The 55,994-nt window shown below is 69.3% G+C and carries 56 protein-coding genes (2 of these 56 cut by a window edge); 30 read left to right on the plus strand and 26 right to left on the minus strand.

Translation table 11 applies throughout. The features are described 5' to 3' along the window. Both ED92_RS33335 and ED92_RS33340 read left to right on the plus strand, forming a co-directional pair. A protein-coding gene (locus tag ED92_RS33335) for a TetR/AcrR family transcriptional regulator (RefSeq protein ID WP_037345240.1) crosses the window boundary here: on the plus strand, positions 1-63 show its 3' portion. 573 nt of this gene lie to the left of the window's left edge; the window shows 63 of its 636 coding nt (coding positions 574-636); its start codon lies beyond the left edge, outside the window; it ends in the stop codon at positions 61-63. A 118-nt stretch (positions 64-181) separates the two neighbouring features. Next, the gene (locus ED92_RS33340) at positions 182-1,339 is read left to right on the plus strand and encodes a serine hydrolase (protein WP_235213425.1); all 1,158 of its coding nucleotides are present in this window, start codon (positions 182-184) and stop codon (positions 1,337-1,339) included. A 45-nt stretch (positions 1,340-1,384) separates the two neighbouring features. Here ED92_RS33340 and ED92_RS33345 read toward each other — a convergent pair whose 3' ends face one another. Continuing rightward, positions 1,385-2,299 (minus strand): LysR family transcriptional regulator, encoded by a 915-nt coding sequence (locus tag ED92_RS33345; RefSeq protein WP_037345244.1) that lies wholly within the window; start codon positions 2,297-2,299, stop codon positions 1,385-1,387. 72 nt (positions 2,300-2,371) lie between these two features. Here ED92_RS33345 and ED92_RS33350 point away from each other — a divergent pair, with 72 nt between their 5' ends. Beyond that, positions 2,372-3,340: a DMT family transporter gene (locus ED92_RS33350; protein WP_037345246.1), complete on the plus strand. Its 969-nt coding sequence runs from the start codon at positions 2,372-2,374 to the stop codon at positions 3,338-3,340. Here the strand turns inward: ED92_RS33350 and ED92_RS33355 are convergent. Beyond that, on the minus strand, positions 3,254-3,715 hold the full coding sequence (locus ED92_RS33355) for a universal stress protein (RefSeq protein WP_052121029.1): 462 nt from the start codon (positions 3,713-3,715) through the stop codon (positions 3,254-3,256). The two genes, ED92_RS33350 and ED92_RS33355, sit on opposite strands and share 87 nt — an antisense overlap. Further along, positions 3,712-5,262 carry an MDR family MFS transporter gene (locus ED92_RS33360; RefSeq protein ID WP_037345248.1) on the minus strand — a complete coding sequence of 517 codons (1,551 nt, stop codon included), beginning with the start codon at positions 5,260-5,262 and terminating at the stop codon, positions 3,712-3,714. Before ED92_RS33360 ends, ED92_RS33355 begins: the two co-directional genes overlap by 4 nt. Positions 5,263-5,343: 81 nt before the next feature. On the opposite strand from ED92_RS33360, the gene ED92_RS33365 reads away from it, so the two are divergent. Beyond that, entirely contained in the window at positions 5,344-5,925 is a 582-nt protein-coding gene (locus tag ED92_RS33365; protein ID WP_037345250.1) for a TetR/AcrR family transcriptional regulator, read from the plus strand. Here the strand turns inward: ED92_RS33365 and ED92_RS33370 are convergent. Next, positions 5,913-6,803 (minus strand): LysR family transcriptional regulator, encoded by an 891-nt coding sequence (locus tag ED92_RS33370; RefSeq protein ID WP_037345252.1) that lies wholly within the window; start codon positions 6,801-6,803, stop codon positions 5,913-5,915. The two genes, ED92_RS33365 and ED92_RS33370, sit on opposite strands and share 13 nt — an antisense overlap. Before the next feature lie 101 nt (positions 6,804-6,904). Between ED92_RS33370 and ED92_RS33375 the strand changes: the two genes are divergently transcribed. Beyond that, on the plus strand, positions 6,905-7,774 hold the full coding sequence (locus tag ED92_RS33375; RefSeq protein WP_037345253.1) for an NAD(P)H-binding protein: 870 nt from the start codon (positions 6,905-6,907) through the stop codon (positions 7,772-7,774). A gap of 15 nt (positions 7,775-7,789) precedes the next feature. Here the strand turns inward: ED92_RS33375 and ED92_RS33380 are convergent, their stop codons facing one another. The 4 genes from ED92_RS33380 to ED92_RS33395 form a co-directional block, all read right to left on the minus strand. Next, positions 7,790-9,007, minus strand: coding sequence for a glycosyltransferase (locus ED92_RS33380; protein ID WP_037345254.1), 1,218 nt, complete (start codon positions 9,005-9,007; stop codon positions 7,790-7,792). A 145-nt stretch (positions 9,008-9,152) separates the two neighbouring features. Further along, positions 9,153-9,818: a response regulator transcription factor gene (locus ED92_RS33385; RefSeq protein WP_037345255.1), complete on the minus strand. Its 666-nt coding sequence runs from the start codon at positions 9,816-9,818 to the stop codon at positions 9,153-9,155. Positions 9,819-9,974: 156 nt separating this feature from the next. Continuing rightward, entirely contained in the window at positions 9,975-10,622 is a 648-nt protein-coding gene (locus tag ED92_RS33390; protein WP_037345256.1) for a TetR/AcrR family transcriptional regulator, read from the minus strand. Next, positions 10,619-12,874, minus strand: a complete 2,256-nt coding sequence (locus ED92_RS33395) for an NB-ARC domain-containing protein (RefSeq protein WP_037345259.1) — start codon at positions 12,872-12,874, stop codon at positions 10,619-10,621. The genes ED92_RS33390 and ED92_RS33395 overlap by 4 nt, the downstream gene beginning before the upstream one ends. Positions 12,875-12,967: 93 nt before the next feature. On the opposite strand from ED92_RS33395, the gene ED92_RS33400 reads away from it, so the two are divergent. After that, positions 12,968-13,612 (plus strand): LuxR C-terminal-related transcriptional regulator, encoded by a 645-nt coding sequence (locus ED92_RS33400; protein ID WP_037345261.1) that lies wholly within the window; start codon positions 12,968-12,970, stop codon positions 13,610-13,612. Positions 13,613-13,618: 6 nt separating this feature from the next. Here ED92_RS33400 and ED92_RS33405 read toward each other — a convergent pair whose 3' ends face one another. After that, a complete protein-coding gene (locus tag ED92_RS33405; RefSeq protein ID WP_081975998.1) occupies positions 13,619-14,188 on the minus strand; it encodes a LuxR C-terminal-related transcriptional regulator in 570 nt (189 codons plus the stop codon). 402 nt (positions 14,189-14,590) lie between these two features. On the opposite strand from ED92_RS33405, the gene ED92_RS33410 reads away from it, so the two are divergent. From ED92_RS33410 to ED92_RS33430, 5 genes are all read left to right on the plus strand, one after another. After that, positions 14,591-15,109 carry a toxin-antitoxin system HicB family antitoxin gene (locus tag ED92_RS33410; RefSeq protein WP_037345264.1) on the plus strand — a complete coding sequence of 173 codons (519 nt, stop codon included), beginning with the start codon at positions 14,591-14,593 and terminating at the stop codon, positions 15,107-15,109. Between the two features lie 51 nt (positions 15,110-15,160). Continuing rightward, complete coding sequence (locus ED92_RS33415) at positions 15,161-16,006, plus strand: DUF4097 family beta strand repeat-containing protein (RefSeq protein ID WP_037345266.1); 846 nt, start codon at positions 15,161-15,163, stop codon at positions 16,004-16,006. Between the two features lie 11 nt (positions 16,007-16,017). Next, on the plus strand, positions 16,018-16,968 hold the full coding sequence (locus ED92_RS33420; RefSeq protein WP_037345268.1) for a daunorubicin resistance protein DrrA family ABC transporter ATP-binding protein: 951 nt from the start codon (positions 16,018-16,020) through the stop codon (positions 16,966-16,968). Next, positions 16,965-17,753 carry an ABC transporter permease gene (locus ED92_RS33425; protein ID WP_037345269.1) on the plus strand — a complete coding sequence of 263 codons (789 nt, stop codon included), beginning with the start codon at positions 16,965-16,967 and terminating at the stop codon, positions 17,751-17,753. Before ED92_RS33420 ends, ED92_RS33425 begins: the two co-directional genes overlap by 4 nt. A gap of 205 nt (positions 17,754-17,958) precedes the next feature. After that, the gene (locus tag ED92_RS33430; protein ID WP_037345806.1) at positions 17,959-19,212 is read left to right on the plus strand and encodes an HNH endonuclease signature motif containing protein; all 1,254 of its coding nucleotides are present in this window, start codon (positions 17,959-17,961) and stop codon (positions 19,210-19,212) included. Positions 19,213-19,382: 170 nt separating this feature from the next. On the opposite strand, the gene ED92_RS33435 is transcribed toward ED92_RS33430, so the two are convergent. The 3 genes from ED92_RS33435 to ED92_RS33445 all read right to left on the minus strand — a co-directional run bounded on the left by ED92_RS33435 (position 19,383) and on the right by ED92_RS33445 (position 21,752). Continuing rightward, a complete protein-coding gene (locus ED92_RS33435) occupies positions 19,383-19,925 on the minus strand; it encodes an alpha/beta hydrolase (RefSeq protein ID WP_235213426.1) in 543 nt (180 codons plus the stop codon). A 217-nt stretch (positions 19,926-20,142) separates the two neighbouring features. Continuing rightward, positions 20,143-20,862 carry an ABC transporter permease gene (locus tag ED92_RS33440; protein ID WP_037345271.1) on the minus strand — a complete coding sequence of 240 codons (720 nt, stop codon included), beginning with the start codon at positions 20,860-20,862 and terminating at the stop codon, positions 20,143-20,145. Positions 20,863-20,876: 14 nt separating this feature from the next. Next, positions 20,877-21,752, minus strand: a complete 876-nt coding sequence (locus ED92_RS33445) for an ABC transporter ATP-binding protein (RefSeq protein ID WP_037345273.1) — start codon at positions 21,750-21,752, stop codon at positions 20,877-20,879. 119 nt (positions 21,753-21,871) lie between these two features. On the opposite strand from ED92_RS33445, the gene ED92_RS33450 reads away from it, so the two are divergent. Beyond that, complete coding sequence (locus ED92_RS33450) at positions 21,872-22,975, plus strand: sensor histidine kinase (protein WP_081975983.1); 1,104 nt, start codon at positions 21,872-21,874, stop codon at positions 22,973-22,975. Next, complete coding sequence (locus tag ED92_RS33455) at positions 22,972-23,574, plus strand: response regulator transcription factor (RefSeq protein ID WP_037345277.1); 603 nt, start codon at positions 22,972-22,974, stop codon at positions 23,572-23,574. The genes ED92_RS33450 and ED92_RS33455 overlap by 4 nt, the downstream gene beginning before the upstream one ends. Here the strand turns inward: ED92_RS33455 and ED92_RS33460 are convergent. Beyond that, entirely contained in the window at positions 23,571-24,140 is a 570-nt protein-coding gene (locus tag ED92_RS33460; protein WP_037345812.1) for a helix-turn-helix domain-containing protein, read from the minus strand. The two genes, ED92_RS33455 and ED92_RS33460, sit on opposite strands and share 4 nt — an antisense overlap. 131 nt (positions 24,141-24,271) lie before the next feature. On the opposite strand from ED92_RS33460, the gene ED92_RS33465 reads away from it, so the two are divergent. Genes ED92_RS33465 through ED92_RS33475 form a run of 3 tightly spaced genes read left to right on the plus strand, consistent with a single transcriptional unit; the run spans position 24,272 to position 26,206 of the window. Then, positions 24,272-24,736, plus strand: a complete 465-nt coding sequence (locus ED92_RS33465) for a DinB family protein (protein ID WP_037345279.1) — start codon at positions 24,272-24,274, stop codon at positions 24,734-24,736. Between the two features lie 14 nt (positions 24,737-24,750). Next, a complete protein-coding gene (locus ED92_RS33470; RefSeq protein WP_037345281.1) occupies positions 24,751-25,689 on the plus strand; it encodes an alpha/beta fold hydrolase in 939 nt (312 codons plus the stop codon). 37 nt (positions 25,690-25,726) lie between these two features. Continuing rightward, positions 25,727-26,206, plus strand: a complete 480-nt coding sequence (locus ED92_RS33475; protein WP_037345282.1) for a DinB family protein — start codon at positions 25,727-25,729, stop codon at positions 26,204-26,206. A 51-nt stretch (positions 26,207-26,257) separates the two neighbouring features. Here the strand turns inward: ED92_RS33475 and ED92_RS33480 are convergent, their stop codons facing one another. The 3 genes from ED92_RS33480 to ED92_RS33490 all read right to left on the minus strand — a co-directional run bounded on the left by ED92_RS33480 (position 26,258) and on the right by ED92_RS33490 (position 28,807). Then, complete coding sequence (locus ED92_RS33480) at positions 26,258-27,415, minus strand: S1 family peptidase (protein ID WP_037345284.1); 1,158 nt, start codon at positions 27,413-27,415, stop codon at positions 26,258-26,260. Between the two features lie 188 nt (positions 27,416-27,603). After that, entirely contained in the window at positions 27,604-28,347 is a 744-nt protein-coding gene (locus ED92_RS33485; RefSeq protein WP_037345286.1) for a MerR family transcriptional regulator, read from the minus strand. A 10-nt stretch (positions 28,348-28,357) separates the two neighbouring features. Then, positions 28,358-28,807, minus strand: a complete 450-nt coding sequence (locus ED92_RS33490; protein ID WP_037345287.1) for a DUF6194 family protein — start codon at positions 28,805-28,807, stop codon at positions 28,358-28,360. 62 nt (positions 28,808-28,869) lie between these two features. Between ED92_RS33490 and ED92_RS33495 the strand changes: the two genes are divergently transcribed. After that, positions 28,870-29,613 (plus strand): MerR family transcriptional regulator, encoded by a 744-nt coding sequence (locus ED92_RS33495; RefSeq protein ID WP_235213427.1) that lies wholly within the window; start codon positions 28,870-28,872, stop codon positions 29,611-29,613. Here ED92_RS33495 and ED92_RS33500 read toward each other — a convergent pair. Then, the gene (locus ED92_RS33500; RefSeq protein ID WP_037345292.1) at positions 29,579-30,040 is read right to left on the minus strand and encodes a peroxiredoxin; all 462 of its coding nucleotides are present in this window, start codon (positions 30,038-30,040) and stop codon (positions 29,579-29,581) included. The genes ED92_RS33495 and ED92_RS33500 overlap by 35 nt on opposite strands. An 88-nt stretch (positions 30,041-30,128) precedes the next feature. Here ED92_RS33500 and ED92_RS33505 point away from each other — a divergent pair, with 88 nt between their 5' ends. The 4 genes from ED92_RS33505 (at position 30,129) to ED92_RS33520 (ending at position 34,174) form a co-directional block, all read left to right on the plus strand. After that, positions 30,129-30,932, plus strand: a complete 804-nt coding sequence (locus ED92_RS33505; RefSeq protein ID WP_037345294.1) for a class I SAM-dependent methyltransferase — start codon at positions 30,129-30,131, stop codon at positions 30,930-30,932. Between the two features lie 61 nt (positions 30,933-30,993). Further along, positions 30,994-32,571: an adenylate/guanylate cyclase domain-containing protein gene (locus ED92_RS33510; RefSeq protein ID WP_037345296.1), complete on the plus strand. Its 1,578-nt coding sequence runs from the start codon at positions 30,994-30,996 to the stop codon at positions 32,569-32,571. A 151-nt stretch (positions 32,572-32,722) separates the two neighbouring features. Continuing rightward, positions 32,723-33,391 carry a papain-like cysteine protease family protein gene (locus tag ED92_RS33515; protein ID WP_037345298.1) on the plus strand — a complete coding sequence of 223 codons (669 nt, stop codon included), beginning with the start codon at positions 32,723-32,725 and terminating at the stop codon, positions 33,389-33,391. Between the two features lie 9 nt (positions 33,392-33,400). Continuing rightward, positions 33,401-34,174: a hypothetical protein gene (locus ED92_RS33520; protein ID WP_037345299.1), complete on the plus strand. Its 774-nt coding sequence runs from the start codon at positions 33,401-33,403 to the stop codon at positions 34,172-34,174. Here ED92_RS33520 and ED92_RS33525 read toward each other — a convergent pair. From ED92_RS33525 to wecB, 4 genes are read right to left on the minus strand one after another with little or no spacing between them, the layout of a single operon-like run. Beyond that, positions 34,161-35,135, minus strand: coding sequence for a helix-turn-helix transcriptional regulator (locus ED92_RS33525; RefSeq protein WP_235213428.1), 975 nt, complete (start codon positions 35,133-35,135; stop codon positions 34,161-34,163). The genes ED92_RS33520 and ED92_RS33525 overlap by 14 nt on opposite strands. Positions 35,136-35,160: 25 nt before the next feature. Next, positions 35,161-36,348 carry a cytochrome P450 gene (locus ED92_RS33530; protein WP_037345302.1) on the minus strand — a complete coding sequence of 396 codons (1,188 nt, stop codon included), beginning with the start codon at positions 36,346-36,348 and terminating at the stop codon, positions 35,161-35,163. 15 nt (positions 36,349-36,363) lie between these two features. Beyond that, entirely contained in the window at positions 36,364-38,070 is a 1,707-nt protein-coding gene (locus ED92_RS33535) for a DUF2334 domain-containing protein (RefSeq protein ID WP_037345303.1), read from the minus strand. A gap of 4 nt (positions 38,071-38,074) precedes the next feature. Next, positions 38,075-39,289, minus strand: a complete 1,215-nt coding sequence (gene wecB / locus ED92_RS33540; RefSeq protein ID WP_152611079.1) for a non-hydrolyzing UDP-N-acetylglucosamine 2-epimerase — start codon at positions 39,287-39,289, stop codon at positions 38,075-38,077. A 252-nt stretch (positions 39,290-39,541) separates the two neighbouring features. Here wecB and ED92_RS43075 point away from each other — a divergent pair, with 252 nt between their 5' ends. From ED92_RS43075 to ED92_RS33580, 9 genes are all read left to right on the plus strand, one after another. Next, positions 39,542-39,697, plus strand: a complete 156-nt coding sequence (locus ED92_RS43075) for a hypothetical protein (RefSeq protein WP_162836908.1) — start codon at positions 39,542-39,544, stop codon at positions 39,695-39,697. Next, on the plus strand, positions 39,697-40,995 hold the full coding sequence (locus ED92_RS33545; RefSeq protein WP_037345305.1) for a glycosyltransferase family 2 protein: 1,299 nt from the start codon (positions 39,697-39,699) through the stop codon (positions 40,993-40,995). Before ED92_RS43075 ends, ED92_RS33545 begins: the two co-directional genes overlap by 1 nt. A 72-nt stretch (positions 40,996-41,067) precedes the next feature. Continuing rightward, the gene (locus tag ED92_RS33550) at positions 41,068-41,340 is read left to right on the plus strand and encodes a hypothetical protein (RefSeq protein WP_037345821.1); all 273 of its coding nucleotides are present in this window, start codon (positions 41,068-41,070) and stop codon (positions 41,338-41,340) included. A gap of 42 nt (positions 41,341-41,382) precedes the next feature. Then, a complete protein-coding gene (gene glmS, locus ED92_RS33555) occupies positions 41,383-43,203 on the plus strand; it encodes a glutamine--fructose-6-phosphate transaminase (isomerizing) (protein WP_037345307.1) in 1,821 nt (606 codons plus the stop codon). A gap of 31 nt (positions 43,204-43,234) precedes the next feature. Continuing rightward, entirely contained in the window at positions 43,235-43,594 is a 360-nt protein-coding gene (locus ED92_RS33560) for a YciI family protein (RefSeq protein ID WP_037345308.1), read from the plus strand. After that, positions 43,594-44,775: an RNA polymerase sigma factor gene (locus tag ED92_RS33565; protein ID WP_037345823.1), complete on the plus strand. Its 1,182-nt coding sequence runs from the start codon at positions 43,594-43,596 to the stop codon at positions 44,773-44,775. The genes ED92_RS33560 and ED92_RS33565 overlap by 1 nt, the downstream gene beginning before the upstream one ends. Before the next feature lie 110 nt (positions 44,776-44,885). Further along, entirely contained in the window at positions 44,886-45,647 is a 762-nt protein-coding gene (locus tag ED92_RS33570; protein ID WP_037345311.1) for a DeoR/GlpR family DNA-binding transcription regulator, read from the plus strand. Then, positions 45,644-46,537: a carbohydrate ABC transporter permease gene (locus tag ED92_RS33575; RefSeq protein WP_037345313.1), complete on the plus strand. Its 894-nt coding sequence runs from the start codon at positions 45,644-45,646 to the stop codon at positions 46,535-46,537. Before ED92_RS33570 ends, ED92_RS33575 begins: the two co-directional genes overlap by 4 nt. Continuing rightward, positions 46,534-47,367 carry a carbohydrate ABC transporter permease gene (locus ED92_RS33580; RefSeq protein ID WP_037345315.1) on the plus strand — a complete coding sequence of 278 codons (834 nt, stop codon included), beginning with the start codon at positions 46,534-46,536 and terminating at the stop codon, positions 47,365-47,367. The genes ED92_RS33575 and ED92_RS33580 overlap by 4 nt, the downstream gene beginning before the upstream one ends. Before the next feature lie 613 nt (positions 47,368-47,980). Here the strand turns inward: ED92_RS33580 and ED92_RS33585 are convergent. The 5 genes from ED92_RS33585 to ED92_RS33605 all read right to left on the minus strand — a co-directional run. After that, positions 47,981-49,216, minus strand: coding sequence for an HNH endonuclease signature motif containing protein (locus tag ED92_RS33585; RefSeq protein WP_235213429.1), 1,236 nt, complete (start codon positions 49,214-49,216; stop codon positions 47,981-47,983). A 54-nt stretch (positions 49,217-49,270) separates the two neighbouring features. Beyond that, positions 49,271-50,620, minus strand: a complete 1,350-nt coding sequence (locus tag ED92_RS33590; RefSeq protein ID WP_037345317.1) for a GH1 family beta-glucosidase — start codon at positions 50,618-50,620, stop codon at positions 49,271-49,273. 11 nt (positions 50,621-50,631) lie between these two features. Next, a complete protein-coding gene (locus ED92_RS33595; protein WP_037345318.1) occupies positions 50,632-51,891 on the minus strand; it encodes an ABC transporter substrate-binding protein in 1,260 nt (419 codons plus the stop codon). A gap of 20 nt (positions 51,892-51,911) precedes the next feature. Next, complete coding sequence (locus ED92_RS33600) at positions 51,912-55,559, minus strand: BTAD domain-containing putative transcriptional regulator (RefSeq protein WP_037345320.1); 3,648 nt, start codon at positions 55,557-55,559, stop codon at positions 51,912-51,914. A gap of 62 nt (positions 55,560-55,621) precedes the next feature. Next, positions 55,622-55,994, minus strand: the 3' portion of a protein-coding gene (locus ED92_RS33605) for a BTAD domain-containing putative transcriptional regulator (RefSeq protein WP_037345323.1). It continues 1,685 nt past the right edge of the window; only the last 373 of its 2,058 coding nucleotides appear in the window; its start codon lies off the right edge, out of view; its stop codon occupies positions 55,622-55,624.

The raw sequence follows: 55,994 nt of genomic DNA on the forward strand, positions 1-55,994 counted from the left end.
GAGCCGTCGCCGCTGCCACCGGTGGCGCGGCTCGCCCTCGTGTTGCCGGGCCTGACGCGCTGAATCATCTCCGGCGGGCGACCCTGAGAAGATCCCTGTGCTCCATTAGTACCAGGGAGGGAGGCGACATCGTCCTCCAAGCCGATGCCCGATATGCCCGCGGCTTCGTAGTTTTGCCGGTATGAAACGAACTTCAGTGGTCATCGCCGTACTCTGCGCGGCAACGCTCGTTTCCCCGGCCGTCGCGTCCGCGGCGCCATCCCTGCACCGGACACTGCAGCGCGACGCCGACACGCTCGTGGCGAACGGTTCACCCGGCGTGCTCATGGAGGTGAGCACGGACAAGGGAAGCGTCAAGGTGCGCAGCGGTCACGGCGATCTGCGGACCAGGACCCCGATGCCGTGGAACGGCCACTTCCGGATCGCCAGTTTCAGCAAGACCTTCCTGTCCGCGACGATGCTCCAGCTCGTCGGTGAGGGACGGCTTTCCCTGGAGGACACCGTGGACCGGTGGCTGCCGGGGGTGGTGAGCGGGAACGGCAACGACGGCAAGGCCATCACCATCCGGCAGTTGCTGCAGCACACCAGCGGCCTGCACGACTACATGGCGGAACTCGACCTCTTCACCGAGAAGGGCTTCCTGCGTCACCGGTTCGACGAGCTCAGCGCGACGGAGGCGGTGAAACTGGCGGTCGGCAAGCCGCCGGAGTTCGCGCCGGGGACGAGCTGGGGTTACTCCAACACCAACTACGTACTCGCCGGGCTCGTGACCGAGAAGGTGACCGGCCAGGACTGGCGGCGGGCGATCATCGACCGGATCGTCCGCCCGTTGGACCTGCGCGAGACCACCCTGCCCCATACGTCGCCGTTCATCCCCGCGCCGCACGCGCGCGGCTACGACCGGTTCGTCGTCGAGGGTTCGAACCCGCCGCTGCTCGGACGGCGGGTGGACGTGACGCTGATGAACCCGTCGATGGGCGGGGGAGCGGACGGCTCGATCAACAGCACCACCGAGGACGGCAACAAGTTCCTGCGGGCGCTGCTGGGCGGCAAGGTGCTCAAACCCGCGCAGCTGGCCGAAATGAAGAAGACCGTGCCCGCGCCGGGGCTCGGCGAGTACGGTCTCGGCCTCCAGAAGACGACCAGCTCCTGCGGCGCTTACTGGGGCCACGGCGGCGCGCTGCCCGGCTATCTGACGGGGAACGGCGTGACCGAGGACGGCAAGCGCAGCGTGATGGTCTCGCTGAACACCCTCACGCCGTACCTCCCCGGTGCGCCACTGCCGGAGGTGCATCCGATCGAGCCGGTGATCGACCACGCACTCTGCGGCCGCGCCTGATCCGCCTCGTGAGTGGCGAGGACGGTTCTAACCCGTCCTCACCACTCACGAGCCCCAAGACCTCGCGGCCTCCACCAGCGCCTCGACGCATTCCGCGACGGCGGGCCGCGTTTCCCCTAGCGGCTGCACGGCGTACAGCTGCCGGTGCAGGGCCGGTTCGAGCGGGGCGCACACCACGGTCGGCGGCGCGATCGTGGTGGCCATACCCGGCACCAGCGTGACCGCGCCCAGCCCGGCGACGACGGCGAACTGCGTGCCGAAACCGCTGACCGTATGCCGCACGATCGGCTCGATCCCGCGTTCGCGCAGGGTCTGGCGGATCCAGGCGTTCGCCAAGGTCGGGCGCGCCCACGCGACCCAGATCTCCTCCGCGAGCTCCTCGGCGCGCACCGAATCCGCCCCGGCCAGCGGATGTCCGGCCGGCAGCACGATCATCGCCGAGTCGTCGCGCAGTTCGGTCCAGCGAGTGGCGGGCGGCCGGGTGAGCGGCAGGTTCTCCCAGCTTTCGACGACCACGACGTCGAAGACGCCGTCGGCCAGCGCGGGAAGGGCCACTTCGGGTTCGACCTCGTGCAGCCGCGCCTCGATTCCGGGATGACGGACGGCGAGGCCGGTGAGCGCGGGCGTGATGAACGTGTGCACGCCCGAGGGAATCGCGCCGATCTCGACGACGCCGGTGGTCTCCCCGGTCAGGGAGTCCAGGTCGGCGCGGGCGGCGCGGAGTTCGGCGAGCACCCGGTCCGAGCGCTGCGCCAGCAGCAGCCCCGCCGGGGTGAGCCGCACGCCACGCCCGTGCCGTACGAGCAGCCCGGTGCCCGCCTCCCGTTCCAGTTTGGTCAGCTGCTGGGAGATCGCCGACGGCGTCACGTGCAGCAGCTCGGCCGCCGCGGCGAGCGATCCCCGCCGCCACACCGCGTGCAGCATCCGCAGCCGTTCCACATTGGACAGATCGCCACTCATTAGCCGAGCTTAACCCTCGGGGTAAGAGGATCTCGCTGGTCCTCGCGGTCGTCGTGCGATCGAATCGAAGACATGCGGCACAACCGAATCCTCATCGATCCACGGGTGCAAGGAGTGCTCGGAGCCCTCGCGATCGCCCTGTCCGCCCCGCTCGTCGCGCTGTCCGGTGTCAGCTCGACGACCGCGACGTTCTTCCGCTGCCTGTTCGCGTTGCCGATCCTGGTGATCCTGGCGCGCTCTCGTGAACGGGGAGAGCGACCGACTCCGGCCGCGCGACGCCGGCATGTGCTGGCCGGTGTCCTGCTCGGGATCGACATGGTGCTCTGGAGCGAGGCGATCCTCTCCGTCGGCGCGGGCGTCGCCACGGCGCTGGTGAACGTCCAGGTGGTCCTCGTCCCGCTGGCCGGGCTGCTGTGGTTCGGCGAACGACCGCCGCGGGCGTTCTGGTTGTCCATCCCGGTGATGCTGGCGGGGACGGCGCTGGCCGGGGGACTGGCGGACGGTGGTGCCGCGGGCAGCGACCCCTGGTACGGCACCGTCATGGCGGTGCTGGCGGGTGTGGCCTACGCCGGATACCTGATCCTGTTGCGGCGCGCCGGAACCGACGGCGGCGGCCGCACGACGATGCTCGCCACCGCGACCGCGGCGTCGGCGAGCGTGGGCGGTCTTTCGGGACTGTTCGCCGGGAATCTCGACGTCACGCCGCCCGTTTCGGCGTTGCTGTGGCTGTTCGTGCTGGCCGTGACCGGGCAGGTGCTCGGTTGGCTCCTGATCGGACGCGCGCTGTCCGCCCTGCCCGCGAGCGGCGGGTCCGCCGTGCTGATGCTGCAACCCGCCGCCGCGATCCTGTTCGGGGCCGCGCTGCTCGGCCAATGGCCGACACCGCCGCAGCTGGCGGGCTGTGCGCTCGTCGTCGCGGCGGTGGGGGCCGTGTCGTTCCTCGGCGGCCGGTCGTCAGGGGACGACCAGCACCGGCCAGTGCCCGGTCCGGATGAGCTTGGTCGCGACCGACCCCGCGAACCGGTGACCGGCCTGCTGTGAGGCACCGACCACGACGGTGTCGACCAGGCAGCGGTCGGCGGTGTCGCGCAGCGCGGTGTACGGATCGCCGAAGGTCTTCAGGAAGCTGACCGGCACTTCCAGCTCTTCGGCCGCCGTGCGGATCTGCTCGCGGATCTCTTCGTGGAGCCGTGTCGCCGTGTCGAGTTCCACCGTCGCCGCGACCGCGGGGCCGAGCGTCGGACGGCAGACGAAGGCGACGATCAGCCTGCCGCCCTCGCGCCGGGCCATGCCGAAGGCGAAGGCGGCCGCCCGCATCGCCGTGTCGGAGCCGTCGACCCCGGCCAGGATGGCCCGCCCCGTGTGGTGCCGGGGCGGGCCGAAACGCTCCACAGTGGACTCGAAGGCGCCGTTCATCGCGCGACCGGGACTTCCGGCTCCGTCTCCACATCGAGCGTGGTGCGCAGGGTGAGCGGCTTGAGCAGCAGTGCCGCGATCACCCCCACGACGCCCACCGCCGCGGAGATCAGGAAGATGTGCGCGGTCGCGTCGCCGTACACGGTGTGCACGATCGTCTGGACCTCCGGCGGCAGCGCCTTGAGGTTCAGCGCGCTGACGCCGCCCGTCGACGCACTCCCCGCCGGCACGTGCAGCGCGGTGGACAGGTCGGCGGTGACCCGGTTCGCGAGGACCGCGCCCAGCACCGAGACGCCGATGGTGCCGCCGAGCGACCGGAAGAACGTGACCGACGCGCTGGCCGCGCCCAGATCCCGCAGCGGCACGGTGTTCTGCACGGCGAGGACGAGGTTCTGCATCGTCATGCCGACCCCGATACCGACCACCGCCATCGCGATACCCACCAGCCACAGCGGCGAGGCGTGGTCGACGGTGCCCAGCCCGAGGAAACCGATCACCAGGGTGATCGTGCCCGCCACGATGTACGGCTTCATCCGTCCGGTGCGGCTGATCAGGCGTCCGGACACGGTCGAGGAGACGAGCACGCCGCCCATCAGCGGAATGGTCAGCAGACCGGCTTCGGTGGGGGAGTAGCCGCGGCCGATCTGGAAGTACTGGCCGAGGAACACCGCGCCGCCGAACATCGCCATCCCGACCGCGAGGCTCGCGACGATCGCCAGTGCCGGGGTGCGCTGGGTGATGATGTGCAGCGGGACGACGGGTTCGCGGACCTTGCGTTCCACCAGCACGGCGAGGACGAGGAGCACGACGCCGCCCGCCACCATGACGGCCGTTTGCCAGGACAGCCAGTCGAAGCCGTTGCCCACGAACGAGACCCAGATCAGCAGCACACTCACGCCCGCCGCGATGAGCCCGGCGCCGAGGTAGTCGACCTGGACGTCCTCCCGGCGCACGGTCTCCAGCTTCAGGGTCCGCTGCAGCACGATGAACGCCGCCACCGCGATCGGCACGCCGACGAAGAAGCACCAGCGCCAGCCGAGCCACGGCACGTCCACGATCAGGCCGCCGAGCAGCGGCCCGCCGACCGTGGCGACCGCCATGACCGCGCCGAGGTAACCGTTGTAGCGGCCGCGTTCACGCGGCGGGATGATCGCCGCGATCACGACCTGGACCAACGCCTGCAGGCCGCCGACGCCGATGCCCTGGAACGCGCGGGCGGCGATCAGCTGTCCGGTGTTCTGGCTGAATCCGCTGATCGTCGAGCCGATCACGAAGATCACGATCGCGATCTGCACCAGCGTCTTCTTGTTGAACAGGTCGGCGAGTTTGCCCCAGATGGGTGTGGTGGCCGTCGCCGCCAGCAGGGTGGCCGTGACCACCCACGTGTACTGCGTCTGCGTGCCGTTCAGCGAGCCGATGATCAGGGGCAGGGCGGTCGACACGACCGTCGAGCTGATCATCGCCACGAGCAGCGCGAGCAGCAGGCCGGACAGCGATTCGAGCACCTGCCGGTGTCCCATCGCCCCTGACGGTGCCTCGGTCTTCATGGCGTCCTTTCGAGTGGCGCTTATTGCTCATTGTGCAAACTTGCACAGTGGGAACTTTATTCCCGTCGCTACGCTGTCCTGGTGGACACCCTCGACACGCTCCGCACCCGCAAGAAGGCGGCGACGCGGCAATCACTGCACGAGGCCGCGCTCCGGCTGGCGATGGAGCACGGTCTCGACGGCGTGACCGTCGAGGACATCGCCGACGCGGTGGGCGTGTCCCGGCGGACCTTCTCGAACTACTTCGCGAACAAAGAGGACGCGATCCTGCACGCCGACCGCGAACGCACCGGGCTGCTGGTGTCGCTGGTCGAGGGCAGGCCGCCCGGCGAAAAACCCTGGCAGGCGCTGCGTGCGGCGTGCCGGGAGCTGTACCGCGCGCATCCCGTGCCCGACCGCGAATGGGTGGCGCAGCTGCGGCTGCTGCGGCGGCATCCGTCACTGCTCGCGCGGCAGGCGGGCGATCAGTTCGCCCTCGAACGCGACTTGATCGCGGTGTTGCTGGCCAGGGGCCACGGCCTCGACCAGGAGCTGGCCAGGCTCACCGCGGCGACCTTCCTCGCCACGTTGCGGACGGGGAACGTGCTGTGGCTGGAAGGTCCCGAGGAACAGCCGCTGCCCGAGGTCGTCGACCGGTTGCTGGGCCGCGTTCAGCTGCGCTGACCGAGGGCGTACGCGGTCGTCACCACCGTGGTGGCCGCGCGGACGAAGGCGGCGACGGCCGGTGAGCGGGAGTCCTGCGGCCACATCACGGCGAGCGTCGTGGGCTCCAGATCGTCCACGGGCAGGTACGTGATGCCCGCCCGCCGGTAGCGATCCGCCACCGAGACCGGCAGGAAGCACACGATGGCGCCGAGCTCGACCAGTTTGAAGATCTGCGTGAGATCCGAGACGGGACCGTGGGGTGCCGCGGTGGCGGGCGGACCGGCCGAAGGACCCTGACCGGCGGGCGCGCCGTCGGGGAGGAGCCGGCCTTCGAGATCCGCCAGGGTCAGCCGCGACCGGGCCGCCAGGGGATCGTTCGCCGCCAGTGCCACGAGCCGGGGTTCGGTCAGCAGCGGCTCGAAATCCAGGCGGCGCGCGTCGAACGGGGACGGCACGAGCGCCACGTCCGCCCGCCCGTCACGCAGTTGCGACGGTTGTTCGCCCCGGCCGCCGAGGACCAGTTCGATCGGCAGGGCGCCTTCTTCGGCTTCGTACGCCTCGATGATCTTCGGCAGCAAGCCGGCGTCGTGGTCGGCCTTCAACGCCAGGCGCAGCCGGGGATCGGGGCGGCCCGCCTGCCGTGCCCGCCGCTCCGCCGCGGCGACCGCTTCGAGTGCGGTCCTCGCGTCCCGCAGGAAGACCTCGCCCGCGCTCGTCAGCGTGACCTGGCGGGTGGTGCGTTCGAGCAGCCGGACGTCCAGCCGTCGTTCGAGGTCCCGGATTGCCCTGGACAGCGGCGGCTGCGCCATCGAAAGCCGCTCGGCGGCGCGGCCGAAATGCAGCTCCTCCGCGACCGCGACGAAGTACTTGAGCTGCCGCGTCTCCAGGTCACTCATATCCCCAGGGTATCAATGGCGACCGAGGTGATCCTTCAGCGCGACGGCCGTCGTGGCTTGACTGGGTGACGTCGAAAATCCCCTATCACCTCGGAGTCTTCATGATCGTCGTCACCGCGCCGACCGGACAGATCGGCAGCCGGGTGCTCGGCACCCTTCTCGAAAGTGGCGAACCGATCCGCGTGATCGCCCGTGATCCCGCCCGTCTGCCCGACCACGTCCGCGAGCGCGTCGAGGTCGTCAAGGGTTCGCACAGTGACGCCGCTGTCGTCGACGAAGCCTTCGCGGGCGCCGACACCGTTTTCTGGCTGGTCGCCGCGGATCGCCGTGCCGAAAGCCTCGAAGCCGCCTATCTGGACTTCACCCGGCCGGCTTGCGCGGCCATCGAGAAGCACGGCGTGTCACGGGTCGTCGGCATCTCGGCGCTCGGCCGCGGCTTCGCGGAGAACACCGGATACCTGTCGGCCTCGCACGCCATGGACGACCTGATCGCGGGCACGGGCGTGGCCTACCGCGCGCTGACGATGCCCACGTTCATGGACAACATCCTGTGGCAGGCCGGATCGATCGGCGAGGACGGTGTCTTCTTCGGCCCGCTTCCCGGCGACCTCAAGGCGCCGACCTGTGCCACCCGCGACATCGCCGACGTGGCGGCCGGATGGCTGCTCGACCGGTCGTGGCGGGGTGTCGCCGACGTTCCGGTCCTGGGCCCGGAAGACCTGTCCCAGAACGATCTCGCGGAGATCATGTCCGACGTCCTCGGGCGGCCGGTCCGCTATCAGCGGGTGGCCATGGACGCCTTCCGCGCGACGCAGCTCGAACACGGCTGGTCCGAGGCGATGGCACAGGGAATGGTCGACATGATGGCCGCGAAGGAGGCGGGGATCGACAACGCCGAACCGCGGACCCCGGAGGCCACCACGCCGACCACCTTCCGTCAGTGGTGCGAGGAGGTGCTCAAAGCCTCGTGAGTGGTAAGGACGGTTCTAACCGTCCTTACCACTCACGAGCATTTTCGCGGCCACCGCCGCCCCGTCGGTCCGGATCGTGTCCGCCACGGCCTTCGCCCGCGCGCCGGTCGCGGGGGAGAGGGCCGTGGTGAGCGCGGCGGTCAGGGATTCGACGGTCGGCAGCGGATCCTGGTGTGCCACACCGATTCCCAGTTCCGCCACCCGCCCGGCCCAGAACGGCTGGTCCGCGATCCGGGGGACGACCACCTGGGGCGCGCCCGCTCGGGAGGCCGTCGTCGTGGTGCCCGCGCCACCGTGGTGCACGACGGCGGCCACCCGGCGGAACAGCGCCTGCTGATTGACCTCGCCGACGACGAAACAGTCGTCGGCGTCGTCGATCGAAGCCAGACCCGCCCAGCCGCGGGCGAGCAGGATCCGCCGTCCCAGCCCGCGGGCGGACTCGATGGCGACCCGGGCGATGTCCTTCGGTGCGTACGCGGCCATGCTGCCGAAGCCCACGTACACCGGCGGCTCACCGGCCTGAAGGAATTCCTCCAGATCGGCCGGGAGCGGGCGGTCGTCGGGCCGGATCCACGCTCCCGTCGGGACGAGATCGAGATCCGTCATCCCTTCCGACGGGCACAGAACCGGGTCCGCCGCCAGCCACGGCGAGCCGGTGAAGACGTGATCGCGGACGTTGTCCACCGGCGGCAGCCCGATCGCCGCCCGGTGGCTGTTGAGCGCCCCGCCGTACAAGGCGTCGACGCGTTCGGCGTCCTGCCGCCACAGCACCCGGTTGTCGGTCTCGCCCTCCGGCGACGGCGTGCCCGGCCGCACCCCCGGGGCGAAATGCCGCGACGGCAGCCCGAAGGTGTGGAAACACGCGTACACGTAAGGAATTCCGAGTTTCTCCGCGACGTCCCGCGCGCCGGCGGGCAGCAGGCCGGTCGCGAGGATCGCGTCGCACCCTTCTTCCGCCGCGGCGGAAAGTGTTTCGAATCGAGCGGCCACCAGCGCCGGGGCGAGCTTCAACGCGTCTTCCCCAGTCGGCGGTTTCGGTCCGGCGACCACCGAATGCACCGTCGGGCCGAGCGGCACCGAAGGCACACCGGCCTGCTTCAGCAATTTCACGAATTCCTCGTCCGGCGGCGCGCACACCAGCGCCTCCGCACCGAGTTTCCGTACTTCGACCGCGAGTGCCACCAAGGGTTCGACATCCCCGCGTGACCCCCACGTCGTCAGCAAAAAACGCACTTCGCGACTCCCATTTCCACAGCCATCGGCCTTCGGCGGGCAATTCTGGGGGATGACCGGGGCCTTGCCGCAAGCCCCCATGTCCGCTATAAGTTGAAGGGGGCGGGGAAATGTTCGCTTTGTTCGTCCACTCTGGACGCCTTCTTCAGATCGAGCCCGTGCGCAGCGCGAAGGCGACGGCGTGCGTGCGGTTGTGCAGGCCGTACCGCGACATCACGCGGTGGAGGACGTTCTTCACCGTGCTCTCCGAATAGGCGAGTTTGGCCGCGATCTCCTCCGTGCCATGGCCGTCGGCGAGCAGGCGGAGCACCTCGCGTTCCCGGTCGGACAGTCCGGACAACGCGAGCCCGTTGGGGACCAGCAGGTCCTCCTGGATCCGTTCGAGCTGGGAGAGCAGGCTGCCCTGCAGGCGTGGCGGTAGCGCGCCCGCGCCCTGGCTGACCGCGAGGATCGTCCGCACGAGGTGCTCGCCGTCGAGGTCGCGTCGTGGCAGCAGCGCGGCCATGCCGCATTCGATGGCCGTCATCAGGACCTGGACCGGGAAATGGTCGGTGACGATCACGCATCTCGGTGGTGCAGGGAGCGACGACGCGGCGCGAACCTGGCGCAGGAAGGCGAAAACCCCGTCGCCGATCGAGTCTCCGACGGTCACGACGACTTCGGCGGACCCGAGGTCGGCGTCGGACAGCACGTCCAGCCGCTCGTCGGCGCCGAGGATGCTCGTCGTGCCCAGCCCGGCCAGCAGATCCGGGGCGTGCACGGCGACTCTGACGCGGTCGGTCCTCCTGCTGATCTTCTCCCCGTGAATCATGAACGAAGTCCCCCCGAAGCGCCCGGATAACGATGTTAGTAGCTCTTGCGGTACTTAGAAGCTATAACGTTACAACGTTGCATGTCAACCGCGGCAACGTCACAGGGCAAGACGCTCGAGAGGCGGGAAAGGTTCAGTGCGAAGGCGATCGGCCGGTCACCGGGTCGTGAGGTCGTCCAGTTCGGCCGAGATCAACAGATCGGGGTCGAATTTCATTCCGGTGAAATGGCCGGCGAGTTCGAGCGAGAGCACGCCGTGCAGGCGGGTCCAGAAGGCGAGCGCGCGGTGGAGGGTCGCAGATGGGGCCGGATCGTCGCCCGCCCAGTCACGGTGACCGTCGAGGTGCTTGTCGAACGGGGTTTCCGGGCCGTCCACGGGGATCGCGCGGCACGCTTCGAGCAGCACGGCCATGACCTCGCTCGAAATGGCGGTGGTGTCTTCGGGCGCGTGGTAGCCGGGGACAGGCGTGCCGTAGATGAGGAAATAGCGCTGCGGGTCGCTCCGGGCCCAGTCCCGGATGGTGACGGCGAGCCCGGCCAGATCGGCACCGCCGTCGAACGCCGCCCGGACGGTGTCGGCGAGGCTCCGGTACGCGTCGCGGATGAGCGCGGTGATCAGGTCGTCGCGGCTGGCGAAGTACCGGTACAGGGCCGGACCGCTCATGCCCACCTGTTTCGCGATCGCGTTGAGCGACAGCGCGGGCACCCCGGCGGTGGCGATCTGCTCCCACGCGTGCTGTTTGATCTCCGCGCGCACCTGGTCGCGATAGCGCTCCCGCGGGCTCTGCCCGTCCGCGTTGGTCATCGGCCCTCCCGCTCCGTCGGCCCGAAGGGTAGCAGCGCCAATTCGGCCGAAGCCTGTTCCCGCCACGCGCCGAACGACGGCCCAGGGGAGAGTTCCACAGCAAGGGTCAGGCATTCCCTCGCCTCGTCGAACGCGCCGGCCTCCCGCCAGGCCCGTCCCTCGCGGATCGCGCTGAGCACTTCCAGCCCGCCGAAACCACCTTCCCAGGCGAGCCACCGGCTGGTGCGGTACTGGCCCGCCGCTTCCCGCCATTCGGCGAGATCGGCGAGCACGTCGCCGATGGCGCGCAGGGTCAGGGTCTTCAGCAGCCGATGGAAATCGGGATACGTGTCGCCCGCCAGCCGTTCGGCGTCGGAGAGCACGGCCCGGTGCACGGCGAGCGCCTCGGTGTGCCGCCCGGCGTTGAGCAACGCGCGCCCGTACATGTTCCGCGCCGTGGTCTGCCCGTCCCAGAACGGCAGTTCGTGCGCCAGTTCGTACCCGCGCTTCGCGAACTCGAACGCTTCCTCGCCCTGCCCGGTCAACCGCAGCACCCCGCCGAGATAGATGCACGCCCACGTCCGCTCGACCTGATCGCCGATCCGGACGGCGATGTCCAGCGCGCGGCGGTGCTCCGCCACCGCACTCTCGTCGTCACCGAGACAAACGCTCGCCGCCCAGCCGACGAAGTTGAGCAGCTTCGCCTCGGCCCCGGCGTCGCCGAGCGCGCCCGCCGCGGCGGCACCGAGCGAGAAGATCTCCCACCACGGCCGCTGGGCACTCCGTCCGTCGGAGTACCAGTGCAACGCGATGGCGAGATCGCGGACCTCCCGATGCCGTCCCTTGCGCGCCCCCAGCCGATGCGCGGCGACCCAGTTCTCGCCTTCGACGTCCAGCCAGCGGGCGGCCTCGTCCCGCGAGCCGAACCGGCCGGTGTCGGATGCCTTGGGATAGAACAACCTGGCCGCTTCGGCCGCCTTGTCGAGCAGGTGGACGAGCACGATGTCACGCGCGGCGGGGTCTTCCTCCGCCTCGAACCGTTCCTCCGCGAACAGGCGGATCAGGTCGTGGAACTGGTGCCGTTCGGGTTCCGCCGTGGTCTGCAGGAGGCTGGCGTCGACGAGTTCGTCGAGATGATCGCGCACGTCGGCGGGGGCCGCGCCGGAAACGACGATCGCGAGCTCCAGGCCGAAATCCGCGCCGGGTACGGTCGCCAGCCGCCGGAACAGCCGTCGTGCCTCGGCCGAGACCGCGCGATACGACAGGTCGAAGGCCGAGCGCAGTTGCAGATCGCCCGCCGCGAGCGCGCGCAGCCGGGTGCTTTCGTCGCGCAGCCGGTCGGCGAGCTGGGCGAGGGACCACTGCGGCCGGGTGGCGAGCCGGTTGCCCGCGATCCGGACCGCGAGCGGCAGGAATCCGCACAGTTCGACGAGTTCGCGCGCCGCGGCGGGCTCCGCGCGGATCCGGTCGGCGCCGACGATCTTGGCGAGCAGTCCGGTCGCGCCGTCGTCCGACAGCGGTTCGAGCCCCAGCCAGCGGGCGCCTTCGAGTCCGGCGAGCGTACGACGGCAGGTGATCAGGGTGAGGGAGCCGGGTCCGGCGACCAGCAGCGGACGGATCTGTGCTTCGTCGGCGGCGTTGTCGAGCAGGAGCAGGACCTTCCGTCCTTCGAGCAGCATCCGCAGCAACGCCGACCGTTCGGCTTCGGAGGCGGGCACCTGTCCCGGCGCGACGTCCAGCGCGCGCAGCAGCCGGTCGAGCGCGGCCCGGGCGCTCAACGGTTCCTCGTCCATTCCGCGCAGGTCCACCGCGTAGCCGCCGTCCGGGAACTCCGCCCGCCACAGATCCGCCGCGGTCACCGCGAGCGCGGTCTTCCCGACCCCGGCCTGTCCGACGATCGCGACCACGCCACCGCCCTCGGCGACCTTCGCGGAAAGCTGGTCCAGCTCGTTCTCGCGGCCGGACAGATCCGCGGTGGGCGCGGGCAGCGCGCAGGTCGCCGCGACCTGGGCGGCCAGCGCCGGATTCCGGCGCCGCCCCTGTTCGGCGACGGTCAGGAAGAACTCGCGGTCACGTCCGGTCAGGCCGAGCGCGTCGGCCAGCACCTCGGCGGAGCGTCGCTGCGCGGCCCGTGCGCGGCCGCGTTCCAGTTCGCGCAGGGCACGGACACTGATCCCGGAGGCCTCGGCCAGCCGCGCCTGTGTCCATCCCGCGGCCCGCCGATGCTCGAGCAGGAGCTTGCCGAACACCGACCGCGTCTCGTTCGCCTCCACCGCGGTCCATTCAACCGGCAGGCTTGCGATGACGGAAAGCTGCCCCCCGCTTCCACTTGTCCCGCCTTCTCCGCGGCCGGTTACCTGGAAGGCATGTCGACGATCATGACGACGCCCGTCCGCCCGGTCGTCCGGACCGGGGAGCGGCGGGAGATCCGGGTCGCCGTGCACGCGGGTGATCCGCTCGTCCTGGCGGGGCTGCGCAGCGCGCTCGGCGGCGGCCCCGGCATCAGCTTGCGCGAGGACCCGGCGAAGGCCGACGTCCTCGTCGCGGTCGCGGGCGACGACCCGCGGCACCTCCCGGCCGGGCCCGCCCGTCTGGTGCTGGTGGCCGACCACCCCAACCAGGCCGAGCTGTGGGCCGCGGTGGAACGCGGACTCGCCGTCGTCGTCGCGCGTTCCGAGGCGACGCCGGGGCGGTTGCTGCGCGCGGTCGCCGACGCCCACGCCGGCCGGGGCGATCTGCCCGCCGAGCAGCTCGGCAGTCTGTTGCGCGGGATTTCGCGGCTGCACAAGGAAGTTCTCCAGCCGCGCGAACTCACGCTCAGTGGCTTGTCGCCCCGCGAGACCGAAGTGCTCCGGTTGCTCGCGGAGGGATTCGACACCGGCGAGATCGCCCGGAGGGTGGCCTACTCCGACCGGACCGTGAAGAACATCCTGCACGGCCTGCTCAGCCGGTTCAATCTGCGCAACCGCACCCACGTCGTGGCGTACGCGCTCCGCGAAGGTCTCATCTGAGCGCCTTCAGATGACCCCTTCCCGGATCGCGTAGGCCACCGCGTGCGACCGGTTCCGCAACCTCAGCCGGTCGGTGACCGCGTAGATGACGTTCTTCACCGTCCGTTCCGAATAGGCGAGTTCGGTCGCGATCTCCTGGGTGTCGAACCCGTCCGCCATCAGGCGGAGGACGTCGATCTCCCGCGAGGAGAGCGCGGCGCCCGCCGGTCCGTCCGGCGCGAGCGGCTCCCGGTGGAGCCGCTCGGCTTGGTCGGCCAGCCTGCCGAGGAGCTCGCGCGGCGGATCCACGGTGCGCGACGCGGCGGCGCGGACGCTGTCGGCCACGCGGGAGTCGGTCATCGCCGACCGCGGCAGGATGGCGACCACCTTGCACACCACCGCCGCCGTGAGGCCGCCCTCCTCGATCCGGTCGGTCACCAGCACGATCGGCTTGCCGAGTTCGGCGGCGACCGCGCGCAACGCGGCGACCGCGTCGGCCGAAAGCCGGTCGAAAGCGGCGACGACGACATCGGTTTCGGCCCGTGCCCGGCCTGCGGTCACCACCACGGACGCGCGTGTCTCGAGAAGGTCGACCATGCCGGCCTTCGTGATGGGGTCCAGGGCGCAGACGCTCACCCGAACTGTTCGCATGTGTCCGTCTTCCGTCCACTGTGGATCTTCGTTTTGTCAAGGGCCGCAAGGACAAAAAGCGTTGCCCGCATACGCGAGCGGACCTCTTGTACGGTGGGAACCGGGTAGCGGCCCGCCTCGGGTGACCCCCACATCCGGCGGCGGGTCGCTTCCTTTTCGCGCGGCTCGCGGCGATTCTCGCCCGCCGTGAACGACACCGGCAACGCGTTCGGCCGTGTCCTGCTTCCCCCGCCAGTCGAGACTGATCGAAGGGGCAAAAATGCCCCCGACCTGCGTAGACGCCACTTTGGCATCATGTGGCGCCAACTTGGCCTTGCGGTGGCGCCATCATGGTGCCATGATGGCATCATGGATTTGACGCCCTTTGTGGACACCGTTCGCCGGGAACTCGCCGTCGCCGCCGAGGCGGGGGGAGCCGAGGCGAGCGCGCTCGCCGAACGCCTGACCGCGCCGCTCGCGTCGGCCATTCGTCTCGCGCTGCTGGACGCGTTGTCCGCCGCGTCGGACGAGATCACCCGTGACCTCGCGCCGGGTTCGGTCGAGGTCCGGCTGCGTGCCGGGGAAGCCAGCTTCGCCGTCACGCTTCCCGCGGTCGAACAGGCCGCACCTGCCGCTCCTGCCGCACCTGTCGCGCCGGAGCCGCCGCTGCCGGACGAGGAAGGGGCCACGGCCCGGATCAACTTCCGGCTCCCGGAAAACCTCAAGACACGCGTCGAGGAAGCGGCGGCCGCGCAAGGCCGTTCGGTCAACGCGTGGCTCGTGCGAGCCGCGTCCGCGGCGTTGCAGCCGGCGGAGCGGGCCACGCCGCCCGCCCCGATGAGCGGCGGCCATCGCGGCGTCCAGCGTTACACCGGCTGGGTCAGCTAGACCTCCCGGACCAGCACAAACACCGATCACACCACCTCTGAGGGGACAACCATGCCTTCTTTCGCCACCCCGGAACCCATTCTCGCGGACCTCGAACCGGTCGTCGGCAACGTCCGGATCGTCGCCGGGGACCGCACCGACACGGTCGTCGAAGTCGCCCCGCTCGACGAGAACAACGAATCCGACGTCGACGCCGCGAAGCGCACCGTCGTCGAATTCTCCGGCGGCACCTTGACCGTCCGCGCGCCGAAGATGCGCCTGCTCGATTTCTCCAGGCGGACGAGGTCGATCGACGTGACCATCGAACTGCCCGCCGGCTCCCGGGTGCAGGGGAGCACCGGCCTCGGCGACCTGACCGTGACCGGGCGGATCGGCGCCTGCCGCTACAAATCCGGCACCGGGCACATCCGGCTGGACCGTACCGGTGAGCTGAAACTGCACACCGCGTCCGGGAACATCGTCGTCGAGCACGCCGACGGCAACGCCGACATCAGCACGAGTTCCGGCCGCGTGCAGGTCGGCGCGATCGACGGCACCGCGGTGGTCAAGAACTCCAACGGGCCCACCACCGTCGGGACCGTCGCCGACTCGATCCGCCTCCGCTCGGCCAATGGCGACATCACCGTCGACAAGGCCGAAAGCGGTGTCGAAGCCAAGACCGCCAACGGATCCGTCCGTGTCCTCGACGCGGCCAGGGGCACGCTCACCCTCGAAACGTCGCTGGGGGACGTCGAAATCGGCATCCGCGAGGGCAGCGCGGCCTGGCTCGACGTGAACACCAGCTTCGGCCGCGTCCTCAACGACATGACCGCCTCCACCGCGCCCGGCGACGCGACCGACAAGGTCGAAGTCCACGCCGGTACCGCCGTCGGCGACATCATCGTCCACCGTTCCTGAAGGGAATCCCGATGCGAAACCCGGCCATTTCCGCGACCGGACTGCGCAAGTCCTACGGCGACAAGGTCGTCCTGGACGGCATAGACCTGCATGTCCCGTCCGGCACCGTCTTCTCCTTGCTCGGCCCCAACGGCGCGGGCAAGACCACCACGGTCAACATCCTGTCCACTTTGGTCACTCCGGACGCCGGTGGCGCGATCATCGCCGGAGCCGACCTGGCCACCGACCCGGACGGTGTCCGCGCCGCGATCGGCCTCACCGGCCAGTTCTCCGCGGTGGACAATCTGCTCACCGGCGAGGAAAACCTGTTCCTGATGGCGGATCTGCACCATCTGCCGCGCCGCGAGGGCCGCAGACGTGCCGCCGAACTCCTGGAACGCTTCGAGCTGACCGACGCCGCGAAGAAGACGTCATCGACGTTTTCGGGTGGCATGCGCCGCAAACTCGACCTGGCGATGACGCTGATCGGCGACCCCAAGGTCATCTTCCTCGACGAGCCGACCACCGGCCTCGACCCGCGCAGCCGCCGCACGATGTGGCAGATCATCCGCGACCTCGTCGACGGCGGGGTGACGATCTTCCTCACGACGCAGTACCTGGAGGAAGCGGATCAGCTCGCCGACCGGGTCGCCGTACTCGACGGCGGCCGGATCGTCGCGCTCGGCACGCCCGACGAACTGAAACGACGCGTACCCGGCGGGCACATGCAACTGAAGTTCCCCGACGCGGTCTCGTTGCGTGACGCGACCCGCGTGCTTCAGGTGTCCACTTCGGACGATGAAGCCCTGGCACTCCGCGTGCCGACCGACGGCACCGTCGCCGCCCTACGCGCCGTCCTGGACCGGCTCGACGACGAAGCCGTCGCCGTCGACAGTCTCACCGTGCACACGCCGGACCTCGACGACGTGTTCCTCAGCCTCACCGGTCACCGGACCGAAGCGACCAAGGAGATGGCCCGATGAGCAGCCTCGCCCTTTCGGTGCGCGACTCGACGACCATGCTGCGCCGCAACATCCGGCATATGCGACGGTATCCGTCGCTCACCATCATGCTGATCGGCCAGCCGATCGTGTTCCTGCTGCTGTTCGTCTACGTTTTCGGCGGCACACTCGGGAACGGTCTCGGCGGCGGAGGCGGCCGGGCCGAATACGTCGGCTATGTCACGCCCGCCATCCTGCTCGTCACCGTGTGCAGCGCCGCTCTCGGCACCGCGATCTCAGTGGCGACGGACATGACCGAAGGCATCATCGCGCGGTTCCGCACGATGGCGATCAGCAAGGCCTCGGTCCTGACCGGGCACGTCGTCGGCGCGTTCATCCAGACGGCATTCGCGCTCGCCGTGGTCTTCGGGGTCACGCTGCTCATCGGCTTCTCCCCGACGGCGGGGGTCGGCGAATGGTTCGCCGTCGTCGGTGTGCTGCTGTTGCTGACCATCGCGCTCACGTGGCTTTCGGTGGCGCTGGGCCTGGCGGCCAAGAGCGTGGAAACGGCCAGCAACACACCGATGATCTTCATGTTGCTGCCGTTCCTCGGCAGCGGATTCGTGCCGACCGATTCGATGCCGGCCTGGCTGCGCTGGTTCGCTGATTACCAGCCGTTCACGCCCGTCATCGAGACCATTCGCGGTCTGCTGCTCGGGACTCCGATCGGCAACAGCGGCTGGCTCGCGATCGGCTGGTGCGTCCTGCTCTCGGTCGTCGGGTATGTGTGGTCGAAATCCTTGTTCGCCAAGGAACGTGACCGCTGATCTGGGGTTACCACTGGGGGTCGCCCCGGGCCGGGTTTCTTCCGGTCCGGGGCGCTTGGCTTTCGCATTTAGTCGACTGAATGCGAAGGTTGCTCAGGGTGATTCGGCGTTGGCGGCTGTTTCACCCTTCAGTGTTGTCGGTGCGAGTTGGCTTGTTGCTTAAAATTACGAACACGTGTTCGATTTCTTCGGGTATTATGGAGTCGTGTCCGAGACCTTCCTCCCCGAGTTGCCGCAGGAACTGTGGCGCGCTGGCAAGCTGGAGCTTGCACATGGCGTGCAGCAGTCGTTGCAGGTGATCCGGATCGCGACCGCGTGTTTGGGGCGGTTCCTGGCGGAGATCGAGTCTCGTGGTGTCAAAGACTTGTACGGGCATGGGAGTACGGCGAGCTGGTTCGCCGAGATCGCGGGATTGTCACGCGGCGAGGCCGGTGCGGTGGTGAAGCGGGCGATCGCCTTGAATCCCACCCGGGCTTTGGATGGAACCGAGGTTCCACCCGTTGCTCCCGCCACTGCCGCCGTCGCCGCTCAGGGACTGGTCGGGGATGAACGGATCGATCAGATCCTGGAGATCTTGAAACGGCTCCCCGCCGACACGTCTGCCGAGGATCGGGAGAGCGCGGAGAAGATCCTCGCTGACCTTGCCCCGAATGCCGGACCCCGCCAACTCGCCGGCGCCGAAGCAAAACTGCAGGGCTGGCTCAACCCCGACGGCAACGAACCCAAAGACCCCGAACCCAAAGAACCACGCCGCGAAATCACTCTGGAACGCCGTAAGGACGGCTTCTGGAAACTGACCGGTCTGCTCGATGACGAGACCGGGGCCCGCACCGCCGCCGCCCTGGAAGCGCACGCCCAGCCACGGCCAGTGGACGAGTTCGGGCAGGCGGATCTGCGGATGAAATGCGAGCGCATGGGAGACGCCTGGGCCGAACTCCTGGATCTGGCGGTCGCCTGCCCCGACCAGCCCGGAACCAGCGGCTACCGGACCCTCGTCCACGTCACCATCGGACTCGAGGAACTCAAATCCGGTCTCGGGACCGCATGCCTGGACTTCGTGGGGACGATGACGGCGCGGGAAGCCCGGCTTGCCGCTTGCGATTGCCTGATGGTGCCGGTCGTGATGGGTGCCTCGGGTGAGCCGCTGGATATGGGACGCTTGAGACGCTTCGTCACTCCAGGGCAGAGACGTGCACTCAACATCCGCGACGGCGGCTGTGCCTTCCCCGGCTGTCACCGGAAACCCAAGAACTGCCACGCCCACCATATTCACCACTGGGCAGACGGCGGACCGACCGATCTCCGGAACCTGGTCCTATTGTGTGGCTTCCATCATCGGCTGATTCACCACGGCGACTGGCAAGTACGCATGGCGGCCGACGGGCTACCGGACTTCATCCCACCCCAATACCGAGATCCGCTCCGAAAACCCCGACGCAACACCCTGCACCACGTCTGACCACCGAGAAGCCCGCCAGCCACACCGGCGACGGGCCCCTCGGCATGCGCGCCACCTGAAAAGCCCCCGCGGGCTAAACACCTCCAACCGAATACGGAGCTCCCGCACCGCCAACCGGGATTTCCTCGGCATCAGGAAGATGCGGATCGCCACGCGGTCGTGACATCGGATCAGCAGGCGAAATCGTGCCGCGTCCCGCGCACCAGGAACTCCGCCGCGAGGTCGTTCGCGCATTCGTTGTCCTTGAACAGGTATGCCAGGTGACCGCCTTGGCCGACGGTGACCATCTTGGCGCGCTCGCCGAAAGCCTCGCGCAGCTTCCGTGCCCCTAACGTTCGACGGGCCGCGATCGACTCGGACGGCCAGAACGCGCACGGCGTGATGTTCGCGGTCGCCGCGCCGAACAGCGGGTGCCGGATTCGGTCGATCGCGACGTCGCGCCGATACGTGCCGACGTCCTCCGACCAGTCGGAGTCGTTGCAGATCACGTGCAGCCGGCTCGCGATGTAGTTGTCCGAAGGAAAAGCGGTGCCCGAGGAAGTCGGCACGGGCTTCCCGGTGTCGAGTGAATGCCACGTCGCGGCCAGATGCGGCAGGCTCTTGTCGTAGTAGAGATCCGCGAACGTGACATGGCGGAACACCTGGGCGTTGTAGCCGTCCGGGCTCGGCGTCCTGTCCAGCCGCGCGGCCAGTTCGAAGTACTTCGCGGTCACCTGCGCCGGAGTCCGTCCTAAGCCGTATTCGGGCTTTGAAGCGGCGAACTTGGCGAAGTCCGGGAAGCGGTCTTCGACGCCTTGGCCGAACAGCCGCGAGAAGGAGGCGTCCCATCCGCCGGCGCCGGTCGAAGTAGCTCACCTTCCGCTCGCCGAGCGCCTCGCGCACCCGGTCCATGACGAGCACGAGGGCGAGTTTTCGCTCCACTTCGGACGGTCATCGGCGCGGCTCCCAGCGGAAGAGCCGCGTCGCGAGGACGACGGCGACGACGACCCACGCGAGGGTCGGGGCGAGCAGGAGCAGCGAATCGGTGAGTGCCACGCCGCCGTTCCAGGCGTTGACGGCGAGTTCGGTGGCCGAACCCCCGGGCAGCAGGCGTTTGAGCAGCGCCAGCTCGTCGGTGCCGGAGATGCCGACCCAGCTCGCCACCGCGATCACGCCGAGGCTGACCGGCAGGGTAGTCACTTGCGCGTGTTCGGGGGAGTTGGTCAGACCCGCGGTGGCCAGGCCGAGTCCGATCATCATGGCGACGCTGGCGAGCACCGCCGCCACCAGCAGGCCGACGTTGGCGGGCGTGTCGGTGACGACGCCCAGCACGGTCATGATCACGGCCACCTGGACGAGTGAGATGACCGTGACCGGCAGGACCAGCCCGGCCAGGATGGACGCGTCCCCGGCCGCGGTGGAGCGCAGTCGTTTGAGGAACAGGTTCTGCCGTCGTGAGGCCAGCGTGGTCACCGCGCTGGTGTAGAGACCGAACGCGCAGACGGTGAACATCACGATCGCCGCGATGTAGCCGAGGCTGCCGATCTCGGCGAAGACCTCGTGCTGATAGACGAAGAACGCGGAAATGGCGAGGGGCATCACGAAGCTGGTGATCAGGACCGACCGGTTCCGGAAGATCTGGATCAGTTCGCTACGGGCTATCGAGAGCATGACAACTCAGTCCTTCAGTCGTTTTCGATGGCGCGGAACACGTCGTCGAGGCGGGTCGGTCCCGCTTCGAGGTCCGGTAGTTCGATCGCGTGGTCCTGCGCCCACCGCAGGAGGGTGTGCAGGTCCTTCTGCAGCCCGAAGGTCTCGATGACGAACTTCCCGTCGTGTTCCCGCTTGCCCTGCACCGGCAGCGCGGGAGCCGAGGACGGCAGCGAGAACCGGATCACCGAGGGCAGCGTCCGCGTCAGTTCGGCGACGGTGCCTTCCCGGTGGAACGTGCCCCGGTGCATCAGGCCGATGCGGTCGGCGCGCTGCTGTGCCTCTTCCAGGTAATGCGTGGTGAGCACGATCGTCGAGCCGTCCTCGCGCAGGTTGTCGACCGCGTCCCACAGCGCGTCCCGCGACTGGATGTCCAGCCCGGTGGTCGGCTCGTCCAGGAACACCAGCCGCGGCGAGCCGTACACCGCGGTCGCGAAGTCGAGCCGCCGCTTCTCACCGCCCGAAAGCTGGGACACCTTCGTGTCGGCCTTGCGGGTCAGGTCCACGATGCCGAGCACCCGTTCGAGCCGGTCCGTGCGGCGGGTCAGCGCCCCGATCAGGCGAATCGACTCCTTCACCGTCAGATCCGGTGAGAAACCGCTCTCCTGCAACATGACGCCCATCTCGGGGCGGACGGCCGCGCGGTCCCGCGGGCTCTTCCCGAGCACCCGGACGGTGCCCGACGTCGGATTCCGGTGTCCTTCCAGGGTTTCCAAGGTCGAGGTCTTCCCGGCCCCGTTCGTGCCCAGCAGGGCGTAGAACTCGCCTTGCCGGACCTGGAAGGACAGATCCTTCACGGCGTGGAAGTCGCCGTATTTCACGTTCAGACGGTCAACGTCGATCGCTGTCATACCTTGATCTCAGCCGCTCGGACACGCCCCGGCCAGTGCGGCCACGTCACGAGGAAACCATGACGTGGTGTCACTGTTGCCCCCGCCGAAAGAGAGCCGATACTGGACTCATGTCTGATGTGGACACCGAGCCGGCGAACGGGCAGCTGCGCAAGCTGAACCTCACCATGTTCGTCCCGCTGCTCGTCGTCGGCGGGGTGATCGTGGTCGCCTCGGATTCGCGGACCTGGTGGCACGCGGTCGTGCTGAGCGTGGGTGTGCTGGCGGCCTTGGTCGCCTTCGTGCGCTGGGCGGCGGGCGAGGTTCTGCGGGTCGCGATCCCGTGCCTGGTGATCACAGCGGCGGTGTGGCCGTTCTCGGTGTTGCTCGTCGGGGGCAGCTCGGCGTTCTTCGGCGTCTTCCTCGTGGGCTCCCTGGTCGTGCCGCAACTGCCACGCCATCGGATCCCGGCGGCCGTCGCGCTCGTCGGCTACATCGCCGTGGTGGGCGCGCTGAGACTGCTGGTCTCGCACGAGGACGTGTCCGGTGAGCTGGTCAGTTTCGTGTTCGTCCCGGCCGCGATCACCGCTGTCGTGCTCGGCCTGATGTTCCCCAACAAACGGTTCTACGACGTCGTCAAGGAACTTGAGGAGGCCCGCGAGCGGGAGGCGGAACTGGCCGTGATCAGGGAACGTGTCCGGTTCGCGAGCGATCTGCACGACATCCAAGGCCACACGCTGCACGTCGTGAAACTCAAGACGGCGCTCGCCACGAAACTGGTGGACATCGACGCCGGGCGGGCCAAAGAGGAACTGGCGGAGATCCACGCGCTCGTGGCCGACACGATCACTCAGACGAAGGAACTCGCCTACGCCCAGCGCCGGCTCAACCTCTCCGCCGAACTGGAGAACGCCAGGAACCTCTTCGAGGCCGCGGGGATCCGCGTGCGCGTCGACCGGGAGGCGGACGTCGATCCGGCGGCGGGCAGGCTGCTCGGCCAGGTCCTGCGTGAGACCACGACCAACATCCTGCGCCACGCGCAGGCGACCCGTGTGCGGATCACCCTGTCGGAATGGAGCATCGGTATCGTCAACGACGGCGCCCCGCGAACGCCACTGCCCGAACTCCGCGGGCTTGCCGCGCTCGAACAACGCGTCGTCGCCGACGGCGGGCAACTGACGGTGGAACAGGAAGACGGGCGGTTCGTGACGGCGGCGTCCTTCCCGGCCCTGGAGGCACGATGACCACGGTGGTGCTCGCCGACGACGAAGCCTTGCTGCGCAAGGCGATGGCCGCGCTGCTCCCGCTCGAAGGCGAGATCACCGTCCTGGCCGAGGCGGAGAACGGCGAAGAAGCGGTCGAGGCCACCCTGCGGCACGAGCCCGACGTCCTCGTCATCGACCTCGAAATGCCCGGTGTGGACGGGCTCGGCGCGGTCGCGGAGATCCGGCGCACCCGGCCGGACCAGGTCATCCTCATGCTGACCCGGCACGCGAAACCCGGCGTGCTCCGCAAGGCACTCAAACTCGGCGTCCAGGGCTTCGTCAGCAAGGCCGCCGACCCGTCGCACATCACGTTCGTCATCGCCACGCTGCACCAGGGAAAACGCTGGATCGACCCGGACGTCTCCGCGCTCGCCGTCGTCGACGACTGTCCGCTCACCGAGCGGGAGCTGGAGGTGTTGCGGGTGACCGGCGAGGGCTATTCGGTCGCCGAGATCGCCGGACGGCTCCACCTCGCGCAGGGCACCGTGCGCAACTATCTCTCGAACGCCATGCAGAAGACCCAGACGCAGACACGGCACGAGGCCGCCCGGTACGCGCGCGAGCACGACTGGCTCTAACGCGCCCGCACGTGGGCGCGTTCGCCCTGCGGTCCGAACAGGACGAGGGTTTCGACGGCGTGCCCGTCGGCCGAGCCGAGCCAATGCGGGAGCGCGGTGTCGAATTCGGCGGCTTCGCCCGGCGGGAGGACCATGTCCCGGTCGCCGACCACCAGCCGCAACCGTCCATTGAGGACATACACCCATTCGTAGCCGCCGTGGGTCTGCGGCGTGGGTTCCGCCGGCGCGTCCCTGCTGGGGATGAGCATCTTGAACGCCTGCACCCCGCCCGCACGCCGGGTGAGCGGGAGGAACGTCATGCCGTGGCGGTGAATCGGCCGCAGATGGATCCGCGGATCACCGGTCCGGGGAGCGCCGACGAGGTCGTCGAGCGGCACGCCGTGCACCCGGGCGAGGGGGAGCAGCAGTTCGAGCGTCGGCCGCCGCCCGCCGCTTTCCAGCCGTGACAGGGTGCTTTCCGAGATCCCGGTCGCCGCCGACAGTTCGGCGAGGGTCAGGCCGCGGTGTTTGCGCAGCGCTCGCAACCGCGGGCCGACCGCGTCGAGCACCTCGTCCGTTCCGTCCATGCCTCGATCTTGCCAGGTCGGCAAGTTTTCGTGCCAAACCGGCGGACCGGCGGCGAAGGTGGCGATCATGAGCGCTACGAAATTCTGGGACGAACTCCACGAACGGCGGGCCGCCGGAACGCGGCCGGGCGATGAACCGGAAACGTGACGCCGGGCCGCCGTCGACCGGAGCAGGCGAGAAGGAAGTGCTCGCCGGGTTCCTCGACTATCTCCGCGCGGCGGTCATGGCCAAGGCCGAAGGCGTTCCGGAAGACCGGGCCCGCCTTCCCGGCGTGCCGTCCGGCACGAATCTGCTGGGCCTGGTCAAGCACCTGACCCAGGTCGAACGGCATTGGCTGCTCGGCCATCGCGTCACCGACTGGAAGGCGACGTTCCACCCGGCCCCGGACGACACGACGGCGTCGATTCTGGCCGCCTACCGGGAAACCGTCGCCGAGGCGAATCAAGCGATCGCCTCCTGGGACGACCTCGCCGCGGCGGGGCCCCACCGGGCATCGCGGCGCTGGACGCTGACCCACCTGATCGAAGAAACCGCGCGGCACGCGGGGCACGCCGACATCCTGCGCGAACTGATCGATGGCGCCACCGGGCGCTGAAACGGAGATCCCCAATGTTCCACCGAGCCGCCGCGTTCGTCGCGGCCCTCGTCCTGCTGACGGCCTGCGGTTCGCCCCCGGCCACCGCCACGCCGCCGCCTGGGTTCCGGCACGAATTCGCCGACGTCGACGGAGTGAAGATGCATTACGTCACCGGCGGCAAGGGTGCCCCGCTCGTACTGCTGCACGGCTGGCCGCAGACCTGGTACGGCTGGCACCGGGTGATGCCCGCGCTGGCCGAACACTTCACGGTGTACGCCCTCGACCTGCCCGGTCTCGGCGACAGCGAGGGCTCGCCGCCCGGCTACGACAAGGCGACCCTCGCCCGCTACGTGCACGGCCTCGTCGCCGGACGGCTGGGCCTGCGCGACGCCCGGATCGCCGGTCACGACCTCGGCGCCGCCGTCGCCTTCCAATACGCCGCGCAATTCCCCGGCGATCTCACCAAGCTCGCCTATCTCGATCTGCCACTGCCGGGACCCGCGCTCGACGCGACGGCCTACCGGAACCTGAGCTGGCATATCGCGTTCCACTCGCAGAAGACGATTCCCGAAGCCGTCGTCGGCGACGACGTGCGCGAGTACCTGTCCCTGTTCTATCCCCAGGTCGCCTACTCGGGAACGGCCTTCGGCGGTCCCGGCGCGCCGCCACCGTTCGACGACGCGGAGATCGACGAGTACGCCCGCACCTACTCCAGGCCGGAGGTCCTGCACGGCGGCTTCGAGCTCTACCGGACGCTCGGGCAGGACGCGACCGCGAACGCCGGCGCGAAACCCATCGCCACGCCGACTTTGCTGATGACAGCGGAAGGATTGCTCGAACCGCAGAAGGCCACGTTGGCGCCGCGCGTCGCGAACCTGGCCCGCGCGGTCGAGGTGCCGAAGGCGGGACATTGGCTCGCCGAAGAGAATCCGGCGTTCGTTAGTGCCGAACTGATCGGCTTCCTGAAGTAGGTTGCCCGGAATCGAGAACCTTTGCGATGCTTCGCGCATGTCCACGCTGGAAGTCCTCAACCACCCGTTCCGCGAGCAGTTCGAGGTCTTCCTCGACGAGCACCGTCGTGTTCTCGACGAATCCCTGGAGGGGCTGACCGAGGAACAGGCCCGCCGGTCGCTCGTCCCCTCCCGGACGACCCTGCTCGGTCTGGTGAAGCACGCGACCTTCGTGGAAAAGGTGTGGTTCGTCGAAGGCATCACCTGCCGCCCGCGGACCGAGATCGGTCTCCCCGAGACGCCCGACGAATCGTTCATCCTCACCGAAGAGGACACGATCGCCTCCGTGCGGCAGGCGTACCGCGAAGCCTGCGAGGTGTCCCGCAAGGCCGCGGCCGCCCTCGACCTGGACGACCTGCTCCACGGGAACCGCCGCGGCCCGCTCCCGCTGCGCTGGGTGTATCTGCACATGCTGCGGGAACTCGCCCAGCACGGCGGCCACGCGGACATCCTGCGGGAACAGATCTTGAGTTCCTAGCGAACGACGATGCCGGAGAGCGGTGGCTCCCCGGCATCGTCGTTTCGTTCGTCAGGAACGGGTCAGCGTGACGCCGTACTTGTTCGCCGCGTCCACGACGGGCTGGTAGTAGGAGTACGAGCCGGTGGCGTTGGCACCTTCGTTGTAGCCGCAGTCGTGGCCGTCGGCGGGGCCGCCGGAGGTCATGCCCTGCGCGGTGTTGCCCGCGATGTAGGCACCGCCGCTGTCACCGCCCTCGGTGCAGACGGTCGACTTCGCCAGCCCGGTGGTGGCGACGCTTTCGCCGCTGTAGCGCACGGTCTGGTTGTACGCGGTGATCTTGCCGCAGGTCCAGCCGGTGGTGTTGCCCGCCTTGCACAGCGTGGTGCCGACCGGCGCCTTCGAGCTGCCGGTGATCCGCACCGTGGTGCCCATGCGGGTGTCCACGTAGCCGCGGCCGGTGTCTTCGGTGTCGATGTCCATCAGGCCCATGTCGGTCGACGGGAACTGGGTGGCGACACCGCGGCCGATGTGGACGCCGTTGCGGTTGAGGATGTCCGGGTTGCCTTCGACGCAGTGCCCGGCGGTGAGCAGCACGTTGTTGCCGCTGCTGGTGGTGCCGGGGAAGCCGAGCGAGCAGTTGGTGCCCGGGTCGAGGTCCATGATCTGGCCGGGGATGACGTCGGCCTGCGTGGTGTTCCCGTTGGCGACACCGGTCTGGACCGTCACACCGGGCATGGCGGTGAGACGGCGCACGAGGGCGCTGTCGGCACCCGGCTGCACGGTGACGACGACCTGGTCGGCCGCGAGTTCCGGACCCCAGGACTGGACCTGGGTGACGTCCTTGCCGATCACCGTGCCGACCTTGGCGGACAGGGCGTTCAGCGCGTTCTCACCGCGGGCGCCGGTGCGCGGGGTCAGCCCGGCCGAGCGAAGCTCCTTCGCGGAACCGGCGTCGGCGTTCACCACGAGCGCGCCGGTGTTGTCGAAGTACGCGCCGTCGGTGTGGAGACCACGATTTCTGACGTTGTCCAGCGACGCGATCAGGTTCTTCTCATGGTCCAGCTTCTGGGCGGCCTGAAGCGGGCTGACCTTGAGCTGGGCGGCGAGCGTCTCGAGCATCGTCTGGTCGTAGGACGTGACCGGCGCGGCGGTCGCCGGGACGGCGAGCGCGCCGATTCCGGCACAGACGCTGAACAGGGTGAGCATGACGGGTCCGCGAATTCGCATGCGAATTTCCTTCGATAAGGAGGGAACGACGAACCGCCGGAATATGTTCGGAAAGCGCAGGGGGCCGGGCGGTTCATCTCGACGTGACGCACAGTACGAGCGCCCGTACGCCATGTCGTAGCGCCGAAAGTAGGATCCGTGATCGCGGACCTACTTTCGTATGCGGAAAGCGCGAATCGCCCGCGTATTCAATTGCGCGGAAGTGTCATTGTCCCAATGGTGTCAGCGAGGTAGGCGTCCAGCGCGGCGGCACCGGAGAGCAGGGCGCGTCCCCTCGCCGCGAGCCGGGCGTGCCAGTCGCGCAGCGTCGACTCGAGCGGGACGACGCCGCCCGCCGAGCGGACCTGGTCGAGCACCGGCGCGATCCGCTCCAGGAGATAGCCGCCCCGCCTGAGCTGATGGGTCAGCTTCGCGTCGCGGACGTCGGCCGCGTTGTAGACGCGGTAGCCCGTCCTCGGGTCCCGCTCGGGACGGAGAAGGCCCGCCCGTTCCCACTCGCGCAGGGTGGCGGGCCGGACGCCGAGTTTCCGGGCCAGCGGGCCGACGAACACCTCGCCCCGTTCCTGCGGCACGGGTTCGAGATCGCGGAGCGCGGCCGTGACGGCCTGGAGGGTGCGGCGGTCGTCGAGCAGTTGCGCGTGGCTTTCGTCGACGAGCCGGAGCGCCTCCTCGACGTCGTCCTGATTGACCGCCCGCATGATCGCCGCCGCCGTCGCGTGACCGTGTCCCGGCACCAGGGCGAGGAAGGCACGCAGGGCTCGCGCGTGCAGCGGCGTATAGGTGCGATAGCCCTGCGGGCCGCGTTCGGCGACGGGGAGGATGCCGTCCGCCTCGTAGTTGCGGACCGCCTGTGCGGACAGGCCGTGCTCGCGCGCGAGGTCGACCGGCCTGAGCCGCTCACGGGTTCGAAGGTTCCGGGCCCACCGCCCCACGATATTCGGTCTACCGGTCGCGCGCGGATTCCGCCCGCCGCTCGTACCGGGCACGGGCCAGCCGATAGGCCGTTTCGAGCAGTTCGCGAGTGGCCGTTTCGGTGTTCGACGCCGGGTTCACCACCGCCAGCCAGCCCGCGTTCCCGTACACGGGATGGGCGATCAGGACGTCGGTGTCGGCGGGGTTCTGGCCAAGATCGCGGGCGAACTCCTTCTTGCCGGCGTGGATGTTTACGCGGAAGGTGTCCGGTCGGTCCAGCCGCGAGGTCTCGTCGCCGGGGTAGTTCTTGGTCACGATGGTCGCGAAGGGCTGGACGTTGGTCGGGACGACGCCGTCGGGGGAGTAGTAGAAGAACGCGTCGCCCCGGCTGAGCTCCGGCCATTCGTCACACCGCCCCGGGGTGAGGGTCAGGACGCCGTCGAGGCCCGAGACGAGGCCGATGATCTCTTCGATGGTCATGTGCTCAAGCGTGGCATTAAAGTGCTCGTGGAGGGTTCGAGCGCGTTTTCGACGGAGTGAAGGTGTCAAGTCTCAAATCGATGCGCACCGCGGAGGTCGCCCGCCTGGCGGGGTATTCGGTCCAGCAGGTGCGTAACCTCGAACGCGACGGCGTGCTGCCGGCGGCGTCGCGGACGGCTTCGGGCTACCGGAGTTACGGCGAGATCCACCTCCGGTCCGCGCTGGCCTATCGCGCGCTCGCCGCCGCGGTGGGGCCGGTCGAGGCCAAGAAGATCGTCCGCGCCGTACACCGGGATCCGCTCCCCGAGGTCCTCGCGCGCCTCGACGCGGCCCACGCCGGGCTCGACGCCGAACGCGCGGATCTCCGGGACGCCAGGGAAGCCGTCCGGGTGATCTCCGGGGAACCGATCGAAGACGTACGCGGCTCGGACTCGATGAGCGTCTCCGAACTCGCGTCGGCGCTCGGCGTGCGCCCGTCGACCCTGCGGCACTGGGACACGGAACGGCTCGTCGTGCCCGGCCGCGATCAGCGGGGGACACGGCGGTACACGCCGTCGCAGGTGCGGGACGCGCGGATCGTGCACCAGCTGCGGCTGGCGGGCTACCGTGTCGCGCCCCTGCGCGCGCTGATGCCGGAACTGCGGCGATCCCGGCGGCTGGAGGACGTCGCTTCCGCGCTCGCCGCCAGGGACGCCGGGATCACGGCCCGCTCGCGGGCGCTCTTCGACGGCACGGCCGCGCTTTCCCGCCTCGTGAGTGGCGAGGGCCGGGTCAGGCGCTGGGAGTCCGTTCCCGCAGGGTCGTGAGCGCCTTGTCGGCGTGGACGTCGAATTTCAGCTCGCTCTTGATCACCGCGAGGATCCGGCGGTCGGTGTCGATCACGAAGGTGCGCCGCTTGGCGTGCAGCGGGCTGAAGCGGCGCCAGACGCCGAAGAGTCTGGCGACTTCTCCGTCCACATCGGACAGAAGAGGGTAGTCGAAGCCGTGCAGGGTGGAGAATCGCCGCTGCTTGGTGATCCCGTCCGGGCTGATCCCGACACGGTGGGCGCCGACCTCGCGGAACTCCGCGGCAAGGTCGCGGAAGTGGCAGCTCTCGGCCGTGCAGCCCCCGGTCATCGCGGCGGGATAGAAGAACAGCACGACCGGGCCGGTGGCCAGGAACTCCGACAGCGTGCGGTCCTGGCCGGTGTCGTCGGGCAGGGTGAAGTCCGGGACGAGGTCTCCTTGATCCATGTCCGGTATTCGGAGCCGCGGGCGCGCCGGATCGGTTCCGGCGCGAATTCGATCCGTGGCCGGGGCGCGAAACGGATATCGTCGCGGCATGTCCTCTCGCAAAGTGGGAACCCAGCGCGCCTTCGACGCGGCCGCCGCCGACTTCGCCGCACTCGGGCGGCATCTGTGGGAGCCGATCGGTGCGGCCACGGTGGCCGCCGCCGGGCTCGCCGAGGGAGACCGTGTCCTCGACGCCTGCTGCGGCACCGGGGCTTCGGCGATTCCGGCGGCGCACGCGGTCGGCGCGGGAGGGGTGGTGGACGCGCTCGACCTCTCCGGTCCGATGATCGGCGAGCTGCGCCGTCTTGCGGCAGGCTTGCCGCAGTTGCGCGCGCACGAGGCCGACGCGACGGCGTGGGACACCGGCGGCTACGACGTCGTGCAGTCCGCGCTCGGCATCTTCTTCTTCCCCGACATGACGGACGGGACCGAGCGCCTGATCGCCAGGGCCCGCTCCGGCGGCCGGGCCGTCTTCACCATCTGGCGCGGCGGGGCCATGGTGGCCGCGGGCCGCCATCTCGGCCGCGCGGTCGCGGCGGTGACCGAGTCCGCGCCGCCGCCGGAGCGTGAACCGAGCCTGATCGATCGCGTCGACCAGGCGGATCCCTACGCCGCGTGGCTTTCCGAGCGGAATCTGTCCGATGTGGACGTCGTGGTCAACGAACTGCGGCTGACCATGACGCCGGAGATCGCCTGGCTGGTCGTCATCGGCTCCGGCTTCCGGGGACTGCTCGACGATCTGGAGCCCGACGTCGTCGAGCGGGTGCGCGAGCGCTATCTCGAGTCCTTGCGCGCCGACGGGCTGACCGAACTCGACGCCACCACCCTGATCGGCTCCGGCACCGTCCGCTGACGGATATGACCCTTTCGGTGTACAGTCGTTCACTCAAACCGGGGTGAACGGCGGGACACGGGTGCGATCAGACAACGACTCCTCTGTTCGGGGCCGCGGGCAAGGGCCGTTCGGCTTCTGGCTGCTCGGCCCGCTCGCTCAGGATCCGGCCGTCTTGCGCCGTCGCGTCCAGGGGCTGCTCACCGGGACGCTGATCGCGACTAACGTCATCGGCGCGCTGGTCGTGGTCGGGCTGGCGGCGCTGCTCATGCCCGCTCCCGGCATGTCCGGCGAACTCATCCGGGTGACCGCGATCGCGGTCCCGGTGTACGTGGTCTCCGCCGTGGTGGTGGGTGCGCTGTGGGGCACCCGCGGCGCGCTGCGGACGTTGCGGTGGGCGGCCGAGGGCCGGACGCCGACCGACGTAGAACGCGCGTCGAGCCTCCGGGTCCCGCTGCGCCTGACGCTGGTCCAGGCGGTGTTGTGGGGTATCGCGACCGTGGTGTTCGGCGTGCTGGCCGCGCTGGTGCAGCCGCGGGTCGTGCTCACCGAACTGCTCGTCGTCGCGTTCGCGGGAGTGGTCGTCTGTGCGATCGCCTACCTGGCCGGGGAATTCATCCTCCGGCCGTACGCGGCGCTGGCGTTGTCCGGCACGGTGCCGGCGCGGCCGCTCAGCGGCGGGGTGAATCTGCGGATGCTGCTGTTCTGGTGCCTCGGCACCGGGGTGCCGGTGGCGGGGCTGGTGGTCACGGCGGTGCTGGCGTGGGCGCGCGGCGACGTGTCGACGACGAAACTCGCCGTCTCGGTGATCGCCCTGGGGCTGGTGGTGCTGGTCTTCGGACTGCTGGTGACGGTGTTCACCGCCCGCGCCGTGGTGAACCCGATCCGGTCGGTGCAGCACGCGCTGGGCCGGGTCCGCGCCGGTGACTTCACCGTCGAGATCCCGGTCTACGACGGCACCGAACTCGGTCTGCTGCAAGCGGGTTTCAACGGGATGGCCGCCGGTCTCGCCGAACGCGAACGTTTGCGGGATCTGTTCGGCAGGCATGTCGGCGAGGACGTCGCGAGCGAGGCGATGCGCACGTCGGCCGAACTCGGTGGCACGGTCCGGACGGTGTCGGTGCTCTTCGTCGACCTGATCGGCTCGACCGCGCTGGCCGCGAGCCGTCCGCCCGAGGAGGTCGTCGGCCTGCTCAACCGGTTCTTCGCGGTGGTGGTCGACGAGGTCGACCGCAACCACGGGCTGGTCAACAAGTTCGTCGGCGACGCCGCGCTCGCGATCTTCGGCGCGCCGGTGCGGCTGGAGGACCACGCGACCCTCGCGCTTTCCGCGGGACGGGCGATCGCGCGCAGGCTGGCGGCGGAGGTGCCGGAATGCCCGGCCGGGATCGGCGTGGCGACGGGTGAGGTGGTCGCCGGGAACGTCGGCGACCCGCGACGGTTCGAGTACACGGTGATCGGCGATCCGGTGAACGAAGCGGCCAGGCTCACCGAGCTGGCGAAGAACGTCGAAGCCCGGCTGCTCGCTTCGTGGACGGCGATCGAGTCGGCGGCCGAAGCCGAGGCCGCGCAGTGGAAGGCGACGGAGGACGTCACCTTGCGGGGCCGGTCCCGGCCCACCACGCTCGCGACACCCGTGGCGGATTCACAGCCTTTGTGAAGGCGCCGTGAATCTTGCGCGGTAGCCCGGACTCCGCCGGTGGCGGACCGTGAACGATCACAGCGGCTCCTTCGCGCCTGGTGAGGGCGTTGTTCCCGCAGCCCGGGCGGCGCACGGTGATCTCCCCACCCCCGTGTCAAAGGAGACATCTGTGAAGAGCCTTTCGAGGGCCGTGCTGGCGACCGGAGCCGCCGTCTTCGCGCTGAGCATGCTGCCCGCCACCGCGTTGGCGCAGTCCAGCGACGGGGACCGGCCCAGCGGCCTGATCAAGACCCAGACCCACACTCAAGTGCGGGAGATCGCGCCGGTGGCCGGGACCGCGACGACGGTCGCCGCGACGGCCGCGTCCAAGCAGCTGAACTACACCCAGCAGGTGCAGCAGTACAACCAATGGTGCTGGGCCGCCGACGGTTCGAGCATCGAGCGGTCGCTGGGCGGCACCGCCACCCAGGCCCAGTTCTGCGCCGCGGGCAAGGGAACCTCGGCCGGATACTGCCCGAACCAGCCGGCCCAGATCTACGAGATCGTCCGCGGTTTCCGCGGCACCGGCTTCTCCGCGCAGGACGCGGGCGGCCCGATCGGCTTCAGCTCGGTCGTCAGCCAGATCGACTCCGGGATCCTGAACCTGACGGGCATCTACTGGACCTCCGGCGGCGGCCACGCCGAGGTGATCTACGGCTACGACTCGGCGAACCAGTCGATCATGGTCGGCGACCCGTGGCCCACCTACCAGCGCTACCAGACCTGGAACTACAACCAGTACCGCAGCAACGGCCAGTTCCGCTGGAACGACACCATCGTCAACATCCGGAAGGGCTGAGGCGCGATCATGAACACGATCTGCCGGAAGTTCGCCGGTTGTCTCGCGGTGGCCGTCGCGACGCTGCTGCCCGCCACGCCGCCCGCCTCGGCGAGCGAGCGCGTCGTCCCGCCCTCGGACGGCGACCTCGCGGCGGCCGTGCGTGTCGCCGGGCAGCCGGACGCGATCGGACTCGCGAGATCGAACTTCCGGCAGGTCGACCACATCGAACCGCAGCGGATCACCATGGCGGAGAAGGGAATCCCGGTCTACACCCTCAATCCCGACTTCGTCAGGGGCGTCGAGGGGGCACCGGCGGGCATGCTCAGATCCGTCGCCGTGACGGCCACCGCGGATTCCGGGCAGAAGGCCACGCTGCAGGCGATGCCCGAGGGACCGGGGAAGTGGGTCGCGGCGAGCGTGTTCTCCGGGAACGACGAAGAGACCCTGAGTGCGCGGCTGAAGCCCGGCGCGGTCCTGCTCAACGAACCCCAGATCAACGGCTGGTACGAACTGGGGCCCGACGGTGTGGTGCTGCTGCAGGCGAGCCTGCCGCAGTCGCCGGTGGGGAAGTTCGTCCCGCTTTCCGACTACCAGCGGGCAGTGCACGGCCGCTACGCCGACAAGCTGCCGGGATCGGACTACCAGCGCGGCGGCGGGATCGGCTTCACACAGCCGGTGGCCCCGCCCGCCGAAACGGGGATTCCGGCCGGGATCGTGGCCGGCCTGATCACCGCCGGGTTCGCCGGAGTGGGTGTCGTACTCGTCGCGGTGTGGCGGCGGCGCCGTCTCACTCCCAGATGAGGTCGATCCCCGCGATGCCTACGTCGAGTTCCTCGAAGTAGGCACTGACCGTCGCACCCGGTCCGGGATGCAGCGGCTCGCTGACCACGGGGGCGAGGTCTTCGCGCTCCCGCACGGTTTTGACGCATCGCGCCGGGAGCGCTCCGCCGTCGAAACGCATGCGGAGCAGATACGCCGACATGCGCGACCGCACCGTCCGGTGGAAGCAGGTCGAACGGACCGACGCGGCCAGCCGCAGGGTGAACGCGAAGGTGTGCGTTTCCCCTTCGGCCAGGCTGCGGTCGAAGAGGAGCTCGAACACCATCCCCGGCGATGTGGCGCTTCGGCGCACTCTGCCTCTTCGGCAGCCGTCGGTGGCGAGGACGGTCGTGGCCTCCATGTCGGTGCCGGGTTCGTCTTGGTGGGTCACCACGAAACCGTCCGCGCCGGGCTCCCGTGCCCGCACCACCATGGTCGAGGTGATCTCCGAGATCCGTCCTTCGCCGGTCATGGTGAGCACGTCGACGACGGTGACGACGTCGAGCTTCGCGTTGCCCTCCGTGCCGGGAGACGCGCTCAGCTCGTCCAGCAACGAACAGGTCTCGGCCCAGCTCTGCCGCAGTTCGGCGACCGAGGGCCTGCGGTCGTCGCCGGGGGAACGTCGTTGCGGGCCGATCAGGACGATGAGGCTGTCCGGCGGCAGGCCCAGCACGGCTTCGAGCGCGCGGACGATGTCGAGCGAGCGCGGCGTCGACGGATGGCGAAGGCCGCGCTGCCAGTAACTCAAGGTCGATTCGGCCACGGAAACGCCGCGTGCCGCCAGATGCGCGCGGATCCGGGACAGGGAAAGGCCGCGATGCTCCACCGCCTCGGAGAGCGCGCGATGGAACGAGCCGGTTCTGACCTCGCGTTCCTGGTACATGGGCACCCCCACCGACGCCGGATTGGCGCAAAGCATGCGCAGTCCGGCGCCGGTCGGCAACCGCCTAAGGTCGAAAACCGGACTTTCAGGCGAATTCGAGCCGCAGGCTTTCGAGGCCGCGCAGCGTCACCTGCTTCACCCAGACCGGATCGGCGGCCCGGTGGAAGGCGCGGCCGGCGCCGAGCAGCGCCTCGAAGACGATCCGGCCCTCCATGCGCGCGAGCGGGGCGCCGAGACAGAAGTGGATGCCCTGTCCCAGCGCGAGATGCCTCGGCGAGGGGCGATCCACGTCGAAACGGTCCGGGTTCTCGTGCGTGCGCGGGTCACGGTTGGCCGCTCCCAGCAGTACGACCGCCTGAGCGCCTTTGCCGACGACCTCGTCACCGATCGTCGTGTCCCGCAGGGCGAGCCGGGTCGTCAGCTGGACGGGGGAGTCGTACCGGAGCATCTCCTCGACCGCGTTCGGGATCTTCGACCGGTCCTCGGCCAGTTTCCGGTGCTGCTCCGGATGGTTCAGCAGCGCGAGGATCCCGTTGCCGATCAGGTTGGTCGTCGTCTCGTGCCCGGCGACCAGCAGGAGCATCGCGGTGATCACCAGTTCGCCTTCGCTGAGCCGGTCGCCCTCGTCGGAGACCGACACCAGATCGGAGAACAGGTCACCGGTCGGCCGCTTCCGCCGTTCCTTGGCCAGCTCACGGAAGTAGGCGACGAACTCACGCCGGGCCGCGACGGCCGCCGCGACGGTCTCTTGCGCGATGAGGAAGGACGGGTCGAGTGCGCGCCCCATGGCGTGCGACCACCCCTCGAAACGCACGCGGTCGGCGAGGGGAACCCCGAGCATCTCGCTGATGACGACGACCGGCAGCGGCTTCGCGATCTCGGTCATCAGGTCGAATTCTCCCCTTTCGAGCGCTTTCGCCACGAGCTCTTTCGCCAGCTCCTCGATCCTCGGAGCGAGCTGCTCGATCATCCTCGGCGTGAACGCCTTGGAGACCAGCCGCCGCAGCCGCGTGTGATCGGGCGGGTCGAGCGCGAGGAACGACCGGACCACCCGGCCCTGCTCGTCCACCGGCTCGTTCTCGTGCGGATCCGGCAGCACCTCCGGCTCCCCATGTCCGAAAGCGGGGTTCTTGAGCAGGGCGGACGCCTCTTCGAACCCGCTGACCACGAAGAATCCGTCGGCGGCCGCGAAGACCGGCCCGCGGTCGAAGACCTGACGGTAGAACGGGTACGGATCGGTCCTGGTCTCCGGCGTGAGCAGGTTCTCGAGCATGAGCCGATCCTATGCTCAGCCGTCGAGGATCTCCGTGGGTTTCGCGAAGCGGTACCCCAGCGCGCGCAACGAGTTCACCAGGTCCCGCAGGCCACCCTCGCCGAGGAACGGGTGGTAGAAGAAGCTCGCGACGTTGTCGCGGACGACGAGCGCGCTCTGCGCGTCGGCGAGCATGTCGACGGCGGTGCGGGAGGCGTGCTGGTTGAACGCGACGGGCGCCACGTTGCCGATGTTCTCGGGGACGACGTTCGCGCCGTAGACGTCGCGCACCGGATACGGGAAGAACTGGCCGTACACCTGTTCCGTGGTGGCGGTGGCCGTCGCACCGCATCGCCCGCCGGGGCAGAAGCCCGCGTAGTAACTGCCGCGGTCGTAGCGTGCCTGGAAGATCTCGGTGACCCGCTGATAGTCCACGGCCGAACCGCCGTAGTGCGGGAACTCGAACATCGTCGGCTCCGGGAGGCCCACGCGCTGGAACTCGCCGAGCCCGGTCGCGACGCGGTCGTCGAACCACCGGGCGGAATCCTCGGGCATCGGGCCGTCCAGCCGGACCGTACCCGCACCGTCCACACTGGACTTGTAGAACTCGAAATCGCTCGCGCTGACCCCGTCGTACGGGTTCGGGCCACTGTCGCTCTGATGGCTGTAACCGTGCATCACCAGCGTCGCGCCGGCCTGGACGGCCTCCTTGAGCACGGCGACCAGGTCCGGCGAGTCCACCAGCCGCGCGGAGGTCGGGACGCCGTCGTTGGCCCGGCCTTGGGGGTCCGAGTAGTACGGGTACACCGCGAGGGAGAACGGGATCTTCTCCCGGACGAGGAAATCCGTGACGCGGCGGAGCTCTTCCGGTTTCGTCCGCGGGCCGACGTCCTCGAGCCGGATCAGCGCGCGGTGCCGGTCCGGCGCCTGCGGAGACAGGGCACCGAGCAGGATGTCGGCCGCCGCGAGGTAGCGGTCCTGCGCTCCGGCGTAGGCGTAGGGCACCTCGGCCACGTACGTCAACTGTCCTGATTGGACGGCCCAGGGTGACGGCTCGCCGCCTGGAGCGCTCGCCTCGGCCAGGATCTGGACCCGCGTCCGATCACGGACGTCGATCGCGACGACCCCGGTACCCGAACGGGGATCGCGGCGCAGGGGAGTGCCTTTGTAGGTGACGGTGGTGGGGTTGTCGTCGCGGTAGCCCTCCGCGCGCCAGCCCGCGTCCGCGCGCAGTTGCCAGATGTTGGCGCCGATCCAGACCACCGGGACACGCGCGGCCGCGACGTCGTTCAGGAACGCCTTCGGCAGCGCCGCGTCGGAGACCGAGCCGACGTACACGATCGACTGGAAGGCGTCCGCCTGCCGCGGCCGGTAGTCGGCGGCGGGCCGCAGTTCCCAAGCGGTGCCACGGGAAACCAGGTTCGCGGTGAACATCGCGTACGCCTCGGCCGTCCGGATCTCTTCGGGCGGTGAGACGGTGCCGTCCTTCTTGCGCCCGTCGTCGTAGAGCACGAGGGTCTTCCTGGCCGGATCCCCGCCGGGGCCGGGCAGGCCCGCTTTTCCCGCGCCGGGAAGGCGATCGGCCAGCGACACCGGAGCCGCGGCCGGCGACGCCGTGACCGGATCCTTCTTCGTCACCTGGACCAGGACGACCACGACGACGGTGACGGCGACGACCGCGACGACCGCCAGCCGGAACCAAGCGGGCAGGCGAAAGCGCTGCCCGCCGTTGTCCTTCGTCATCGGGTCAGACCTCGGCCGGTTCGTTCGCGGAGGCGGGCCGGAACGGGGCGGGCGGATCCGCGGCCAGGCCGAGGAGGTACGCGAGGGCTTGCTCGGTCCGTTCGGCGGCGGCACCGTCGCCGAACGGGTTGCCCTTGCTCATCATCCGGGTGCGCGCCGCGGGGTCGTTCAGCAGCAGGCTCGCGGTCGACACGATCTTGTCGTGGTCCGTCCCGACGAGCAGGGCGCAGCCCGCGTTCACGGCCTCCATGCGCTCGGTGACGTCGCGGAGCACCAGGACCGGGACGCCGAAGGTCGGGGCCTCTTCCTGGATACCGCCGGAATCCGAGAGCACGAGTGTGCTGGCTGCCAAGGTCGCCGCCAGTTCGGGATACGGCAGCGAACCGGTGATCAGCGCGCCCGGCGAATCCGCCAGTTCCGCGCGGACGAGATCGCGCACCTCCGGATTCGGATGCGCGGGAAGCACCACCCGCAGTTCCGGATCGGAGGCCATCAACCGGGCCACCGCGCGCAGGACCCGGCGCATCGGCTCGCCCCAGGATTCGCGGCGGTGGAGCGTGACCAGCATCAGTTTGACCGCGCCGCGGGTGGCGTTTTCCAGCAGCGTCGCCAATTCCGGATCGTGCACGGTGGTGGAGCCGTCCGTCACCGTGAGGATCGCGTCGACGACGGTGTTCCCGGCGACGAGCACGTTCTCCTCGGGCACCCCTTCGGCCAGCAGGTTCGCGGCGGCGTCGGGAGTGGGGGCGAGATGGAGCGCGGCCGCCTGGGTCACCAGTTTCCGGTTGAGTTCCTCGGGGAACGGGGCACCGAGGTCGAACGACCGGAGGCCCGCTTCCAGGTGCACGACGGGGACGCGGAGCCAGAACGCGGTGAGCGCGCCGGCCAAGGTGGTCGTCGTGTCGCCCTGGACGATCACGGCGGTGGGCGGCCGCCGACCGGCCACTTCTTCCAGACCGGTGAGAAGTCCGGAAAGGAGTTCCGGCTGGGAGCCCGTTCGCCGATTCACCGTCAGATTTTCATCCGCCGTCAATCCGAACGTCGCCAAGGCCTGGCCGACCATTTCGGGATGTTGTCCGGTGGCGATGAGTACGGGCCGCATCCGCCCGCCGGAAGCCAATGCCCTGGCCACCGGAGCCAGTTTCACGGCCTCCGGCCGGGTTCCCACGACGAGCCAGATTTCGGGCATGACGTCGGTCTCGTTCTGTGCGTTACGCACCTGGTCCTTCTTCCGGGGTCGCGCTTCGGTACGGCGTGAATTCGTCAGTGAAGTCACGAAAGAGTGGTGGGTGAGGCGAGGATCACTAACTGATGGTCACCTTTATGGGGGATCCGTCGCTCCCGAACGTTAACACAAGCGGGGTAACGTACCCACTCGAAAGGCTGAATATCGCTTACCAGGGTGACCCGCGACTCGCCGTTGAAAACTGTGAGTAGATGTTTGTGGTGCCCGCCGCCCGGAGGAAAAGACATGTCGATGGTGCCGGTGGGCCCGGTCAAGGTTTCCGCGCTCGGAATCGGCGCGACCATGGCGGGCGCGACGGTGAGCACCGTGCTCGCGCTCGTGATCGGAGTGGTCGCGGTGCTCCTCATGGCGCGTTCGCTGCATCTTCGCCTGAAGGACTGATGGCGAGCCCCGCCTTCGCCGCGACCATGATGCTGTTGCTCCTGTGGTGGCCGGCGCACAATCTCCTGCTCGCGGCGTTCGCGTGGCGCACCGGCCGTCCGCGCCGGGCCGTCGCGGCGCGCGGAGAGGGGCTGGAGTTCTGGATCGTCATCCCGGCGCTCAACGAGGAACGCGTGGTCGGCAACACCGTCCGGAACGCGCTTTCGCTTGGCACGGAACGGAATCCGGTGCGGGTGCTGGTGATCGACGACGGTTCGGACGACGGCACGCCCCGCGTTCTCCGCGAGGTGGCCGACCCGCGGCTGCACGTCCTGCGCCGTGAGCTCCCGCAGGCGCGGAAGGGCAAAGGCGAGGCGTTGAACGCCGGCTACCGCTACATCCTCCGGCTGTGTGAGGCCGAGGGGAGTGTGGCGCGCACGATCGTCGGCATCATCGACGGTGACGGGCGGGGCAGTCCGGGGATGCTGCGTGAGGTGGCCGACGTGTTCGGCGACCGCGGCGTCGGCGCCGTGCAATGCCGGGTGCGGATCCACAATCGGCGCAGCGTGCTCGCGCTGTTACAGGATCTGGAGTTCGGCGCGGTCGCCGACGCGTCCCAAAGCCTGCGCGATCTCGCGGGCAGTGTCGGAATGGGCGGGAACGGGCAATTCACGCGACTCGGCGTGCTGCGGCGCTTCGACCCGGCTCCGTGGTCGGACTGTCTGGTCGAGGATCTCGAACTCGGGCTGAGGCTGCACGTCGCCGGTATCCGGATGCGTTACGTGAAATCGGCGTGGGTGACGCAACAGGGCCTGGTCGATCTGCGCCGGTTGCTGCGGCAACGCACGCGATGGGCACAAGGCAATTTGCAATGTGCGAGACATTTGCGGGAATTGCTGGCCTCACGACATGTGGGCAGTATCGGTCTGCTGGATTTCCTCGCCTATCTCGTGACCCCGTGGTTGACCGTGCCGTTGTCCTTGGTGGTTTCCCTGTTGTTCGTGGGCACGCTCGTCGCTTCCTGGTCGGGGGTCACGCTGGGCGGCCTGATCGCGCCGCCCTCGGCGTTGCCCGGCGCAGCCTTGATCGGCGTGGCCGTGCTGCTGGTGCCGGGGGTGGTGTGGGCGATCGTGCACCGGCTGCGGCTCGGTGAGGAACCGCTGCACCGCTGTCTGCTCGCGGGTCTGCTCTACCCGGGATTCCTGGTGCTCGGGGTGGTCGCGACCTGGCGCGCGCTGTTCCGGGTGGTCGCCCGCCGCAACAGCTGGACCAAGACGGAACGGTTGAGCGAGGAGCCGCCTGAGAAGGTGTCTGTGTGACTGTCGACGCGCTTGAACGCCAGTTCTTGCCCGATTTCGGGCAAGAACTGGCGTTTCGTTAGCCGGATGTGCATGATGAGCTCCGTGGAGGACGCGGACATCGTCGAGCAGGTGGCCTTGTCGACAGGTTTGTCGACGGCCATCGCCGCCCGTGTCGTCGAAGACGTCCTGGCGTACTACCGGCAGCCCGCCGAGCAGTACGTCCGGTCCAGGCATGCCCAGTTGCAGGCGGAGGGCAGGAAGAACCCCGAGATCTTCCCCCAGATCGCCGGTGAGCTGAGCCGCCGTCTCGTCGCGCCTCCCGACCTGTCCGAGCGGCAACTGCGCCGCATCGTCTACGGCTGACGGACCACACCCGTCCGTTTTCTTTTGTGAGGTTGACTCGTCATGTGCGGAATCGTCGGCTACATCGGCGGCCAGAACGCCGCTCCGATCCTGATCGAGGGGCTGACGCGGCTGGAGTATCGCGGCTACGACTCGGCCGGGATCTCCGTCCTCGGCGGTAAGGGCGCCCAGGTGCACCGCATCGTGGGGCGGGTGCGGAACCTGACGGCCGCGCTGCCGAAGCGGCTCGCGGGCAAGGTCGGCATCGGGCACACGCGGTGGGCGACGCACGGTCCCGCGACCGAGGCGAACGCCCATCCGCACGTCTCCGAAGACGGCCGGATCTCCGTGGTGCACAACGGGATCATCGACAACGCCGACGCGCTGCGGGAGCAGCTCACCCAGGCGGGGGTGACGCTGTCGTCGGAGACCGACACCGAGGTGCTCGCCCACCTGATCGCGCGCTCGGGCGCGAAGACGCTGGAAGACGCGGTCGTCGAGGCCGTCTCCCGCGTCACCGGCACCTACGCGATCGCCGTGACCGACACCGAGCACCCCGACCGCGTCGTGGTCGCGCGGAACGGCTCGCCACTGATCATCGGCGTCGGCGACCGGGAGATGTTCGTCGCCAGCGACCTGTCCGCGCTGGTCCGGCACACCTCGCAGGTGGTGCACCTCGACGACGGCGAGTTCGCCAGCGTCTCCGCCACCGGCTACCGCACCTTCACCGTCGACGAGAGCGACACCGGCAAGGCCGCGACCGCGATCGACATCCAGGCCGACGACCTCGACCTCGGCGGCCACCAGCACTACATGTACAAGGAGATCCAGGAGCAGCCGGAATGCCTGGAGCGGATGATCCGGGGCCGTCTCGACGACCGGTTCGGTGTGTCCCGTTTGGACGGTTTGAACCTGACTCCCCGTGATCTGCGCGGATTCGCGCGCGTGAAGATCCTCGGCTGCGGTTCGGCGTACTACGCGGGCCAGATCGGCGCCACCATGATCGAGGACCTGGCGCGGGTCCCGGCCGACGCGGAGGCGGCGTCCGAGTTCCGCTACCGCAACCCCATCATCGAAGCGGACACCCTCTACATCGCGGTCAGCCAGTCCGGCGAGACCGCGGACACCGCGTTCGCCGTCGAAGAGGTCAAGCGCAAGGGCGGCCGGGTGGTCGGCCTGGTGAACGTCGTCGGTTCCACGATCGCGCGGGCCTGCGACGGTGGCCTGTACCTGCACGCCGGTCCGGAGATCGCGGTCGCTTCGACCAAGGCGCTCACCAACATGGCCGTCGGCTTCGCGATGATCGCGCTGGCCCTCGGCCGCGTCCGGGACCTGTCCAACGCGGACGGGCAGCGTATCGTCGCGGCGTTGCGGGCGCTGCCGAAGCAGGTCGCGGCCATCGTCGAAGCCGAGTCCCAGATCGCCGAGCACGCCAAGATCTGCGCCGACGCGCGCAGCCTGTTCTTCATCGGCCGGGTCCGGGGCTTCCCGGTGGCGCGGGAGGGCGCGCAGAAGTTCAAGGAGATCTCGTACCGGCACGCGGAGGCCTACCAGACCTCGGAACTCAAGCACGGCCCGCTCGCGCTGATCGACGAGGAGCTGCCGACGGTCGCGATCGTGCCGTCCGACGACCTCGCCGACCGCAACCTGGCCGCGATGCAGCAGATCAAGGCGCGCAAGGGTCAGGTGCTGGCGATCACGCACGACGACGTGGACTTCGGCGATCTCGACGTGCCGCGGTTCGTGGTGCCGCGTTCGGAGCCGGAGCTCGACCCGATCCTGCTCACGATCCCGCTGCAGCTGCTGGCCTACCACGCCGCGCTGATCCTCGGCCACGACATCGACAAGCCCCGGAACCTCGCGAAGTCCGTCACCGTGGAATGATTTCCGCCCTCAGCGATCGAGGGAGTCCGCGATGAGGCGATACCTGCTCGCCGTCCAGCTCGACGAAAGCGAGCGGGACGCGCCCGAGGACGAGGTCCGGGCCATGCTGGCCAGGACGGGCAAGGTCACCGACGAGATGAAGGCCGCCGGGTCGTGGGTCTTCGTCGGCGGGCTCGAGCACTCGGACGTCTCCACGGTCGTCCGGCCCGCCGGCGGCACGACCACGATCACCGACGGCCCGTTCGCCGAGACGAAGGAGCAGCTCGGCGGATTCTGGGTGATCCAGGTCGAGGACCTCGACCAGGCGCTCGCGTGGGCGCGGAAATGCGCGCTGGCCTGCGGACAGCCGATCGAGGTGCGGCCGTTCGGCGACCCGTCGCTCCGGCAGTGATGGACTTCGCCGGGATCTACCGGGCGGAGTACGGCCGGTGCGTCGCCACCCTGACCCGCCTCCTCGGCGACATCTCGCTCGCCGAGGAGGCGGTTCAGGACGCGTTCGCGACGGCGGTCGAGAAGTGGGAGAAGACGCCGCCCAATCCGGGCGCGTGGATCGTGACCACCGCCCGCAACCGCGCGATCGACCGGCTGCGCCGGGAATCCACCCGCGAGGCACGGCACGCCCAGGCGTTGCTCCTGCACACGCCGGACGAGCCGCGGGAGACGGGGCCGGTCCGCGACGACCAGCTCCGCATGATCTTCACCTGCTGTCATCCGGCGCTTTCGCCGCCCGCGCGGGCGGCGCTCACCCTGCGCCTGCTCGGCGGGCTGGAGGTGGGGGAGATCGCGCGGGCGTACCTCGTCCCGGAAACGACCGTCTCCCAGCGGATCGTCCGCGCGAAGAAGAAGATCCGCGACGCGGGCATCCCGTACCGGGTGCCGGGGGAGGGCGAACTGCCCGAGCGGCTGGACTCCGTCCTCACCGTGCTCTACCTGGTGTTCAACGAGGGTTACGCGTCCACGTCGGGTGAGCTGCTGCGGACGGACCTCTGCCTGGAGGCGATCCGGCTCGCGCGGGCGCTCGCCGAGCTGATGCCCGGCGAGCCGGAGGTGACCGGGCTGCTGGCGCTGCTCCTGCTCACCGAAGCGCGGCGGCCGGCGCGGGTGGGGCCGTCCGGTGAGCTGGTGGTGCTCGCGGAGCAGGACCGGTCGTTGTGGAACCGGGAACTGATCGCCGAAGGACACGAGCTGGTGCGGCATTGCCTGCGTCTGGACCGGCCTGGTCCGTATCAGGTCCAGGCCGCGATCAACGCCGTGCACACGGACGGCGACGCGACCGACTGGACGCAGGTGCTGGCGCTCTACGACCAGCTGTGGCGGCTCGCCCCATCGCCGGTCGTCGCGCTCAACCGCGCGGTCGCCGTCGCCGAGGTGCACGGCCCGGCGGCGGCGCTGGCAGGCATCGAGGAACTGGACCTGCCGGGCTATCACCACCTGCCGGCCACGCGGGCGAATCTGCTGTCCCGCCTCGGCCGGACCGCGGAAGCCGTCGCCGCCTACGACGAGGCGATCGCCTTGGCCACCAACGACACGGAACGCGCTTTCCTGGCGGCCAAACGGGCAGTCCTAACGTAGCTTCGGGCAACACTCTGTCCTCAATGGACGGAGGGGGTTCCGTTGTCGGACCGGCGGGAAACCAACTATTGTCGCCATGACCGCTCGTCCGCCACGGCAGGAGGTGACCGTTGTACGCCGAAGAGCGGCAGCGCGCCATCCTCAAGCAGGCCAGGCGGAACGGCCGTGTCGACGTGGCGACGCTCGCGGCGGCCTTCGAGATCACCAGCGAGACCGTCCGCCGTGATCTGACGGCGCTGGAACGCAGCGGTGTGGTGCGGCGGGTGCACGGCGGCGCGATCCCCGTCGAACGGCAGGGTATCGAGCCGGGCCTCGACGCCCGTGACGCGGTGATGACCGCGGAGAAGGACCGTATCGCCGCCGCGGCCCTGGAGCAGCTCCCCGACAGGGGCGCGATCCTGCTCGACGCGGGCACCACGGTGGGCAGGCTGGCGACTCTCGTCCCCTCGGACCGTGAACTGACCGTGGTCACCCCTTCGCTGCCGAACGCGTGCGCGCTCGCGAACCGGCCCGGCGTCACGCTGATGCTGGTCGGCGGGAGGCTGCGCGGCCACACCATGGCCTCAGTCGACGGCTGGGCGCTGGACGCGCTCAAGGACACCTACGTCGACGTCGCTTTCCTCGGTACCAGCGGCCTTTCCGTCGAGCGGGGGCTCACCACCCCGGACACCGCCGAGGCGATGGTGAAGCGCGCGGCCATCGCGTCCGCGCGACGGACGGTGCTGCTGGCCGATCACACCAAGATCGGTGACGACCACTTCGCCCGGTTCGGGGACCTCTGCGATGTCGACACCCTGATCACCGACCGCGGTGCCGAACCGCGGGAGCTCGACGAGATCGGCCAGGCAGGCGTCAAGGTGATCATCGTTTGAAGCGTACGGGCGAGCGGCTCGCCGGATACCTGATGACAGCGCCGTTCTACGTCCTCTTCGGCGTGTTCGGCCTTTTCCCGCTGCTCTACACCGCGTGGGTGGCGCTGCATCACTGGCATCTGGTCAACGGTGACACCGGGTTCGCCGGCCTCGACAACTTCGGCGTCCTGCTCCAGGATCCGCATTTCTACAACGCGCTCTTCAACACGGTCAGCATCTTCGTCCTTTCGACCGTCCCGCAACTGTTCGCCGCGCTCGGCCTCGCCGCCCTGCTCGACCGTCCCCTGCGGGCGAGGACCCTGTGGCGGGCCAGTGTGCTGTTGCCCAACGTCGTCTCGGTGGTCGCGGTGGCGCTGGTGTTCAGCCAGCTGTTCGCGGAGGACTACGGCGTCGTCAACTGGGTGCTGGGCCTGGTGGGGCTCGATCCGGTGGATTGGCGGTCGGACCGGTTCGCGTCTCATGTGGCGGTGAGCGCGATGGTGATGTGGCGCTGGACCGGCTACAACGCCCTGCTCTACCTGGCGGCCATGCAATCCGTGCCGCAGGAGCGGTACGACGCCGCGATGCTCGACGGTGCCTCGCGCTGGCGGAGCTTCTGGTCGATCACGGTGCCCGCGATCCGGCCGACGATCGCCTTCACCGTCGTCGTCTCGACCATCGGCGGGTTGCAGTTGTTCGCCGAGCCGCAGCTGCTCGACGAAACCGGCGTCAACGGCACCGGTGGCGCCGACCGGCAGTTCCAGACTCTGGCCATGTACCTGTACGAGAAGGGCTTCGGCGAGTTCGATGCCGGATACGCGGCGGCCATCGCGTGGCTGCTGTTCCTGTTCTCGGCGGTGTTCGCGCTGGTCAATTTCTCGCTCGTGCGCCGGATGCGGGGCGGTGAATGACCGTGGCGGGGAGAGAACGGACCGGTTTCGTCGTCTACGGGCTGCTGCTCGCCGTCGTCGTCGCGTCGATCTTCCCGTTGTACTGGTCGTTCGTGGTGTCCTCGAAGGACAATTCCGCCCTCGGGGAGACGACGCCGCCGCTGGTGCCCGGCGGCAACCTGATCGAGAACGTCGAGCGGGTCTTCGGGACCGTCGATTTTTGGCTGGCGATGCAGAACTCGCTGATCGTCGCCGGCACGGTGACCGTTTCGAACGTGCTGCTCTCCAGCATGGCCGGATTCGCCTTCGCGCGGTTGCGGTTCCCCGGTCGCGACTCGCTGTTCTTGGTCGTCATCGGCACCGCCATGGTGCCCGCGCAGCTCGGCGTCATCCCGCTGTACCTGGTGGTCGGCGAACTCGGCTGGTACGGACGGCTGGAGGCGGTGATCGTGCCGGGACTGGTCGGCGCGTTCAGCGTGTTCTGGATGCGGCAGGCGTGCGAGGAGGCGATCCCCGGCGAGCTGCTGGACGCCGGCCGTGTCGACGGCTGCTCGACGATGCGGCTGTTCTGGAACGTCGCCATGCCCGCCATCCGCCCTCAAGCCGCGGTGCTTGGGATGTTGACGTTCATGACCGCGTGGAACGACTTCTTCTGGCCGTTGATCGTGCTCGACCCCAATGCGCATCCGACCGTTCAGGTCGCGTTGTCGCGGCTGGCCAGTGGGTACTTCACGGATTACTCGCTGATGCTGACCGCGGCGACCATCGGGGTGCTGCCGGTGGTCGGGTTGTTCATCGTGTTGGCCAGGAAGGTGGTCGACGGGGTTATGCGGGGGGCTCCGCGGGGCTGAGGTTCGGGTTCTTGGCTGGGGTGTTGCCGTGGTTTGGCGACGGAGACCGACGGGTTTGGTGGCGGCTGAGTCGCGGTGGGGTGGCGTGCGGCATTGTGGTCGTTTCTCGGCGATGGTGAGGACGTGGATGCCAGCCGGTGCGGGGAGGTGTGGTCCCGTGCTGTGGCCATTTTTCGGCAACCCGGCGAGCGTCTATCGTGGTTGCCGGGGTGGCGTCGCTCTGTTGGGCGAGGCTTCTGGGGTGCCCTCGTGTGAGTGTGGTCGTTTTCGGTGATGACCTAGGAAGAGTACGCGTCCGGCTTCGCGGTGCTGTGGTCGGTTTTCGGTGAATGTGTCGAGATGCGGTCCTGCGCCGTTGCTCGGTTGGGAGTCGTGTGGATGTAGCCGCTTTTCGGCGATGACCCCAGGGTGAGAACGCGTCCGGGTTCGCGGCGACGCCGTCGTTTTTCGGCGATGTTGAGGAGGGGGGAGCCAGTCGGTGCGCGGATTGCGGTTCGGTGCTGTCGTCGTTTTTCGGCGACGAGGGCTGAGGGGGCTCGGGCAGGGACCCCAGCGTCGTACGGCAGTCGTGGAGAGGTCCGGGATCGTGTCGTGGCCGTTTTCCGGCGACGGCTCAGAACGGTGGTGCTTCGTCGCGGGGTTCGTGCAGTGGTGGAGGCGTGCTGTCGTAGCGCTGCCCGGTGGGTGTGGTGATCGTGAGGGTTCCGTCGGAATCCAGCTGGTAGTTCCAGCCGGGTTCGTCTTTGAGTCGGTGGTCGCGGCGGCAGAGGTCGATCAGTTCGGTGTCTGTGGTGTGGCCGCCGTGTTGCCAGGGCAGGGAATGGTCGAGGTCGCAGGCTTGGGCGACGCGATGACACCCGGGTCTTCGGCACTCACGATCTCGCACCCGCACGAATTCGTCGAGTCCGGCGGTGGGTCGGTAGCGGTTCCGGCCGAGGTCGAGAACCTGTCCCGAGAGTGGGTCGGTGATGATCCGCCGCAGCACCGTATTAGACCCGGACGCGATCTCCCGCGCCAGCGAGGCGGGGATATGCCCATGCCCGGCCATCTCCGCGGGATCATCGTTCAACCCCAAATAAGTCTGAAGGTCCATATAGAGGAACACTTCGGACCGTTCACTCTTCCCACCCTGACCACCCAGCAGAAGGTCAAGGGCAACATCAGCACGCAACTGGTCCAGGGTGCGCGTTTCCCCACCGGCTCGCAGGGCGCGGGCTTCGCGGTCGATGCGGGTGTAGGCGGCGGCGACCTTCTCGGCGGGCCCGTCTTCGACTTCGATGGACGCCACCCCGGTGTCGCCCTGCCGTACCGTCAAACGACGTCCGCCGCGGTTCCGTTCGGCACGGCGGGAGGCGCCGTCACGGTCGGCCATCATCGCCGCATGATTCGCCGCTTTCCGGATCTGATCGGAGTTCCGGCCCGGGATCCGATCCTCCAGGACCGCGTCCACCGCACGGGCGTCCTCGTCCGACAGCCAGGCAGTGGCTGCCGCGACTTTCATCGCTCCGTACCCGCCGACCTTTCCGGCGTCCAGAAGTCCCAATGTGCGCGGCAGCCGAGTCGTCAACGCCTCAGCCGTCGAGACCAGCCCGGCAGCATGTCCGTCCACAACGGACAGAGCGAACGCAACCTCCTGTACGACACTGGAGGCTCCATCGCGATGACGGCTTAACCGCCCCAAAGCGCGGAACCGAATTGCCTCCAAGCGTGCGATGCCCTCCGACGCCGCGACGGCGGCATCCACCGCATCCTGATCCCCCAACGAATCCAGCGAAGCATTAACCTCCCGCAAAACTTCCGACGACGTGATTTCCTTCAAACGCGCCACAGTGGCGTTGAGTGTGTCCACACGCAGAACGTACAACCGACCACCGACAGTTTCCGGCGATGACGGAAGCAACCGCTAAAGACCGTTGCGCGCCACCACATCTGCATAGAACAGCGCACTGTCCTTGAGCACCCGCTTCTGAGTCTCGAAGTCGACGTGCACGAGACCGAACCGCTGCGTGTACCCCATGGCCCACTCGAAGTTGTCCAGCAGCGACCAGGCCATGTAGCCGCGGACGTCGGCGCCGCGCTCGATCGCGGCGTGCACGGCGGCGAGGTGGTGGGCGAAGTACCGTACGCGCTTCTCGTCGTGTACGCGGCCTTCGACTACTTCGTCCTCGAAGGCCGCACCGTTCTCGGCGATCACGAGCGGCAAGCCGCCGCAATGTTCTTGCAGCCACAGCAAAAGTTCGGTGAAGCACTCCGGCCGCTGCTCCCAGCCGAGCGAGGTCAGTTCACCGCGGGGCGGCTGGACGTCCATCCCGCGCAGGCCCGGCAGGGGGCAGTTGCTGTCGGCTTCGGGATCTTCGAGCGGCACCGCGCGGGCGGGCGCGTAGTAGTTGACGCCCAGGACGTCCAGCGGCTGCGCGATGATCTCCAGATCACCGTCGGCGATCGCCGGTTCCAGGGTGCCGAGATGCGCCAGATCCGCCAGCAGCTCGGGCGGATAGCCGCGGCCCAGCAGGGGGTCGAGGAAGAACCTGTTGTGCAGGAAGTCGAATTTGCGTGCGGCCTCCCGATGCACGGCATCGTCCACATCGGTCAGCACGGGGGCGAAGTTGAGCACGATGGACACTTCCTGCTCGCCGCCATTAGACCGCAACGCTTGAGCGGCCTTGCCGTGCGCGAGCAGGAGATTGTGCCCGGCGACGAGCGCCGCGCCCTCGTCTTGGATGCCCGGGGCGTGATCTCCGTTGCCGTAGCCGATGAAGGCGGCGCAGAACGGTTCGTTGATCGTGGTCCATTGCCGAACTCGATCACCGAGTGCTTTGTGGACGGTCAGCGCGTAGTCCGCGAAATGGTCCGCGAGCTCGCGATTCGGCCAGCCGCCTTTCGCTTGCAGTGCCTCGGGTAGATCCCAATGGTAGAGCGTCACCATCGGGGTGATCCCGTGTTCCAGCAACGTGTCGACGAGACGGTCGTAGAAGGCGAGCCCGCGTGGCTCGACCGTGCGGCCGTCCGGCATGACCCGCGACCAAGCGACGGAGAACCGGTAGTACGGCACACCGAGTTCGCTCAGCAGGCGGACGTCGTCGCGGTAACGCCGATAGTGATCGCAAGCCGGATCACCGGTGGCCACGCCGGATCTCGTGGTGAAAGTGTCCCAAATGGACGGTCCGCGACCGTCTGCCGTCGTCGACCCCTCGATCTGGTACGCCGCCGTGGCCGTACCCCACCGGAACCCGTCCGGAAACCCCAGTGTCACGCCGTCCCCGCTCAGTTGGCGGCCGCGGCGCGGCCTTCGGTGGCGGCCTGGTTCCAGGCCTCGTCGAGCGATTGCTTCCCCTCTTCGACGCGGCCGAGCGCGTGCCCGTACACCGGCCGCACCTCACCGTCGCGCAGCCCGCGGTAGTTGGGCCGCAAGGCCTCGGCGGACGCGGCGAAGATCTTGCCGATCGGCGCACCGCTGAAATACGGGCTGGTGTGGGAAAGCACGGCACTGTCCTGGTAGGCGCCCAGCGCGCTCGGCAGCAACCCGCTCTCCAGGAAGATCCGTTTCTGCTGTTCGGGGGCGGTGAGCCAGACGGCGAGGTCGTAGGCCTCCTTGCGGTGCGCGCCCTGCTTCGGGACGGTCAGGAACGAACCGCCCCAGTTGCCCGCCTTGCCCGGAACCGACGTGACGTCCCATTTTCCGGCCAGCTCCGGGCCGCCCGCCTCCTGGATCTGGGTGAGCATCCAGGCGGGACAGGTGATGGCGGCGAACCGGCTCTGCTTGATCGCCACCGTCCACGGCTGGGTGAAGGTGGTGACCGCGGCGGTCTCCTTCTTCAGCGCCATCCCACCCGCGAGCTCGAAGGCCTTGCGCACGTTGGGATTCGTGTCGGCGATGAACTTGTCGTCCTTGGAGAAGTAGTTCTCCTGCGCCTGGTTGAGCATCGCCGTGTAGACGGTGCCCGCCGAGTCGGCGAACTTGACGTCGTCCGGTGCCTTGGCGCTGAACCGTTCCCCGGTTTCGGCGAACTTCTCCCAGGTCGGCCACAGCGCGGCCACCTGGTCGCGGTCGGTCGGCAGACCGGCGTTCGCGAACAGGTCACGGCGGTAGCAGAGCGCGAGACTGCCCATGTCGGTGCCGAGGCCCATCACGAACTTCCCGCCCTCGGCGGTGCCCTGATCCCATTTCCAAGCAGGCCAGTGCTCGCGGAGACCCTGCGCACCGAACTCGGACAGATCGCTGAACTTGTCCGTCGACTGGCGGAACTTGGGAAGGTACTGCTCTTCGATCGCCACCACGTCGGCGCTGCCGCGTCCGGCGCCGAGCCCGGTGGCCAGCTGCCGGTGATGCGTCTCGAAGTCGGCGACCCGGCCTTCGACGGTGATGCCCGGATGGGCCTTTTCGTAGTCGTCGAAGAGTTTTTCGTACCCGAACTCGCCGAAGGTGGCGACGGTGAGTTTGATCGGGCCGCCGGCTTCCGGCGTGCCGGAACAGCCGGCGAGCAGCAGCACGAGGGCCGTCAATCCGGCCAGTACGCGGGTCATGGTTCTCCTCGATCGTGCGGTCACGCGAGTCGTCTCGGCAGCTGATCGCCGACGGTCAGCCGGGAATCGGCGTGCAGTTTGGTCAGCACCCTGGACACCAGCGACTGCACCGTCCTTCGCGGAAGGCTCAGCTCCGCGGCGATCTCCGGGTTGGACAGTTTCGCCGCCACCAGCCGCGCGACCCGCAGTTCCAGCGGCGACAGGGCTCCACTGTGCCGGGGACCCCGTTCCGCGCGGCTCAAGACGCCGTAGCGGCGCAGCCTGCTTTCCGCGCGGCGGATGCTCCAGGTGGCACCGACCGGCCCGAGCACTTCGCACGCCTCGGTGAGCGAACGGGTCGCCTCTTCGAGGTACCCGGCGCGGCCGAGCAGTTCGGCGGCGTCTTCCAGGGCGGCCGCCAGTTCGATGGGACGACGGACCTCGCGGTAGTGATCGGCCGCGGCCCGCATGCCTTCGGGATCGCCGTCGATCAGCGCCCGGCACCGCAGGGCGGCGGCGGTCGCCCTGGCCGGCACGGTCTCCTGGCTCGCCTCTTCGGCGCAGACAGCGAGCGCTTCCTGCGCGACGGCGTCGTTCCCGGCGGCGATCGCGACGCGGACGACGTCGGGAAGCCATTGGTGGCGCAGCATCATCCGGGCGTAGTCGGGGCGCAGCACCGGCGCGAACAACCGCAGCGCGTCGTCGAGCTCGCCACGTTGTTCGGCGGCCATCGCCTGTGCCGCCAGGTAGAAGTCGCAGCTCTCGCGTTCGGACGAGTTCGACGGCGAATGCGCCTCGGCCGCTTCCAGATGAGCTCGGACGGCGACGCGTTCGTCGCGATGGCCCGCGATGAGCGCGGCGACCCCGTGCAGCAGCAGGGCGGCGGCACCCGGCTCGCGCACGCCGTAGAAGGTGATCGCCGGACCGTCCTCGGTGACCGAGTCCAGCTCGGCCAGCGCCTCGTCCCAGCGCCCTGTCCAGTAGTAGTGCACGGCCGCTGAGACCTGCGGACCGGTCGGCAGGCCGTGCCGCGCCGCGGTCTCGTACCCGGCGTGCAGCGTGGCGTCGGCCTCGGCGAGCCGGTCGAGGTTCTGCAGGGTGAAGAGCCGGTTGTCGAGCAGGTCGAACCGCAGCGTCGCCAGGTCCGCCTCGTGGCCCGCGGTCTCCAGCGCGGCGTCGATCGCGGTCAGCGCCCGGTCGTGCTCCCGGCGGATCGAGTGCACCAGCCACAACGTCTGCTGCGCGTGCGCGGCGGGGTAGCGCTCACCCGCTTCGGCCGCCTCGGTGTGCAGGCCTCGCGCGATCCGTTCGGTCTCGTCGAGATCGGACAGGTCTCCACGGCGGAAGTTGGCGAGCAGCGTCCGGGTGCTGGTGCGCCAGAGTTCCGGGATCGACGGATCGTCCGCGGTGTCACCGAGCGCCTCGATCGCGCCCGGCGTGTCGCCCCGGCGGTAGCGCAGCGCGGCCAGGAAATGCCGCATCTGCGCCAGATCCGCCTTGTCCACGACGGTCTTCACCGCCTCCTCGGCTTCGGCCTCGGGGGTGAGTTCGAGCCGGAACAGCACGCGGACCAGCGCGGCGATCAGCGTCTCCCGTTGCTCACGGGTGGGCACCGCGCTGTCGAGCGCACCGCGCAGCAGGTCGGCCGCGATATGCGGGGCGCGGTTGGACACCGCGACGTGGTTCGCGGTGAGCCAGCCCGCCAGCCACGGGTCGAACGGCACCGGTCCGGCGGCCAGCTGTTCGGCGACCCGTTTGACCGGCGCGCCCGCCCGCGCGAGCGATTCGGCGGCGCACCGGTGCAGCCCGGCACGGACCGGTTCGTCGATGGCGCCGTAGAGCGCCTGCCGCTGGAACGGATGGTGGAAGGCGAGCTTGTCGCCGGCGTACTCGATGACGCCCGCGGTGATGGCGGGCTCCAGCTCCTGCAGCACCTCGAGCGGGCTCTTGCCGGCCAGCGTGGCGATGTCCTCGACGGCGAACTCCGCGCCCAGCAGGGAGGCGGTGCGCAGGATCCCGGTCGTGGCCGGGTCGAGGGTCTCCAACGTCCTGGCCACGGCCGCGAGCAGCGACCGCGGCGCGTTCTCGGTGCCGTCCAGCGTCACCTCGGCCACGCCCGCCGTGATCCGCACCGCGCCGCTCCGGACCAGGTCGTGCGCGACTTCCCTGGCGTAGAGCGGATTCCCGGCCGCGCGCCGGACCAGCGGGCGCAGGCTCGGCCCGAGCTTCGCCTCGAGGATCGCCTCGAACACGGCGGCGATGTCGTCGTCGGTCAGCACCTCGACCGGCATGATCTCGCCGTCCCTCGCCTCGACCCCGCGACGCAGCTGGGCCAGATCCCGGCGGCCGTGCCCGGTGCGCGTGGCGGCGACCAGCAGCAACGGCAGCTGGCGGGTGGCGGCGGCCAGCCGCTGCCACAACAGCACACTGGCCTCGTCGGCCCAGTGGAGGTCGTCGATCACCAGCACCAGCGGGCCCGCCGCGCAGGTTTCGTCGACCAGCGTCAGCAATTTGTCCACAGTGGACAAGATCGGGTCGGTCGGGCCCCAGTCCCCGTGCGCGGGTTCGGCGTGCAGCTCACCGGCCAGCTTGGCCTTGGCCGGATCCGCCGCGCCGTGGTGCACGCCGAGGCATTCCATGATCACCTGCAGCGGGAACCGTTGCTGCAGCTCGTCGGCCGCGGTCCAGGCGAGCTGGCAGCCGCGCGCCGCGGCACCGGCCAGCCCGGCGATCAGCAGCTCCGATTTGCCGATACCCGGTTCGCCTTCGAGCCAGACCGGGCGGCCGCGGCCGGCGAGCACGTCGGTGACGAAGCCGTCCAACCGCTCGACCTGCCGGGCTCGGCCGGGCAGGTGGCCGTGCCCGCCGCGCTCGATCGCCTTGGCCACCGGCGGCGGCACGACGCGGACCGGCACCGGTTTCGGCGCGGTGAAGGGTTTTTCGCTGCCGTCGAGGATGCGCTGGTGCAGATCCCGCAGCGGGGCGCCGGGTTCGACGCCGAGTTCGTCGCGAAGGATCCGCCTGGCCTCGCGATACGCGCCGAGCGCCTCGATCTGGCGCCCGCTGGCGTACAGGGCGCGCATGAGCGTCTCGTGCAGGGACTCGCGCAACGGATGCCGCTGCACCAGCGCGGTCAGCTCGGCCACCACTTCACGGTGGTCGCCGATGCCGAGCAAGGCGGTGGCGCGCAGTTCGGCGGCGGTGAGCTGGAGTTCGGCGAGGCGGACGCGTTCCGCTTCGGCGAACGGGCCGGGCACGCCGGAGTAGGCCTCGCCGCGCCAGAGACCGAGCGCGGAGGTGAGCCGCGCGGCCGCGCCCCGCTGATCGGCGTGTGCCGCTTTGGCGGCCGCGACGTCCTTTTCGAACCGGTGGACGTCGAGCGCTTCCCCGTCCAGCCGCAGCGAGTAACTCGATCCGGACGAACGCAGGACTCCGTGCGCGTCCCCGCCCGCCTTGCGGATCGCCCCGCGAAGGCCGGAGACGTAGGTGTGGACACTGCCGGTGGCGCTGGCGGGCGCCGACCCGCCCCAGACGTCCGAGATCAGTTCGCCGAGGGAGATCGCCTGGCCGCGCCGCGTCGCCAGGGTGGCGAAGACCGCGCGCTGGCGGGCGGGCCCGAGCTTCAGCTCGACGTCGTCGAGCCAGGCACGAGGCGGCCCGAGCAGCTCGACGCGCAGCCCGTTCGTCACGCCGGCTCCATTTCTCGTCTTACAGCGAAAGTGGCCGGATCACTGGTGTGTGTCCCCGCAGTTTAGGACGTCCTCGGTGCGCTCGGGTTGCGCACCCGGGCGAGCGCGTGCAGCGGAGTGCACCAGGGCTGGGTGGGCCAGGAGGGCGCGGCGGCCGAGCCGGGCAGCAGCAGCGCGGCGAGCTCGCCGGTCAGCTCCTCGTGCTGCTCCTCGGTGAGATTCCGTTGGTGGGAAAGCACATCGAGTAGTTCGACGGCGGTCCCGGCGGACAGCGCGCGGACGTTGTCGAGCACCCAGCGGGGGATCCAGGGCGCGGTCAGCTCGTCGCCCGCCTGGAGCAGCTGTTCGGCGACACGATCCGCGGGCGCGCCGGAGTCCGCCATGGTCGTGGCGATCTCCTGGTGCAGCACGGCGCGGATGGCGGGCGGCGTGTTC

The organism is Amycolatopsis sp. MJM2582 (genome assembly GCF_000754115.1).
In the GTDB taxonomy this organism is placed as follows: Bacteria; Actinomycetota; Actinomycetes; order Mycobacteriales; family Pseudonocardiaceae; genus Amycolatopsis; species Amycolatopsis japonica.

What these genes read in the sequence shown, in the direction of transcription:
- ED92_RS33340 (WP_235213425.1), top strand. Translation starts at nt 182, where the DNA reads ATGAAACGAACTTCAGTGGTCATCGCCGTACTCTGCGCGGCAACGCTC.
- ED92_RS33345 (WP_037345244.1), bottom strand. Translation starts at nt 2,299, where the DNA reads ATGAGTGGCGATCTGTCCAATGTGGAACGGCTGCGGATGCTGCACGCG.
- ED92_RS33350 (WP_037345246.1), top strand. Translation starts at nt 2,372, where the DNA reads ATGCGGCACAACCGAATCCTCATCGATCCACGGGTGCAAGGAGTGCTC.
- ED92_RS33355 (WP_052121029.1), bottom strand. Translation starts at nt 3,715, where the DNA reads ATGAACGGCGCCTTCGAGTCCACTGTGGAGCGTTTCGGCCCGCCCCGG.
- ED92_RS33360 (WP_037345248.1), bottom strand. Translation starts at nt 5,262, where the DNA reads ATGAAGACCGAGGCACCGTCAGGGGCGATGGGACACCGGCAGGTGCTC.
- ED92_RS33370 (WP_037345252.1), bottom strand. Translation starts at nt 6,803, where the DNA reads ATGAGTGACCTGGAGACGCGGCAGCTCAAGTACTTCGTCGCGGTCGCG.
- ED92_RS33375 (WP_037345253.1), top strand. Translation starts at nt 6,905, where the DNA reads ATGATCGTCGTCACCGCGCCGACCGGACAGATCGGCAGCCGGGTGCTC.
- ED92_RS33385 (WP_037345255.1), bottom strand. Translation starts at nt 9,818, where the DNA reads ATGATTCACGGGGAGAAGATCAGCAGGAGGACCGACCGCGTCAGAGTC.
- ED92_RS33390 (WP_037345256.1), bottom strand. Translation starts at nt 10,622, where the DNA reads ATGACCAACGCGGACGGGCAGAGCCCGCGGGAGCGCTATCGCGACCAG.
- ED92_RS33400 (WP_037345261.1), top strand. Translation starts at nt 12,968, where the DNA reads ATGTCGACGATCATGACGACGCCCGTCCGCCCGGTCGTCCGGACCGGG.
- ED92_RS33405 (WP_081975998.1), bottom strand. Translation starts at nt 14,188, where the DNA reads ATGGTCGACCTTCTCGAGACACGCGCGTCCGTGGTGGTGACCGCAGGC.
- ED92_RS33410 (WP_037345264.1), top strand. Translation starts at nt 14,591, where the DNA reads ATGGATTTGACGCCCTTTGTGGACACCGTTCGCCGGGAACTCGCCGTC.
- ED92_RS33415 (WP_037345266.1), top strand. Translation starts at nt 15,161, where the DNA reads ATGCCTTCTTTCGCCACCCCGGAACCCATTCTCGCGGACCTCGAACCG.
- ED92_RS33420 (WP_037345268.1), top strand. Translation starts at nt 16,018, where the DNA reads ATGCGAAACCCGGCCATTTCCGCGACCGGACTGCGCAAGTCCTACGGC.
- ED92_RS33425 (WP_037345269.1), top strand. Translation starts at nt 16,965, where the DNA reads ATGAGCAGCCTCGCCCTTTCGGTGCGCGACTCGACGACCATGCTGCGC.
- ED92_RS33440 (WP_037345271.1), bottom strand. Translation starts at nt 20,862, where the DNA reads ATGCTCTCGATAGCCCGTAGCGAACTGATCCAGATCTTCCGGAACCGG.
- ED92_RS33445 (WP_037345273.1), bottom strand. Translation starts at nt 21,752, where the DNA reads ATGACAGCGATCGACGTTGACCGTCTGAACGTGAAATACGGCGACTTC.
- ED92_RS33455 (WP_037345277.1), top strand. Translation starts at nt 22,972, where the DNA reads ATGACCACGGTGGTGCTCGCCGACGACGAAGCCTTGCTGCGCAAGGCG.
- ED92_RS33460 (WP_037345812.1), bottom strand. Translation starts at nt 24,140, where the DNA reads ATGGACGGAACGGACGAGGTGCTCGACGCGGTCGGCCCGCGGTTGCGA.
- ED92_RS33465 (WP_037345279.1), top strand. Translation starts at nt 24,272, where the DNA reads ATGAACCGGAAACGTGACGCCGGGCCGCCGTCGACCGGAGCAGGCGAG.
- ED92_RS33470 (WP_037345281.1), top strand. Translation starts at nt 24,751, where the DNA reads ATGTTCCACCGAGCCGCCGCGTTCGTCGCGGCCCTCGTCCTGCTGACG.
- ED92_RS33475 (WP_037345282.1), top strand. Translation starts at nt 25,727, where the DNA reads ATGTCCACGCTGGAAGTCCTCAACCACCCGTTCCGCGAGCAGTTCGAG.
- ED92_RS33480 (WP_037345284.1), bottom strand. Translation starts at nt 27,415, where the DNA reads ATGCGAATTCGCGGACCCGTCATGCTCACCCTGTTCAGCGTCTGTGCC.
- ED92_RS33490 (WP_037345287.1), bottom strand. Translation starts at nt 28,807, where the DNA reads ATGACCATCGAAGAGATCATCGGCCTCGTCTCGGGCCTCGACGGCGTC.
- ED92_RS33500 (WP_037345292.1), bottom strand. Translation starts at nt 30,040, where the DNA reads ATGGATCAAGGAGACCTCGTCCCGGACTTCACCCTGCCCGACGACACC.
- ED92_RS33505 (WP_037345294.1), top strand. Translation starts at nt 30,129, where the DNA reads ATGTCCTCTCGCAAAGTGGGAACCCAGCGCGCCTTCGACGCGGCCGCC.
- ED92_RS33520 (WP_037345299.1), top strand. Translation starts at nt 33,401, where the DNA reads ATGAACACGATCTGCCGGAAGTTCGCCGGTTGTCTCGCGGTGGCCGTC.
- ED92_RS33530 (WP_037345302.1), bottom strand. Translation starts at nt 36,348, where the DNA reads ATGCTCGAGAACCTGCTCACGCCGGAGACCAGGACCGATCCGTACCCG.
- ED92_RS33535 (WP_037345303.1), bottom strand. Translation starts at nt 38,070, where the DNA reads ATGACGAAGGACAACGGCGGGCAGCGCTTTCGCCTGCCCGCTTGGTTC.
- ED92_RS43075 (WP_162836908.1), top strand. Translation starts at nt 39,542, where the DNA reads ATGTCGATGGTGCCGGTGGGCCCGGTCAAGGTTTCCGCGCTCGGAATC.
- ED92_RS33545 (WP_037345305.1), top strand. Translation starts at nt 39,697, where the DNA reads ATGGCGAGCCCCGCCTTCGCCGCGACCATGATGCTGTTGCTCCTGTGG.
- ED92_RS33550 (WP_037345821.1), top strand. Translation starts at nt 41,068, where the DNA reads ATGATGAGCTCCGTGGAGGACGCGGACATCGTCGAGCAGGTGGCCTTG.
- glmS (WP_037345307.1), top strand. Translation starts at nt 41,383, where the DNA reads ATGTGCGGAATCGTCGGCTACATCGGCGGCCAGAACGCCGCTCCGATC.
- ED92_RS33560 (WP_037345308.1), top strand. Translation starts at nt 43,235, where the DNA reads ATGAGGCGATACCTGCTCGCCGTCCAGCTCGACGAAAGCGAGCGGGAC.
- ED92_RS33565 (WP_037345823.1), top strand. Translation starts at nt 43,594, where the DNA reads ATGGACTTCGCCGGGATCTACCGGGCGGAGTACGGCCGGTGCGTCGCC.
- ED92_RS33580 (WP_037345315.1), top strand. Translation starts at nt 46,534, where the DNA reads ATGACCGTGGCGGGGAGAGAACGGACCGGTTTCGTCGTCTACGGGCTG.
- ED92_RS33595 (WP_037345318.1), bottom strand. Translation starts at nt 51,891, where the DNA reads ATGACCCGCGTACTGGCCGGATTGACGGCCCTCGTGCTGCTGCTCGCC.